This is a genomic window from Bartonella sp. bp_1, from assembly GCF_055808085.1.
Window position 1 is genome coordinate 1,782,846 of the sequence record NZ_CM147851.1, and the last position, 54,655, is coordinate 1,837,500.

The following is a 54,655-nucleotide window of genomic DNA, read 5'->3' on the forward strand; positions in this document are numbered from 1 at the left end:
ACTTGCATTCTTTGGCAACACGACCACCAAGCTCTGTCCCTGCTTCTGCGAGTGCAACCTGGTAGCCACGCAAACCAAGCGCCCGTGCAGCTTCCATGCCGGCTGGACCAGCTCCTACAATAAGAACGCTTTGAGAATCGCCTTTCGCTTGCATCCGTTCCGGATGCCAACCCTTACGCCACTCTTCCATAAAGGTAGGATTTTGTGTGCACCGAGAGATTGACATGGTCATATCGCCTGTAATGCATATGTTACAGCCAATACATTCACGGATATCCTCAATACGTCCTTCTTCGACTTTCTTCGGAAGGAACGGATCAGCAATTGAAGGACGCGCGCATCCAATAAAATCAAGCACACCTGATTTTATCATTCTTACCATAACGTCAGGAGACGTAAAACGACCAACGCCAACAACCGGCTTCTTTGTCAATTCACGAATTCCGCTGACCAGAACTTCCTGTGCTGCCTCTTCTTTAAAGCGTGACGGCCCAGAGCAGTCTTCCCATGCACCATGAGCAAGATCCCAAAGATCTGGTATATCACCATTCATTTCGATCATATCGCGCACTTCCGCATTGGAAAATCCGAGATCATTGATCATTTCATCAAGCGATATACGCAAGGTCAATCCGCAAGTGTCTCCAATCGCTTCACGACCTTCTTCAATCAATTCACGCATTAGCCTTGAACGATTTTCTAGCGAACCGCCATATTCATCGGTACGCTGATTGGTTGCAGTCGAAAGGAAATGCTGAATAATACCGAAACCATGCGCACCATAAAGACAGACAAGATCAAAGCCCGCCTGTTTGGCACGTTTATACGCATTTCGATGCCACCGCCGCAAATCTTTAATATCCTGCTTATCCATCGCACGCGCCTGTACAGGATCATTCGTAAATGTACGAATTGGCAAGGCACTTGGACCGCGCGGCACTTCTTTTGTATAAAGATTTGGACCATTAATGCCCGAATATGCCAACTGAATACCTGCAAGTGCGCCATGCTCATGCATCGCATCAGCCATTCTAGCCAAAGCCGGAATATCGGCATCATCCCAGAGGCGAAGCTCAATAAAAGGAGTAATCTCTGACGTATGGTGCATTTCCGTTTGTTCGGTAAAAATTACACCCCAGCCACCTTCGGATTTAATGCGCCGCATCGTTGCCGCAGCTGTCGGATCGCGGTATCCACCACCATTACAATGAGGCACTTGATAAAATCGATTTTTTGCTGTTACCGGCCCAATTTTCATAGGCTCAAAAAGAATATCATAACGTGGATCGCGCATTTGTTCCCTTTCCATGCCGCATTTAAAACGGTCTTCATGTTCAATTTTAATATCGACAAACCGATTACAAAAAAGAATTTGTTTTTTTCAATTTCTTACTTAGAAAAAAACGATATTTATATATTGAACCAAATAAACAACACTATACCGTCAAAAAATTGAGGATATGTACGAAATCAATTTAAATTCAAACCTAATCTGATGCAGTTTTTATTTGACTTTCTATTGCAACAATTGTGTCCATACTTTCGTAACAAGATCCTGAGCAGCAGGCGAACAGGCCCGTTGCATAATTACGGGAGCCGTCGGATAAAGTTCCGGCGCGTTTTCGGCAGTGTACAGTGCTTTTTTCACGTCAATTTTAACCGGTGACGCATGTCCATAATGGTTCGTTTCAATGGTGGCATTCTCCGGTTCAGCCATAAACGCAATAAACTTTTTGGCATTCTCGATATTGGGGGCATTTTTGGGCACAACAAAAGAATCGATCCAGCCGACCAATCCTTCTTTGGGCATCGCATATTCAACATGGGCCTTATCATTGCTACGCACACGCAAGGAGTTGCCATCCCACCAGAAATGCATAGCAACTTCACCACCACCAATACGATTTTCAATATTATCGCTTGAATACACTGCGACATATGGTTTTTGCGCAAGAAGCAGATCAAGCACCTTCTTCATCTCTGCCGGATCTTCGCTGCAATAGGGGATACCAAGGTAATTTTCTGCAGCAGGGATAACTTCATCAGGCAGTGCAAGACTGCCAATCTTGCCACGCATTGATTCATCAGGTTCAAAATAGGCCTTCCAGCTATCAATCGGCCCTTTATACTGGTCACGATTAACAGAAAAACTTGCCGTCCCATAAGCTAAGGGAAAAGAATATTCGCTTGTCGGATCCCACCATTGGTTACGCCATTTTTCATCCACTTGCTGGAAGGCAGGCATAGACTTGACGTCTATATTTGCCAAAAGTTGATTATCGATCATAATCTTTACAAAATGTTGCGATGGCGTCACAAGATCATATCCCGACGATCCGGCCTGTAATTTGGTCAGGACATCCTCATTCGAGGAAAATGCATCTACAGTGACTTTAATCCCAGTCTCTTTCTGGAATTTTTCAATCAACTCCGGCGCAATGGAATCTGCCCAAGCGAAAATATTCAATGTCTTATCCGATTGGGCAAAGGATACCGTATTCATTGCGAATATAGCTGCTCCTGCCAAAACCACTGTTTTGATCAAATTCTTTTTATTATTTATTCTCATTATCGTTCCCCTTTATTATTTGCTTTTACGCTGTAGGATAAATGAAAAACTGGCAATGATGATTGATAAAATCATAATCAATGTCGATATTGCATTCAATTCTGGTGAAACACCTTGTTTGATCAATGAATAAATATAGATCGGCAAAGTCGTACCACCGCCGGAATTAAGCAAATTACTGGTAATAAAATCATCAAGCGACGTTACAAAAGCAAGCATGGCACCCGAAAAAACACCGGGCAAAATCAATGGAAAGGTAACCCGCCGGAAAGTTGTCCATGCCCCGGCATAGAGATCTCGCGACGCTTCTTCAATACTCATATCCATACCCTGCATTCGCGCTCTAATCGGCAAAAAAGCAAAGGGAACACAGAAAGTCGTATGGGCGATAATGAGCTTAAGTTTGCCGCTGACGAGACCAAGTTCAGAAAACAAAATCAGAACGGCAACAGCAACAACAATTTCCGGTAAAAGCAATGGCAAATTAATAATGGTTTGTGAGGTTCGGCGAAACCGCATATTGCGGCCATGCGAAAGCGCCATTGCAGCCAATAATGCTATAATAGTCGAAAAAATTGTTGAACACACGGCAACTTCAAATGATGTTTTTACAGCATTCATCAAACTCGTATTTTGCAACGCAGAAAAATACCAGTCTAACGAAGCGCCGCCCCAATTGGTAACGATACGGTTTTTATTGAAGGAATAAAAAATAACAACCGCAATGGGAAAATAGAGATAGAGAAAGAAAACAAGAGTAAAAGAGTTCAGTCCAGGGTAATGCCTGACGTCCTTATTTTTCATATCAACTCCTCCTTGTTTTCTTTCCGTATGGACCGCAACCCTTGAATGATGATCACCATCATAACAACAGCCATCAAGACAATTGCAATTGCCGAGCCAAGAGGCCAGTTACGTCCAGCACCAAATTGCAGCTGAATGAGGCTGCCCATGGTCATATTCTTACCCCCACCCAAAATCATAGGCTCAAGCACCGCCCCTAAGCTGGGCACGAAAACCAATATAGATCCTGCCGCAATCCCCGGTTTGCATAACGGTAAAATAACTTTGCGAAGACAGACAAAACGACCGCCATATAAATCGTGAGATGCTTCAATCAAGCTTCGATCAAGTTTTTCTACACTCGCGAAAATAGGGAGAATCATAAGTGGGATATAAGAATAAACCATACCAACCAACATAGCCCCATCATTAAAAAGAAGGGTATCCATATCGGTAACAAGCCCCAAATAGCGTAAAGTTTTTTCAATGACGCCATCATTACCTAAAATAACAATCCATGCATAAACACGCACGATCATCGATACCCAGAATGGCAATGTCACCAACCATACTAAGATCATTTTACGCTGAGCATTCTGAAGAGCAATGCAATATGCTGCCGGAAAAGCCAGGCAGAGACAGATCAATGTTGTGGCCACCGATAAAATAACAGTCCTCGCCACAATAATCAGATATTGGGGGTTAAATTCTAATTCGTTTGTCCACCCTTTATTATAAAGCAATGAACGATATGCATCTGTTGTGAATACATAATCAAACCCGCCATATGGCCCACGCGTAGAAAAAGAGACAACAATCACAATAAAAATAGGGATGACAAGAGTCACCAGCATAACCAAATATACAGGAACCAACCCAAGATAAGGTAGTTTAATACGAGACTTTATCATGACCCCAACACCCTAACTGACTCAGGACTGAACCCTATACGTGTGAGCGCTCCTATCTGAAACAACGGATCACGGCTCACATTATTACGTTTGGAAACACGCAAGCACACATCACCGACCTGAATGACATAATGGGTATACGCACCAAGGTAGTTAACATCGATGATTTTTCCATCGACACTGATTTCATCATCATCCGAAAAATTTATCTTTTCCGGTCTTAACGATGCCGTCGCATTCATACCCTGCGTGACATTTTTCTGAATGACCTTTATCGATCGACAAAAAGGGAGTTCAATTTCCGCCTTGTCTCCCTCAACAGAGAGAACACGCACATCGAAAAAGTTGGTTGCCCCAATAAAGTCAGCAACAAATTTATTTTTCGGTAATTCATAAATCTCATCTGGCGTTCCGATTTGTTGAATACGACCTCCACCCAAAACGCAGATACGATCTGACATATCTAAGGCTTCTTCCTGATCGTGGGTAACAAAGATAAAGGTAATACCAGTTTGACGCTGCAACTGACGCAGTTCATTTCGCATGGCCTGCCTGAGTTTCAAGTCAAGCGCCGAAAGCGGCTCGTCAAGCAAAAGAACTTCAGGCTCAGGCGCCAGAGCCCGTGCCAATGCAATACGTTGACGCTGCCCACCCGAAAGCTCTGCTGGATAACGCGATGCATATTCACCCATAGCAACAAGATTGAGCATTTCATCAACGCGCGCGCTAATTTTCCCACGTTCCCATTTCAAATTCTCAAGCCCATAGGCAATGTTATCACGCAACGTCATATGTGGAAAAAGCGCATAGCTTTGAAAAACAGTATTAACACGTCTCTTATGGGGGGCATGACTGGCAATATCTTCGCCATGCAGCAATATTTTACCTTCTGTCGGCTGTTCAAATCCTGCAATCATGCGCAAAAGTGTCGTCTTACCGCAACCAGATGGCCCCAGTAACGTAAAAAACTCGTTATCTTTGATATAAAAATTAACCGGTGTTAAAGCCTGATATTTACCATAAGCTTTAGAAACATTTTGAATTTCAATTGCTTTTCCATGATTGGTTTCTCCGCTCATATGCCATTCCTCAATACGGTAGAATATTGTCACTTCATGCAGAAGTAAAAATATCCATGTTTAAATAAAACACCGGTATTTCCATTTGAAAGAAATATCGCCTATTGGAATCAATGGCAGGCTTGGATCCATATGAGCCAAGTTTCATTGTTCCACCTCATTTATAAGCATCACTTATATTTGTGACTGTCGGTAATTATATTTTTACAAAAAAACGAACGAAATTATAAAAAAACTAAACATAGCATAGTTTTTAACTTTGCTACATATTGTATGAATATTGACGCGCGATGAATATGTATGCGTGAATAAAATTTACGCAAAACCTAATATAGAAAAAACATAAGCAAAAAAAAATATAATCATAATTTACCGAATGTAAAAAATAAATAATCCTCTTGCCTAATCTGCCTAAAGGCAAAATTAATCAATAATATTAGAGGGATAAATCATGTCGACCAAAAAAACAGTCATAGATACTCTAGTCGTTGGTGGCGGACAAGCCGGTATTGCCATGAGCGAACATCTGGGAAATCACAATATTCCCCACCTTATCCTTGAGAAAAAACGTATTGCCGAAGGTTGGCGGACTGGACGGTGGGATTCGTTGGTTGCAAATGGTCCGGCATGGCATGATCGTTTTCCTGGACTAGAATTTGATGGCTATGACCCGGATGCCTTTGTCACCAAGGATGATGTGGCTGGCTATATGGAAGCATACGCCAAAAAGATTTCAGCCCCGATCCGCACCGGGGTAGAGGTTAAACGTGTTGTAAGAAAAGAAGGCGAAGCAGGCTTTACCGTAGAAACAACCGATGGCGTTATTGATGCAATGCACGTTGTTGCTGCAACTGGTCCTTTCCAGGTTCCTGTCATTCCTCCCATTGTACCATCCGACACAGCTGTTCAACAAATTCACTCAGCGCAATACTTCAATCCAGAACAGCTCCCTGATGGTGCTGTACTGATAGTAGGTGCCGGTTCTTCCGGTGTTCAAATTGCAGATGAACTGCAACGTGCTGGTAAAAAAGTTTATCTTTCTGTCGGGCCTCATGATCGCCCACCCCGCAGCTATCGCAATCGTGATTTCGTCTGGTGGCTCGGTGTATTGGGTCTGTGGGATATGGCCTCAAGCGAACCAGGCAAAGAGCATGTTACAATTGCTGTCAGCGGCGCACATGGTGGCAAGACCGTTGATTTCCGAGAACTGGCACAACAAGGGATCACTCTTGTCGGTCGTACAGATTCATTTAAAGACGGAAAAATCAATTTCAAGAATGATTTGAGCGACAATATCCGTGGTGGTGATGAAAATTATCTTTCGCTACTGGATGCAGCTGATGAATACATTAAACGCAACAATCTAAATCTACCGGAAGAAAAAGAAGCGCGGAAATTCCTACCCGATCCAGACTGCATGACGCATCCAATTCTGTCGTTAGATCTGGCTGAGGCAGGAATTACAACAATCATCTGGGCTACAGGCTATATACAGGATTATAGCTGGCTGCATGTAGATGCTTTCGATGCCAATAATCGCCCGCAGCATCAGCGTGGTGTCTCTAAAGAACCGGGCATCTATTTTGTTGGGCTGCCATGGCTTTCACGTCGCGGATCAACCTTTATCTGGGGCGTATGGCATGACGCGAAACATATTGCGGATCATATCGCGACACAGCGTAAATATTCGCTGTATTCATCAAAATCCGATCCCGCATAATCAAAGCATCTTGATCATAAACATTTAGGATATAAAAAATGCCTACTCATACTCGTATTCGTATGTTTAATACCAAAAAGACCTATCCCAACCAATCTCTTGACAATGATTTGTGTCAAGCTGTTCGTGCAGGCAACACAATATATGTTCGCGGACAGGTTGGCACCGATTTTGAAGGAAATTTAGTGGGCCTAGGCAATCCTCAGGCTCAAGCAGAACAAGCCATGAAAAATGTCAAACAATTGCTGGAAGAAGCCGGAAGCGACCTTAGCCACATTGTTAAGACAACAACTTACATTATCGATCCACGTTATCGTGAACCGGTTTATCGCGAAGTTGGCAAATGGCTAAAAGGCGTTTTTCCAATTTCAACAGGCATTGTTGTTTCTGCTTTGGCCCAGCCTGAATGGCTTATGGAAATTGATGTTATAGCTGTCGTTCCAGACGATCAGGACACTAAAAAATAACAGTGAGGACATCATGACGTTTTCTTTAACAGCTCGCTGCCCTGATACAGGGCAGCTTGGTATTGCACTATCATCCTCAAGCATCGCAGTGGGCGCGCGCTGTCCTTGGCTGCTTGCTGGTGTCGGCGCTGTGTCAAGCCAAAACATAACGTTGCCTTCGCTTGGCCAGATTGCACTGGAACAACTTGGCAAGGGAAAATCTCCTCAAGAGGCTTTAAAAGAAGCGCTCGCAACAGATAAATATAGTCAATATCGACAAGTCGCTCTCATTGATTCTACCGGCAAAACAGCTTTTTTTAATGGCGAAAAAACTTTAGGAACCTTCAATGTATCGGAAGGGAAGAACTGTATCGCCGCAGGCAATATGCTAATATCCAAAACTATAACACAAAAGATGGTTGAGGCATTTGAAGCATCGACAGGTGAGCTTTCCAAGCGATTGATCCATGGATTAAAAGCTGGGCTACAGGCAGGGGGAGAAGCAGGCCCCGTTCATTCAGCCGCTGTAAAGGTCGTCGGTAAGCATTCATGGCCGATTGTTGACCTTCGCGTTGACTGGGCTTCCCAAGATCCAATCGATGAACTTGAAAAACTATGGATCAGTTATGAGCCTGAAATGCAGGCCTATATTACCCGCGCCTTAAATCCAAGCGAAGCACCAAGCTACGGTGTACCTGGCGATGAATAATCTTCGCAAAGATATACTGGCAAAGTTACTTTCGTTTAACACGACGAGTCGTGAATCAAACCTAGAGCTGATCCATTATATAAAAGATTATTTGAAAGATTTAGGATTAGATAGCCAGATAATATTTAACGAGCAACAAAGCAAAGCAAATCTTCTTGCGCGCCTTGGGCCGTCAGGAAATGGCGGCGTCATGCTTTCAGGCCACACAGATGTTGTACCTGTTGACGGACAGGAATGGTCTTTTCCCCCTTTTAAACTCACACAAAAGGATGAACGTTATTACGGGCGAGGCGCCGCTGACATGAAGGGTTTCATAGCCTGCGTATTGGCTAGTCTTCCAGATTTTCTTCAACGACAATTACGGATGCCGCTCCACCTTGCTTTTTCATATGATGAAGAAGTTGGCTGTCTAGGCGTGCATAGTCTTATCAACTATCTCAACGCTTCCCCCGAAAAACCTGCAATGTGCATTGTCGGAGAGCCGACAGAAATGCGTCCCGTATATGGACACAAAGGAAAAGTGGCAATGCGTTGTCATGTTCATGGTCACGCCTGTCACTCCGCTTATGCCCCGATGGGCGTCAATGCAATTGAATATGCATCACGGATCGTACAAGAAATATCTACGCTGGGAAAAAAGCTTGCTACAATAGAAGATCAACGCTTCGATCCACCATTCAGCACTTTGCAAGTTGGTGTTATTCAAGGCGGATCAGCCCTTAATATCGTACCTCAGGACTGTCAATTCGACTTTGAAATCCGTTATTTGCCAACTGTATCTGTCAATGAGACACTTTCTGCCATTCAAATATATGCACAACAAGAACTTATGCCTGAAATGCATAAAACTTCTACCCAAAGTCAGATCACCTTTACACCTTTATCTCAGTATCCGGGTCTATTAACAGACACGCAATCCGAATTTGCAACATGGCTATCGCAATGGACAAACAGCAACAGCTTTTCAACGGTTTCATTTGGTACAGAAGGCGGACTTTTTGACGAAGCAGGGATCGCCACATTAATTTGCGGACCAGGCAGCATGGAACAGGGACATAAACCTGACGAATTTGTGAGCATTGAACAACTTGATAAATGTACATTTATGCTTAAGAATTTGTGCGAGTGGATGTCATCAAACAAATAAAATAAAGTATATAATAATAAGGGGAAAATAATCATGAACCTTAATAGCCGAATAGAAGAAGATCTTCTTGGGAAGAGAGAAGTTCCAGAAAAATGCTACTATGGAATACACACAATAAGAGCCATAGAAAATTTCCGTATCAGCAAACAGAAAATTGGTGATTATCCTAGCTTCGTCAAGGGTATGGTCATTGTTAAAAAAGCGGCTGCAAAAGCCAATAACAAACTCGGTCTTTTAAAGGATGAGATATATTCCGCTATTGACTTCGCTTGCGATGAAATACTCAAAAACAATAAATATCTTGACCAGTTTCCAATTGATGTTTTCCAAGGTGGCGCGGGAACGTCGGTCAATATGAATGTCAATGAGGTTTTAGCAAATATCGCATTGGAATTTTTGGGGCATCAAAAAGGCGAGTATAATATCATCAACCCCAATGATGACGTTAATATGAGCCAATCGACGAACGATGCTTATCCAACCGGATTCAGGCTTGCTTTATACACTGAAACACAACAGATATTGAAATCTTTGGATTTACTGCAAGAAGCTTTTCTCACAAAAGCAACGGAATTCAATCATATATTGAAAATGGGGAGAACCCAGCTTCAAGATGCCGTCCCCATGACATTGGGACAAGAGTTTTATGCGTATCATGCAACCATCAAGGAAGAAACCAAACTCATTCGACATGTAATAGAATTCTTGCTTGAAGTGAACTTGGGCGCTACCGCAATTGGCACCGGTATCAATACCCATCCTGACTATCAAGAAACAGTATTAAAATCACTCAATGAAATTACAGGGCTTCCTGTTTCGGCACCTGAAGATCTAATCGAAGCGACTTCTGATTGCGGCGCCTATGTATTACTGCAAAGTACGTTAAAGCGATTGGCTGTAAAGCTATCAAAAATTTGCAACGATTTACGCTTACTTTCTTCTGGACCACGGGCCGGACTTAATGAGATCAATCTTCCGCAAAAACAAGCCGGGTCATCCATCATGCCCGGAAAAGTAAATCCTGTCATTGCTGAAGTTGTCAATCAGGTTTGTTTCAAGGTTATAGGGAATGACTTGTGCATTACATTAGCCGCAGAAGCAGGACAGCTCCAGCTTAACGTAATGGAACCGGTTATTGCCCAAGCATTATTTGAATCACTGGATATTCTTAGAAATGCCATCGATAACTTCAGAATTGATTGCATTACAGGCATTACAGCGAACGAAAATATATGCCGTGATTACGTGATGAATTCCATCGGGATTGTTACGCTTTTAAATCCTTATATTGGCCATCATAATGGCGATGAAGTCAGTAAAATATGCCGGCTTACTGGAAAAAGCGTCAAAGAAGTTGTGCTTGAAAAAGGCCTCATGAGCGAAGCCGAAATTGAGCGAATCTTTACGCCTGAAGCACTGCTACACAAAAACAAATAAATAACAATAATTTAAACCGATTACTCTGATTAATCGTATAAAAATAATAAGGGAAACATTATGAGCCATTCATCGCCCCCGTTGGTTGAAAAGCACACGATAGGTTATATACCAACCTTTGAGCGACATGGAAAAGTCAGAGATCTATTCACGCTTTGGTTTGGTGTAAATATCGCACCCTTGCCTATTGTAACTGGTGCGTTAGGCGTTCAGGTTTTCCATCTCAATCTCTTGTGGGGGGTCGTTGCCATTCTTGTCGGGCAGCTGATCGGTGGTGCACTCATGGCCTTGCATTCCGCACAAGGACCACAAATGGGCATCCCTCAAATGATCCAAAGTCGCGCCCAATTTGGTTCAATCGGGGCACTATTGGTCGTCATTATTGCAGGGGTAATGTATATCGGTTTCTTCGCCTCAAATATTATTCTTGCGGGTAAATCATTACACGGTATTGTTAATGATATCCCTGTTTCAGCAGGCATCATTATAGGAGCAATTGGCTCCGGTATCATCGGAATAATAGGCTATCGCTTCATTCATGCACTCAACAGAATAGGTGCATGGGTATTAGGCACCTGCACATTGCTTGGCTTCTATTTTATTCTTACAAATCTTCATTCTACCGATTTTTTAACACGCGGTTCATTTAATATTTCAGGATGGCTTGCAACTGTTTCACTATCCGCGCTTTGGCAAATTGCTTATGCTCCTTATGTTTCGGATTACTCCCGGTATTTGCCTGCCGATATTTCCGTTGCATCAACATTTTGGGCAACATATTTAGGGTCCACACTAGGATCAAGCATAGCCTTTATCTTCGGCGCGTTGGCCGTTCTAATCACACCGGTAGGCACCGATACGATGGAGGCTGTTAGTCTTGCAAGCGGTGCTCTTGGGCCATTTATGTTGCTGATTTTTTTGCTCAGCGTTATCAGTAATAATGCATTAAACCTATATGGTTCAGTACTTGCAATTATCACATTGGTACAGACCTTCGCCTGGCGGTGGATTCCTACTTCAATAAGCCGCATAATTTTATCAATTTTTCTGCTCGCATTATGCAGTATTACTGCCATTAATGCTTCTGACGATTTTATCGGACATTTTATTAATTTAATCCTTGCTCTTCTGGTTGTCTTAATACCATGGACAGCCATCAATCTCATTGATTTCTATTTGATACACAAAGGTAAATATGACATCGATTCAATCTTCCGCGTTGATGGCGGTGTTTATGGTTATTTCAACCCTCAGGCAATAATTGCCTATTTTATCGGAATTGTTGTTCAAATACCCTTCATGAATACGCCGATGTATGTAGGGCCTATTTCCAAATATATTGATGGTGCCGATTTATCATGGCTGATTGGAATGCTTGTAACATCTCCACTCTATTATTGGCTCGCCAGTAGAAATAGTTCGTATAGACAAAGACAATTACATTCTGAACAAGAGTATAAATAAAAACATAATTTAAAAAATATTCTTGATAATCACAGAAAATAAGGGAACTCGTTATGGAAAATTCATCGTCTCCACTATTTGAGAAACATACAATAGGCTACATTCCAAAATCCGATAGACATGGAAAAGTCAGAGATCTATTCACGCTTTGGTTTGGTGGAAATATCGCACCCTTGCCTATTGTAACTGGTGCGTTAGGCGTTCAGGTTTTCCATCTCAATCTCTTGTGGGGGGTCGTTGCCATTCTTGTCGGGCAGCTGATCGGTGGTGCACTCATGGCCTTGCATTCCGCACAAGGACCACAAATGGGCATCCCTCAAATGATCCAAAGTCGCGCCCAATTTGGTTCAATCGGGGCACTATTGGTCGTCATTATTGCAGGGGTAATGTATATCGGTTTCTTTGCCTCAAATATTATTCTTGCGGGTAAATCATTACACGGCATCGTAAATGATATCCCTGTTTCAGCAGGCATCATTATAGGAGCAATTGGCTCCGGTATCATCGGAATAATAGGCTATCGCTTCATTCATGCACTCAACAGAATAGGTGCATGGGTATTAGGCACCTGCACATTGCTTGGCTTCTATTTTATTCTTACAAATCTTCATTCTACCGATTTTTTAACACGCGGTTCATTTAATATTTCAGGATGGCTTGCAACTGTTTCACTATCTGCGCTTTGGCAAATTGCCTTTGCCCCTTATGTTTCGGATTATTCCCGATATTTACCTGCCGATATTTCCGTTGCATCAACATTTTGGGCAACATATTTAGGGTCCACACTGGGATCAAGCATAGCCTTTATCTTCGGCGCATGCGCCGTTCTTGCTACCCCTATCGGTACCGATACGATGGATGCCGTCAATCTTGCAACCGGCGCCATTGGACCATTTATGTTACTGCTTTTTTTGCTCAGCGTTATCAGCCATAATGCATTAAACCTATATGGTGCTGTGCTTTCAATTATCACATTGGTACAGACCTTCGTCTGGCGGTGGATTCCTACAGCGAAAAGCCGAGCCTTTCTCTCTATCACTCTTTTTATATTCTGCAGCATTGTTGCCATTGGCGCGTCCAAAGATTTTATTAGCCATTTTATTGATTTAGTTCTTGCTCTTCTTGTTGTGTTAGTGCCATGGACAGCCATCAATCTCATTGACTTCTATTTGATACATAAAGGTAAATATGACATCGATTCAATCTTCCGCGTTGATGGCGGTGTTTATGGCTACTTCAATCCCCACGCACTCATTGCCTATTTTGTTGGAATTATTGTTCAAATACCCTTCATGAATACGCCGATGTATGTAGGGCCTATTTCCAAATATATTAATGGTGCCGATTTATCATGGTTGATTGGAATGCTTGTAACATCTCCACTCTATTATTGGCTCGCCAGTAGAAATAGTTCGTATAGACAAAGACAATTACATTCTGAACAAGAATATAAGTAAAATAATCTCTTAGCCAACAATAGATGATAACATGGAAACCAAATAAAAGACCATAAATTGGGTTTGCAATAGTTGGAGGAAACTCGTGCAAGACAGAAATGAGATTATAGAAAACATTCTTACTCGCCATCAGGATAGCGAAGGCTCATTACTACCTATCTTGCATGAGATTCAAGATTTTTACGGATATATCCCGTCAGAGGCTATTGCTACGATCGCCAAAAGTCTGAATCTTACACGAGCCGATGTCCATGGGGTTATATCCTTCTATCATGATTTTCGCACCCAACCACCGGGAAAGCATATATTGCGTATCTGCCGAGCCGAAGCCTGCCAAGCGATGGGCGGCCGTACCTTGGCGCAATCTGCACAAAAACGACTGGCTCTCAATTGGCATGAAACATCAAAAGATAATATGCTCACGCTAGAACCGGTCTACTGTCTTGGGCTTTGTGCCAATGCACCGGCTGCTATGCTTGATGGACAACTATTATCCGAACTTGATGAAGAGACACTGGCTGCCTCTATCGAGAAGGTGCAGCTATGACATATAAAATATATATTCCACGGGATATTGTGGCGTTATCTCTCGGTAGCGATGATATCACCAAATCTATCCAAATAGAAGCTGAGTGCCGTGGTCTTGATATCATTATAGTGAGAAACGGCTCGCGCGGATTGTTTTTTCTCGAACCATTGATCGAGGTGGAACGTAACGGCGTACGCTATGCATTCGGCCCTGTCCATGCGGAAGATATTGCATCACTTTTTGACGACGATTTTCTCAATAACGATAAACACCCACTCGCATTGGGAAAGACAGAAGACATTAAATGGCTTAAAGACCAAACTCGGCTAACCTTTGCTCGTTGTGGCATCGTCGATCCCTTATCACTTGATGACTACAAACAGCATCGTGGATTGAAAGGACTTGCAGCGGCCCTTACCCAAAAACCGGAAAATATCGTTGAGATAGTCACTCATTCCGGTTTGCGCGGGCGCGGCGGCGCTGGCTTTCCGACAGGCATAAAATGGAAAACCGTACTTGAGGCACAAGCCCAACAGAAATATATTGTCTGTAATGCTGACGAAGGGGATTCAGGCAGTTTTGCCGACCGCATGTTGATGGAAGGCGATCCCTTTGTCATGATCGAAGGTATGATTATAGCTGGCATCGCCGTCGGAGCAACCAAAGGTTATATTTACATACGTTCAGAATATCCTCACGCCATTGAAACCATGACCAAGGCCATTGAAATAGCCTATAAGCATAAAATTCTAGGGCGGGCCATCATGGGATCTCAATATGCTTTTGATCTGGAAGTCCGCAAAGGAGCTGGAGCCTATGTCTGTGGCGAGGAAACAGCCTTACTGGAAAGTCTGGAAGGCAACCGCGGTGTGGTGCGTGCCAAGCCACCCCTTCCCGCCCATCACGGCCTGTTCGGCAAACCAACTGTAATCAATAATGTCATTTCACTTTGTACGGTCCCCATTATTCTGGATAAAGGGGCAGACTATTATCGTAATTTTGGAATGGGCCATTCACGTGGCACCATTCCAATACAAATTGCTGGCAACGTTAAATATGGTGGACTTTACGAGACCGCCTTTGGCCTGACATTAGGCGAAATTGTCAATGAAATCGGTGGTGGTACAAAAACCGGAAAACCAGTCAAAGCTGTGCAAGTTGGTGGACCGTTAGGTGCCTATTTCCCCCCTACTCTTTTCAATACGCAATTTGATTATGAAGCCTTTGCTGCTCAAGATGGCCTGATTGGGCATGCGGGTCTGGTCGTCTTTGATGACAGCATCGATATGATGGAGCAGGCACGTTTTGCATTCGAGTTCTGCAGCGCTGAATCATGTGGCAAATGCACACCATGCCGTATTGGTGCTGTGCGTGGGGTTGAAGTCGTTGACAAATTAAAAGCCGGCATTGATCCGGATCTGCAATTGCAACTTCTCGAAGAGCTGGGGGAGACAATGAAACTTGGCTCACTTTGCGCACTGGGTGGTTTTACACCCTATCCGGTATCAAGCGCACTCAGACATTTTCGTGGGGATTTTAAAAGCCGCATCCTTTAACGGAAGCTGCAGGGTAAGGAGGAAGGGCATGTCTTTGATCAAAGAAACCGATTTTGGTACACCGCATATCAAATCGCAAAAGCTGGTGTCATTGACCATTGATGGCCATCAAGTGAGCGTACCCGAAGGAACCTCAATCATGAATGCCGCAATGCAAGCCGGCATTACAATTCCTAAACTTTGTGCAACCGATACACTGGATGCTTATGGCTCCTGTCGTCTGTGTCTGGTGGAAATCGAGGGGCGACGCGGCACACCATCATCCTGTACGACACCTGTCGCTGAAGGTTTGCAAGTTTCAACTCAGACAGAACAGCTAAAAAAACTGCGCAAAGGCGTTATGGAACTCTATATATCAGACCATCCGCTTGATTGCCTAACCTGCGCAGCCAATGGAGACTGTGAATTACAGGATATGGCAGGCGCTGTAGGATTGCGTGATGTGCGATACGGATATGACGGCGCCAATCATGTATTTTCCAAAGATCGGAATACAGGCGAAGAAAATTTTCTTTACATGCCCAAAGATCAATCCGCCCCCTATTTTACCTATGATCCCAGCAAATGTATCGTCTGTTCACGTTGCGTCCGTGCTTGTCAGGAAATACAAGGCACTTTTGCACTGACCATCGAAGGACGCGGTTTTGATTCACGCGTTTCTGCCAGTGCACACGAAAGCTTTCTCGGATCGGAATGTGTTTCATGTGGCGCATGCGTCCAGGCATGTCCGACAGGCACCCTTGTAGAAAACAGTGTTATCGAAATCGGCCAACCGGAACATTCCAAAGTGACAACCTGCGCCTATTGTGGCGTGGGATGTTCATTCAAGGCTGAAATGCGTGGGGAAGAACTCGTCCGTATGGTTCCCTATAAGGATGGCAAAGCCAATCACGGTCATTCCTGTATCAAAGGACGATTTGCTTTGGGTTATGCCATGCATAAGGATCGAATTATCAATCCAATGATCCGCGAAAAAATTACCGACCCATGGCGCGAAGTCAGCTGGGAAGAAGCCTTAAATCACATGGCGACAGAATTTCGACGCATCCAATATCAATATGGCAAGGAAGCGGTAGGAGGTATTACATCTTCGCGCTGTACCAATGAAGAAACCTATCTGGTGCAAAAACTCATCCGTGCCGGTTTTGGAAATAATAATACCGACACCTGTGCGCGTGTCTGCCACTCACCGACCGGGTATGGGCTGAACCTCACCTTCGGTACTTCAGCAGGAACACAAGATTTCGATTCAGTTGAAAAAGCAGATGTCATCATGATCATCGGTGCCAATCCAACGGATGCGCACCCTGTCTTCGGATCACGTATCAAACGGCGCCTGCGTGAAGGGGCAAAAGCCATTATCCTTGATCCACGTCGTATTGATCTGGTCAAAAGCCCGCATATCGATGCGGCCTATCATCTGCCGCTTAAACCCGGCACTAATGTTGCTGTCATTACAGCTATGGGACATGTCATTGCCAAAGAGCGGCTCTATAACGAGGCTTTTATCCGCGAGCGCTGTGACTGGGATGAATTCATGGATTGGGTAGCGTTTGTCAGTGACGAACGCTATAGTCCTGAAGCTGTTGAAAAGCTTTCCGGTGTTGCTGCTGAAACTATTTATGCTGCAGCCCGTCTCTATGCTACTGGCGGTAATGCAGCAATCTATTACGGTCTTGGCGTTACCGAACACTCCCAAGGTTCGACAACTGTTATTGCTATTGCCAACCTCGCCATGGCAACCGGAAATATCGGGCGGCCAGGCGTAGGCGTCAATCCATTGCGTGGGCAAAACAATGTGCAGGGATCTTGTGATATGGGATCTTTTCCGCATGAATTTCCCGGCTATCGCCATGTCTCCGATAATGCAACGCGTCACCTCTACGAGAAAGTATGGGGCACAGAATTATCTGCCGAACCGGGGCTCCGTATTCCCAATATGTTGGATGCAGCCATTGAGGGCACATTCAAAGGTCTCTATATCCAAGGTGAAGACATTGTCCAATCCGACCCGGATATCCGTCATATAACAAGCGGATTAAAAGCCATGGAATGTGTGGTTGTGCAAGACCTGTTCTTAAACGAGACAGCCAACTACGCCCATATTTTTCTTCCCGGTTCTTCTTTTTTAGAAAAAGATGGTACCTTTACCAATGCCGAACGCCGCATCAACCGCGTACGCAAAGTGATGCGTCCAAAAACCGGCTATGCCGATTGGGAAGTTACCCAGCAGATTGCCAAGGCTTTCAATCTAGACTGGAACTATACCCATCCTTCACAAATTATGGATGAAATTGCAGCAACGACACCAAGTTTTGCTGGTGTATCCTATGCTCTTCTTGAAGAGCAAGGCTCGGTACAATGGCCTTGTAATGATCAGGCACCTTTAGGAACACCAACCATGCATGTTGATGGATTTGTACGCGGGAAAGGCCATTTTGTACGTACCGAATATATCGCCACAGATGAAAAGACCGGGGCTCGCTTTCCTCTGCTTATGACCACTGGTCGCATCTTGTCGCAATATAATGTTGGTGCTCAAACCCGACGTACAGATAATATTGCCTATTATGACAAAGATGTCTTGGAAATACATCCCCATGATGCCGAATTACGCGGTATTGTCGATGGTGATCTGGTTAAGCTTGCCAGCCGCACAGGCGAAACCACATTGCCAGCTGTCATAACAGATCGGGTATCTCCAGGGGTTGTATATACAACATTCCATTTTCCAGACAATCAGGTCAATGTTGTGACCACCGACTATTCCGACTGGGCAACCAACTGCCCTGAATACAAAGTAACAGCGGTACAGGTTTCTCGTACAAACGGCCCGACAAAATGGCAAAAAGATTATCATGCCCACAGTGTTCAAAGCCGAGAGATCATACACACTATTGATGCAGCGGAGTAACCATGTCCTCAACTGACGACCGTTTAATCATGATGGCAAACCAAATTGCAAAATTCTTTGAAAGCCAACCGGAAGAATTACGCAAGAATGGTGTGCGTGATCATATCAATAAATTCTGGGAAAAACGTATGCGAACAAGACTTGTAGCACTCGCCAAAAGCGACAAAGCAAATTCTCTCCATACTTCTGTCAGACATATTATCAATGAGATAAATTAAAGCCGAAATTCCTTTTTACGCTTTCCCAGATCTTCTCGAAGCATAGCCTGTAGCAGCTAATCATGTTCTGCTATCCTCACCCAAATATATGGCTGTTTTCACCAACCTTGTCATATATGTGTTGCGCAACTTCATGAATACGGCGGATTCCGCGCAGCGTCTCGTGATAGGAAAGCCAATAAGAACGCATTATCTTGAGTTTCGGCAAAACAGGAACAAGATCATCATATTGTCCCGCAATATAACTATGCAATATACCAATACCCGCACCCGCACGAACAGCTTCTACCTGCCCTAAAGCACTTGATATCTGATACCTTGATTGCCAGTTCCGGCTGATTTCATCGGTATAGTTCAGTGAATCAGATGCGATCAAATCATCAACATAGCCGATCAAGCGATGATCATTGATCAGTTGCTGCGTATCGGACGGTGTGCCAAATTGCGCGATATAATCCTGCTGGGCATAAAGGCCAAGACCATAATCAACTAATTTTCGTGTAATTAAACGCCCTTGTGTCGGGCGCCCAACTGTAATTGCGATGTCCGCCTCTCGCCTAGAAAGAGAAAAGGATCTTGGCACAGGAACCAATTGTATTGTGAGTTCTGGATATCTGACCGTTAATCCTGCAAGCTCACGAGTCAAGAAGGCAACTCCGAATCCATCGGGTGCAGCAATACGTACCTGACCGCTAAGAGCGATATCCTGATTAGCAATACTTGCTTGTGCCTGCAACATTTCTGCTTCAATTTGCTCGGCACGCTGTAACAACCGCTCCCCCGCTTCTGTCAACTCTGTTCCGGTCGTGCGCCGTGTAACAAGCTTGGTGTTAAAATGCTCTTCCAAAACACCCAAACGGCGCGCAACCGTTGTATGGTTGACCCCCAAAGAACGGGCAGCAGCCAAAAGCTGGCCCGAACGGGCAACCGCAAGAAATATTCTGATATCATCCCAATTCATAATGCATATTTACGCACAACAGATGCGTAAATTCAATCATTCTTATATATATTTTTATGATGTAGATTGATGATATCATAACAGGGAGATGGATATGACAACAATCGGACATTTTATTAACGGTAAAGCCTATGCCGGCACCAGCAAACGCCAAGCAGATGTTTTCCAGCCTTTGGATGGTAGTGTTATTGCACAGGTCAATCTGGCCAATCAGGACGACATCAACAAAGCAATTGAAACAGCCAAAGCTGCACAGCCTGCATGGGCGGCACAAAATCCGCAGCGCCGTGCGCGCGTTTTACGTAAATTCCTCTCTCTCGTAGAGGCTGAAATCGATGATCTTGCTACAACACTTGCAAAAGAACACGGCAAGACACACGACGATTCCAAAGGCGATATCCAGCGTGGTCTGGAAGTTGTCGAACTCAGCCTCGGTGTGCCTCAACTAATGAAAGGCGAATTCACCGAAGGCGCAGGCCCGGGCATTGATGCCTATTCAATCCGCCAGCCTCTGGGCATTGCCGCCGGTATCACACCTTTCAACTTTCCTGCAATGATTCCGCTCTGGATGGCAGGCCCTGCCATTGCCTGCGGCAACGCTTTCATTCTCAAACCTTCAGAGCGTGACCCGAGCGTGCCCGTACGTTTGGCAGAGCTTTTCATTGAAGCCGGTGGTCCGGCCGGTATTTTTAATGTTATCAATGGTGATAAAGAAGCCGTCGATGCTTTGCTTGATGCACCTGATATCAAAGCGATCAGCTTTGTCGGCTCAACACCGATTGCCCAATATATATATGGTCGCGCCGCCGCCAATGGCAAACGCGTACAAGCTTTGGGCGGTGCCAAAAACCACATGCTCGTGATGCCGGATGCCGACATGGATCAGGTTGTCGATGCCCTCCTGGGTGCGGCCTACGGTTCTGCCGGTGAACGTTGCATGGCAATTTCTGTTGCGGTTCCCGTTGGCGAAGATGCCGCCAACCGCCTGATGGAAAAATTGGTTCCACGCGTTCAGGCACTTAAGGTCGGCCCATCACTGGATCCAAAATCGGACTTTGGACCGGTCGTCACCAAAGAAGCACAACAGCGTATCTGCAATTACATTGACATTGGTGTCAAAGAAGGTGCCAAGCTTGTCATTGACGGCCGAAACGTCAAGGTAGCTGGCCATGAAAACGGCTTTTATGTCGGTGCAACACTATTCGACAATGTCACGCCAGACATGCAGATATACAAAGAGGAAATCTTTGGGCCTGTCTTATGCGTCACACGCGCCAAAAACTATGAAGAAGCACTTGATCTTCCGACCAAGCATATGTTCGGTAACGGTGTAACAATCTTCACCCGCGATGGTGATGCAGCCCGTGACTTTGTCACCCGTGTCGAAGTCGGCATGGTCGGAGTCAATGTACCGATTCCGACACCGGTCGCTTATTATTCATTTGGCGGCTGGAAAGCATCGCTCTTTGGTGACTTCAACCAGCATGGTCCTGAAGCATTCAAGTTCTACACCCGCGTCAAGACTGTAACATCACGCTGGCCTTCCGGTATCCGCACAGGTGCCGAGTTCACCATGCCGCCGATGAAATAATATATTGCTCCCATAAACATAAAGCCCGCTACATTAGCGGGCTTTTTTATTATTGGTTATCACGATCAAGACAACGCCGACGCTGTACGCTTCAACGCCCCAATGTGTAACCCATTGGCCATCAAAGCGTAAGAAAAGGGGCAACGAGCATAAAGAAATCCTACTCGACGCAAGCGGAAACTCCTCTTGCTTTACCCCCTCTCAAACTATTTATATCCTCAATATTCTTGTCAGATGCAGCAGCAATATCTGCTATTCTTGGCAAACCATCATCTGACATACCTTCTTGGCAGCCACCTGCATGACTGCAACAAAGATCGCCTTAAAGTGATTGTGCCCAAACGCGGTTATAAAGTTCTTCAATCTGTTCTGCAGTCGGTACCACCGGATTATTACCGGGAGAACCCGAAGCCAAAGCCTGTCGAGCCATTATCGGCAACAGCGAAAGCCATTGGGCATGATCAATACCACAGTCGGCCGGTGAAGGAACCTCAAGATCACGATTAAGACTGATCAGTTCTTCAATCAGGCAAGCACAGGCCTTATCCGTATCTGTTCCATCTTCAACCAATCCCATTTTGTAAGCACATTCCGCATAGCGCTGCTTATTGCCGCCGATTGAAAAAGCGGTAATCGTCGGCAACAATAATGCATTCGATAGCCCATGCGCTACATGGAAATGGGCACCGATTGGACGGCTCATGCCATGGACAAGCGCCACAGATGAATTGGAAAAGGCAATACCGGCCTGGGTTGAACCGATCATCATGGCTTCTCGCGCAGCACGATCGGAAGGATCATTCCAAACACGACGCAGATTGGGTGCGATCGATTTCATTGCCGACAGAGCAAACAAATCGGACATGGGATTGGCTTTCTTCGAGACATAGGCCTCTATAGCATGTGTCAATGCATCGATACCTGTGTCGGCCGTCAACCGGCGCGGCATTGTCAATGTCAGCTCATAATCGATCAATGCTGCAATCGGAAGAAATCCCATGCCGACGCACAACATTTTTTCATCTGCCACATCATCCGTGATAATTGTAAAACGGGTTGCCTCCGACCCCGTTCCCGCTGTTGTGGGAATGGCAATAATCGGATATCCGGCAGCATCCTGTATATGTGGCACCATATAGTCACGTGCCGTACCGCCATGTTTAGCCAATATGGCAACCGCTTTGGCCGTATCAATTGGGCTCCCCCCACCAAAACCGACAACACAATCATAAGAGCCCTGCTGTAAAAAGGCACAAGCGCCTTCAAGCGATTGAGATGTCGGCTCGGGAACCGTATCGGAGAAAACACCGTATTTCAGCCCGTTTTTCTTAAGCGATTCACATAAAATCTCTACCTGTCCGCTTTGTTCTAGATACTTATCTGTAATGATAAGCGGATGGGAAAGACCAAGCTCGCCCAGTAAATGCGGCAATTCCCGGGACACACCTGCACCAATACGTATAATACGCGGATTAATAAGTGAATAGCTCATATCTTCCTCCTGTTTAGGAATAAATCTAACGTGCATATATGTGCAATAAAACTGTCGACTACACCCATAATATGTGCGAAAATGATATATGCTTTTTTCCCATTTCGACTGGAACGATATAAAATTTTTTTTGGCCGTCGCCCGTGACGGTACGGTTTCTGCAGCAGCAAGACAACTGGGTGTAGAGCACACAACGGTTATTCGTCGTATCGATGCATTGGAGCGTGATATCGGTGTCAGACTATTTGAACGCACTCCGCGCGGATATTTCCTAACGCTAACGGGAGAACGCCTTCTGGAAAGTGCTGATAAAATAGCCGATGAAGCCAGTCGGGTTCAAGCAACCGTTGCCGGAGAAAACACCATAGGCGGCGTAGTGCGCATAAGCTGTCTGGAAGCTTTCGGCAATTTTTTTCTTGCCCCCATCCTGCCTAAAATACAAAAACAATTTCCTAGGCTGAAGGTAAAGCTCTTAACAATCCAGCAGATTGTTGCCCTATCCAATCGTGAAGCCAATCTGATGATTACTGTCAATCCGCCGCAATCACACCACTTCGAAAGCACACATCTTGTCGATTATACACTCTATATATACGGCTCAAAAAAATATCTGAAAGACAAACCGGTCACATCAAAACAGGATATACTCAAACACCGCTTTGCCGGTTACATTGATGATCTCGTCTTTTCCCGTGATCTCAATTATCTACATGAAATATCCCCCGGTCTTAAAGCCGACATGCAAAGTGCCAGTATCCATGCGCAAATGGAGTTTACCGCATCGGGATATGGACTATGCATCTTGCCAGCCTATATTGCCCGACAAAAACCAAATCTGGTCAAGGTTCTTCCTGAAATATTCAAACTAAAACGTGCCTACTGGCTTGTCACCCATGCAAGACAAACAACATACGGCTCACGATCAATGAGCGACTTCATCAAAAGCGAAGTACAAAAGAATGCCGATATCTTTGATTGAATATAAAAGCCTTGCAAGACACAAGTGATACCTCGGACATTACATATTCGGGTAAACAGGCCCATCACCGCCTTGCGGACAAGTCCAATTAATATTCTGGTTAGGGTCTTTGATGTCACAGGTTTTGCATTGGATGCAGTTTTGCGCGTTGATCACAAATGTTTTTCGTCCCTGCTTTTCTACACATTCATAAACTGCCGCCGGACAATAACGTGTTGCAGGTCCGGCAAAGACACCTAACTCCGATGCCTCCTGCAGCTCAATAGAAGCAACATGCAAATGATTGGGCTGGTGCTCTTCATAATGTGTGTTGGATAAAAATACCGACGACAAACGATCGAAGGTTAATTTATTATCCGGTTTGGGATAAGCAATCGGTTGATGTTTGGATGCCTTCTCGAGACACGCATAATCAGCTTTTCCATGACCCAGCGTGCCAAACAGTGAAAAACCAAAAAACTGTTGCCACCACATGTCAAAGCCGCCCAGCCGTACCCCTATTTTCGTGCCGTATTTAGACCATAGCGGCTTGACATTGCGTACACGATAAAGATCTTTGCCAATCGGCCCCTGACGCCATGATGTCTCGATTTCGCCAATTTCGTCATGGGCACGTCCTTCGCCGATCGCGCGGGTCACATGCTCTGCTGTTGCGATAGCAGAAAGAACCGCATTATGAACCCCCTTGATCCGTGGTACATTAACGAAACCCGCCGAACACCCCATCAAAACACCGCCATTAAAGACAAGTTTCGGTACAGACTGCCAGCCCCCTTCGGTAATTGCCCTTGCACCATAGCTAATCCGCTTGGCACCTTCAAAAAGTGGCGCGATTTGAGGATGGGTCTTGAAACGTTGGAATTCTTCAAAAGGGGAGAGATACGGGTTTTTATAATTCAAATGAACAACGAAGCCAACGGCAACCTGATTATTCTCCATATGATAAAGAAATGAACCGCCTCCCGTCGCATCATCCAACGGCCAGCCAGATGAATGCTGGACCAACCCTGTCTGATGCTTAGCGGGATCAATTTCCCAAAGCTCTTTAAGCCCGATACCGTATTTTTGCGGCTCGCGACCTGCATCAAGCGAAAACTTCTTGATCAACTGTTTGGCTAATGATCCTCGCGCGCCCTCACCAATCAAGACATATTTGCCAAGAAGTGCCATACCGCGCATGTAATTAGGACCCGGCTGCCCGTCTTTTTCAACACCCATATCACCAGTTGCTACACCGATGACCGCACCATCATCGTTATAAAGGACTTCTGTCGCAGCAAATCCGGGATAGATATCAACACCCAAAGCTTCCGCACGTTGTGCCAGCCAACGACAGACATTGCCTAGTGAAACAATATAATTGCCATGGTTGGATAATAATTTGGGGAACATGAAATTGGGCATTCTGGATGCCGATGTTTCTCGTAAAAACCAGAACTCATCCCCTATGACGGGCGTATGAAAAGGATGGGATTCATCATTTTTCCAATCCGGTATAAGCGCATCGAATCCCGAAGGATCCACCACCGCACCTGAAAGAATATGGGCGCCAACTTCAGCACCCTTCTCAAGCACAACAACGGAAAGCTCAGGGTTAATCTGCTTGCAACGGATGGCCGCCGACAGGCCTGCGGGGCCTGCACCGACAATCACCACATCAAATTCCATGCTTTCACGTTCAGCACTCATGTCGAGAGCCTACAATATTTTGGTCAATTGCGGCACAATCTCAAAAAGATCGCCGACAATGGCAAAATCGGCAGTCTGCATGATCGGTGCCTCGCTATCCTTATTGATCGCAACGATAATACGTGAATCCTGCATCCCTGCTACATGCTGGATTGCTCCCGATATACCCGCGGCAATATAAAGATCAGGAGCGACCATCTTACCCGTCTGTCCAACTTGCCAGTCATTAGGTGCATAACCTGCATCAACTGCAGCACGACTGGCACCTAAAGCAGCATTGAGCTTATCAGCAAGCGGCGAAAGAACTGCGATAAATTGCTCGGCCGAGCCAAGAGCCCGTCCGCCTGAAACAACAACATTGGCGGCTGTCAATTCAGGCCGTTCGCTTTTGGCCATGTCGTGGCTGACAAATCTGGAACAATCAGGATCAGCAGCAGCTGTCACACTTTCAACTGTTCCATTACCGCCTTGTTCGGCTGCCTTGAAGGCGGTTGTACGCACCGTGATCACCTTCTTCGGTTCATTTGTCTCGACTGTCTCGATTGCGTTGCCGGTATAAATAGGATGCTTGAAAACCGTAGGGCTGACGACTTCGATAACATCGGAAATCTGCATTACATCCAGAAGTGCCGCAACACGCGGCATAACATTCTTACCTGTCGTTGTCGCTGCGGCAATAATCGTATCATATTGATCTGCGACCGAAAGGATCGTTGCCGCAACCGGTTCTGCCAATTGATGGGCCAGCGCATCGCTTTGTGCAAGCAATACCTTGCGCACATCTTTTAAAGAAGCCGCTGCCTGGGCAACAGATTCAGCTGCCTTACCGCAAATCAAAATATCAATATCACCACTAATCGCAGCGGCAGCTGTCAAAGCTTTGGCAGTCTGCCCCGAAAGCGTCTTGTTGTCATGTTCGGCTAAAAGAAGAATACTCATATTATTTTCCGTTTCATATCGCATCGGCATCTTTAAGGTGGCGGACAAGTTCATCCACGCTATCGAGCTTAATCCCGGCCTGACGCGGTTCCGGCGCTTCAACCTTCAGGACCTTCAAACGCGGCACCGCATTAATGCCCAGATCATCCAATGTCTTTTCTTCAATCGGCTTTTTCTTTGCCTTCATAATATTGGGCAATGAGGCATAACGGGGTTCATTCAATCGCAAATCAACAGTGATGACAGCCGGCAGCTTGACCTCAATTGTCTGCAGCCCACCATCAACCTCACGTGTTACAATCGCACGCTTGTCATCGACTTCTACCTTTGAAGCAAAGGTTGCTTGTGCCCAGCCCAGCAACGCACTCAACATCTGCCCCGTCTGGTTGCTGTCATCATCAATCGCCTGCTTACCAAGAAATACCAAATCAGGCTTTTCAATATCAACCAGACTTTTCAAGGCCTTGGCGACATTAAGAGGCTCGATCCGTTCTTCTGTCTTGACCAAAATAGCACGATCAGCCCCCACGGCCATCGCGGTACGCAAAACATCGCTTGCCGCCTGCGCCCCGATAGAAACAGCGATTACCTCGCTGGCGATACCTGCTTCGCGCAAACGGACGGCCTCTTCCAGAGCAATCTCATCAAACGGATTCATCGACATTTTGACATTGTCAAGCTCAACACCACTGTTATCCGCTTTGACACGCACTTTGATATTATAATCGATCACTCTTTTTACACCGACAATGATCTTCATCCGTTCTTCCTCAAAATAATTATCCATGAGTTGTGTCTTTTAATCCATGAGTCCCAATTGTAAACGAAAATAACCCGACAAGGCCTACGCTTCCTTTTGAAAATTAGGCTTTTTTCTAGAATATCCGACTATTTACGAACCCTTTAGTGCAGTTTTGTTCTATTCATTCCAAAACCTGCATCCTCATGTCATCATGTCTCGATCCGCCATGGCAGTGTCTCCCCACCGCGGAAAATAACAACTTCACTATCACCGACTTCAACCGTCGGCTGTAAAGCTTGCGTTTTTTTAATCAGCGTTATGGTATCCTCATTAACAGGCAATCCATGAAAATTGGCACCATTGAAAGAAGCAAAAGCCTCAAAACGGTCAAGCGCCCCTTCTTCATCAAAAACCTGCACATAGGTTTGCAATGCAGTTGCACCAGCAAAAACACCGGCACTGCAACAGCTTGCTTCTTTGGCAGTTCTCATATGGGGGGCGGTATCGGTGCCGATGAAAAAACAACTTTCACCCGATGTTGCTGCCTGTCGTAAAGCAAGACGGTGAACTTCGCGCTTGGCAACCGGCAGACAATAAAGATGGGGTTGAAGCCCACCTTGAAAAATCGATGTGCGGTTAATTACCAGATGATGCGGTGTAATCGTGGCAGCCACACGTGGTGCAAAAGAACGCACAACAGCCAGCGCCTCTTTTGTCGTTGCATGTTCGACAACGACTTTCAAACCTTCAAAGCGCTTGAGAAAAGGCACCAAGGTCTTTTCCATAAATATCGCTTCACGATCAAAAATATCAACAGTAGGATCAGTCACCTCACCATGAATGAGAACCGGCATACCGATCTTTTCCATACGCTCAAAAACAGCAGTAATATTATCAAGATCAGTGACGCCATTATGCGAATTGGTTGTTGCACCCGCAGGATAGAGCTTTGCCGCAATCCAGACTTTATCTCGAAACCCACGCTCGATTTCATCGGCATCACTCTGATCAGTGAGATAACAGGTCATGAATGGCTGGAAGTCATTGCCTTTCGGGCGGGCTGCCAGAATACGCTGGCGATAGCTTTCTGCCTCTGTGATACGGGTGACAGGTGGCACCAGATTAGGCATGATAATACCGCGTTTGAACTGGCTGGCCGTAAAAGGTAAAACAGCCTCAAGCATGGCACCATCACGCAAATGGATATGCCAGTCATCTGGCCTACGAATAGTCAATTTCTGTTCTACGCCATTTTGCGGTATATTGCCATTGTTGAACAGGGCATTTACGCTCATTATTTCACTCGCTTTTCTAATAACCACGTATCATATCAACTGTTTGCGGCAGTTTGCCGCTTTGCCGCCAAGCAGCAACATTCTGTTTAACAATCATCACTGCACTTTCAGGAAGCGTCACAGCTGCCACATGCGGTAAAAGGGTAATATTGGGATGATGCCAATAAGGGCATGTATCCGGCAAAGGTTCTTTATTAAAAACATCCAGAACAGCATGGGATATATGGCCGGCCTCAAGCGCATCAAGCATAGCGCCCGATTCAATAATAGGCCCCCGGGCAAAATTGATCAATGCAGCGCCCTGTTTCATTTGTGAAAAGCGTTTTTTATTCAACAGACCGCGCGTATCATCAGTAAGCGGCAATAAACAGACAACAATATCGCTCTGTCCTAAAAGTATTTCCAAACCTTCCTCGCCACTCAGACAGGCAACACCCTCTACCTGTTTAGGGCTACGGCTCCATCCGACCAGCTGGAAACCGGGTGTTTTCAACATTTTTGCTGCAGCTTGCCCCAAAGTCCCCAGTCCAAGAATACCGACCCTCAAGGATGTTGCCGGACGATATGGAAGCGGCTTCCATAATTTCTGCATCTGCAACGCCCGATAGGCCGGAATATCACGAGAAAGATAAAGACACCATGTCAACACGGCCTCTGCCATTGTATGGGACATATTGGGATCAATCAGCCGGACAATCGGCGGAGCATCTTGCCCCAATTCTGTTACCAGCCCCTCGACCCCCGCCCATAGGCTATGGATCCATTTGAGATTTTCAAGACAACGCACTTTTTCCGGTTCCGGATTGGCAACAATGGCAATCTCAGTCGCCTGCCTGTCTGTCTCGCTCAAATCATCGAAGGCAACAATACGCTCATCCGGCATAGCAGATGCAAGACGGGCAATCCATGCATCCCGTTCAGCAGAACCATAACGGCTGATAAAAGCAATGGCAGGCGGCATCCGGCTTCCTTTCTATATCTCTTTTATGTTTTTACCAGCCGCTTTTACAAAAGGCCATGTATGATCATGAAAAGCGCACGTTATTTTTATCACAAAAATATCTGCATTGCCGATCTTGCCTATTGTCGATATCCGGCAAGGCTTCTATCCTGTACCTCTCTTTCATATTCGAGAATATATCCATGGATCGCATAGTCTACCTCAATGGCCGATGGCTCAAAGAACAAGATGCCAAACTATCCATTTTTGACCGCTCGATCCTATTCGCCGATGGCATATACGAGGTCACCTGTTTTCTTGACCGCAAACTGCTTGATTTTAACGGCCACATGGCACGATTGAAAAACTCGCTCAAAAAACTGGACATTAAATATAACGTTGATGCCGATGCACTTTTAAACCTGCACCATGAAATCATATCGCGCAATGGCCTCATGCATGGTGTCATTTATTTGCAGATAACCCGCGGCGTCACTGAACGCGATTTCCATTACGACAATACTGTTGAACCGACATTCTTCATGTTTACCCAGACAGGTGCCGAAAAGGGTCTGGAAACTGTTCCGCAGCTGCGCATGATTTCTGCTCCCGAAGGTCGTTGGGTGCATCGTGACATCAAAACCATCCAGCTGCTCTATTCTTCTCTTGCTAAGACACGTGCCCATAATCAGGGTGTTCATGATGCTGTCTATATCGAAGACGGATATATTACCGAGGCAACATCATCCAATTTACATATTGTCGATCAGAATAATACCATTATCACCCGCCCGCTAGACGGAACGATTTTGCCCGGCATCACCCGCGCTGCTATTTTAAAGCTTGCCCAGGTCAATGGCATCAAAATTGAAGAGCGCCCCTTCACACTGGAGGAAACCTTTGCCGCACGCGAAGTCTTTATCAGTTCCGCTTCAACTTTTGCAGCACCTGTTATTGAACTGGATGGCCGACCAATCAGCAATGGCACCCCCGGCCCGACCACGCTCCAATTACGCAAGCTCTATATTGATCAGGCCGAACGGTACTGAAGATCGCTGGAGAGCGTATACAAACGGCTATCCTTTTACCATCAACATTACATCACCTTAAAATATTACAGCTCCCCAGCTGTTAGCCATCATGGGCAGGGCCGGATCGGCCCTGCTTCCTTTTTTATTTCTCCCTGAGTATTCTCGCTGCGGTAACCATATTCTCAATAGCAGGTTTAACCTCCTGCCATTGGCGGGTTTTCAAACCGCAATCAGGATTGATCCATATCTGTTGCGGTTTCAACCGCAACAGTGCCCTTTCAATAAGGCTGACCATTTCATCAACAGTTGGAATACGCGGTGAATGGATATCATAAATCCCCGGCCCCACTTCATTGGGGTAATTAAAACGGCGAAATGTATCAAGCAATTCCATTTTCGAACGTGATGTTTCAATCGAAATGACATCGGCATCCATATCGGCAATAGACGCGATGATATCGTCAAACTCCGAATAACACATATGTGTATGGATCTGCGTTGTATCTTGTACCGTGCTTTGACAAAGGCGGAAACATTCAACCGCCCAATCCAGATAATACGCCTTGTCTTTATCTCTCAGCGGCAATCCTTCACGCAATGCCGCCTCATCAATCTGGATAATTTGTGCACCGGCTTTTTCTAAATCTTTCACCTCTTCACGAATCGCCAATGCAATTTGACGGCATGTATCCGCGCGCGGCTGATCATCACGTACAAATGACCAATTCAAAATAGTCACAGGCCCGGTCAACATGCCTTTCACCGGTTTTTGCGTAAATGATTGGGCAATCTGCCACCATTGAACAGTCATGGCTTGCGGACGGCTGACATCCCCATAAATAATGGGCGGACGCACATAACGGGATCCATAGCTCTGCACCCAGCCATGCTGAGTAAACGCGAAGCCTGACAGCTGCTCACCAAAATACTGTACCATATCATTGCGCTCAAATTCACCATGTACCAATACATCCAGCCCTGCCTCTTCCTGCCATGCAATGGCATCGCGCGTCCGTTCACGTAAAAAGTCATTATAAACCCGTTTATTGATCTCGCCTTTGGAAAATTGCGAGCGTACTTTTCGCACATCGCTTGACTGCGGAAACGATCCGATTGTCGTTGTAGGAAACAATGGCAAACCGAGAATATCACATTGCTTTTTATATCGTTGCCCATAGGGTGAAGAACGATTGACGGAATGCTTCTTTTGATAATGTTTTTGCAAATCCGGTTGATGGATGCGTAATGATGAATACCGATTGGAAACAGCTTCCGCATTATCTTCAAGTTGTTGACGCACATCATTGGGTTGCCCTCCCAATGCTTTGGCCAGAACAGACAGCTCTTCCAATTTTTGTGTTCCAAAAGCAAGCCATGATTTTAACTCGTCATCCAGTTTAGTCTCAAGAGCCAAATCAATCGGCACATGCAACAACGAACAGGAGGGGGCCAATTCTACACGCTCTACACCCAACCGCTTGACAATCGGCGACAGTCTCTCAATCCACTTTCGCAAATCGGTACGCCATATATTGCGTCCATCGATGACACCCAAGGAAAGAATCTGGGTATCACGCAATCCCCCAACGATATTATCCAGCTGATCATCACCACGTACAAGATCAATATGTAAGCCACCAACCGGCAATGACAAAGCTGTCTGGATATTATCGCCCAGATCGCCAAAATAACTTGCCAGCATAATTTGGGGGCATTTTTCTTGAGTAAGAAGCCGATAAGCATAATCAAATGCACCGCGTTGATTGGCATCCAAATCTGTCACCAGAACCGGTTCGTCAATCTGCACCCATTCACAACCAACCGATTTGAGTTGCTGCAACAATTGCAGATAAATCGGCAGGAGATGTGGTAACAGGCTAAGCGGATCAATATCCGCCTCGCGACATTTTGACAGCATTAAGAATGTAATCGGCCCAAGAATGACTGGACGGGTTATAATCCCTTCGCTTCTGGCTTCCAAAAACTCTTCTACCGGTTTTATGGACTTTAGGGAAAATGGCTGGCGCGGTCGTAGCTCCGGCACCAGATAATGATAGTTGGTATCAAACCATTTGGTCATTTCCAATGCCTTGCGGCCTTTTGTATATTCACCTTGATGACAACTGCAATCACCACTTTCTTCATGTCCACGGGCCAAAGAAAAATAATGCTCAAGAAAACTTTTCGGCGTTGCAAGCTCTGCCTTTTCATTCATAACGCCAACCATGATGGCCGTATCCAACACATGGTCATAGAGCGAAAAATCATTGGACGGGATGATCGTAATTCCCTGCCGCTTTTGTAAAAGCCAATGTCTTTTCCGAAGCACGGAGGCTATTTTTAAAAGTTCGGATTCACTTATTTCATGGCGCCAAAATGATTCAAGTGCCTGTTTCAATTCTCGTTTTGCACCAATCCGCGGAAAGCCGAGCGATGCGGTTTTTATTGTTTTTCCAGTCATAATAAACCCCTATAAAAGGGGGCAAAGGGTAAGCGGACACCATTTGGAATATATACAATATTCCATCCGGCAACCTCCGGGACACCCCGCCCGTAGATAATGGAACACGCCTGCCTCCTCATAAAGACAGAACATGCTTTTCATGCCGCGGCAGGTCTCCTGGCTTGCAGGTCAACGCCTTCATCCGTCTTCCCGAATTTTCATTCAGTGACATCAATGGATATCGGCTCACCACATACAGTTGCGGGGGCAGCTCCGGCTTTTAGCATTCTGCGATAAGATCAGCATCAACCAATCCATTAGAAATGCCATACCGGATTCCCTCTTAGCTATGTCGGTTAAAACAAAGAACCACGACAAAAAATGATTTGGCATAGCCTTTTCACAAAGTCAATAATCATATAAAGATTTGCTTATATGTTTATGTATTGATATAAAATCAGATCGCAATATTGATCTTGTTCTGCTCCCAAAAAACTTCATATTGACGATTTGTAAACTTTTTATATCTATATATTGTGTCATATCCTTCAAAAACCGTCTATGAGACACAAGAGCAGGAGCATCGACATGACCATTACCATTTATTCCAAACCATCATGTGTTCAATGCAACGCCACTTATCGTGCACTGGCCAATATGGGTATTGATTATGAAGTGGTTGATATTACAGAGGATAAAAAGGCTTTTTCCTATGTCCAGCAATTAGGCTATCGGCAGGTACCGGTTGTCGTTGCCGGAGAAAATCACTGGTCAGGTTTCCGTCCCGATATGCTGAACGGACTACCGCACTAGACTCTAAACTTCAAAGGAAGCTACTTGCTATCCTCAATCAGGACAAAGAGGGGATTACCTTTTTAATCGTCTTTAACGTTGCATCATGCCCCATTTGTGTAATGTAAAAAAAATATGCCGCTTTGCTATTTGCATCATACTGAAGATACTGCCTGAGCTTGAATATCCAGCTTCACGCAAGCTTATCCGTATAAAAGATAGGCTGTAAAAGTGTAAAACGGGGAAAGCGGCATGAGCGTCTATGGCATGATGCGAACCGGTGTATCGGGCATGAACGGACAGGCAAACCGCCTTTCCAGTATTGCCGATAACGTCGCCAATTCTGCCACCACGGGTTACAAACGTTCCGACGTCCAGTTTTCAACCCTTGTTATTCCAAACAATTATCGCAGCTATCAATCAGGCGGCATCAATAGCCATGCCCGCCATATGATTTCCCAACAAGGAACCGCTCGTCCTACCCATGAATTGGGCGATGCCATGATCAACGGCTCAGGGTTCTTTCAGGTCGAAGATTCAGGTGGCCGAAAATTTCTGACACGTGCCGGTTCATTCCGTCCAGATAAAGACGGTTATCTGCAAAATGCCCAAGGCTATTATCTTCTGGATGAAAAAGGCCAAAAATTAAAAATAGATTCCAATGAAAAGCTTGAGAGTGAAGTCACGACAAAAATCGATATGTCGATGAATCTCAAGGCGACAGACACGGCACATCCACTTAACCCCCGCCCCAGCAGCAAGGTGAATGTTTCCGGTAACATCAATAAAGATACACCGATCATGCCAACTCTCGGCATCAATCCTTCAATACAACTCGACAAGACAGCATCAACGATTACACTACCATTCGATCCTGATAATGCGGCAACATACAATGAGAAATCATCTGTTACGGTCAAGGACGGACAGGGACGCGATGTCATACTTGATGTCTATTTGAGCAAAACCGCTCCAGACAGCTGGACCATGAATATCCAGAAGCTTATGCCTGACGGAAGCCATCAGCAGGTTTTACAAAATGAACCCCTGAATTTTGATACAGCCGGCAACCTTATCGGTGCACCGGCCAACTTGTCGCTCAATATACCAAATGAAGATGGCAATACCTTTACACTCGACTTCAACCTTGGCGCGAATGTAACGCAAAGCGGTTCATCAAGCTCCGTCAAATTGACATCAGATCGCCGCTTTGATCCAGATAATCGTGCAACCTATCATGAAAAAACGACCCAGACCGTATATGATAAAAACGGGAATGCCATCAATATAGATACCTACTTCACCAAAAAAGATGACAACACTTGGGAAGTCAATGTCTACGGTCAGGATATTTCAACCAATCCCCCCGGCTACATTCGTCTTTCCGGTAGCCAGATAGTCCATTTTAATGAATCCGGTGGTATGATCGATTCCAATTCCGGTATGGTGCTGACAATCCCCGATGCAACAGGCAATGATTTTACAGTGCAAATGTCATGGGGTGGTCTCCTCACTCAAAAAGAGCTAGCAAGCGACCTCTCCAGCAATATCGACGGACTCAATCCTAACGACCCAAACTCATATAACCGGAAACAGACGGTCACGGTCTATGACCCCTATGGTCAAGCCATACAATTGGAAACCTTCTTCACCAAAACAGGCCCGAATGAATGGCAGATGAGCGTTTATAGAATGCATGACTCTACCAAACCGGCAACCTATCAGCTGTTGACAAAAGAGTACCCAATCACATTTGATGCCAATGGCAAGCCTACAAATCCGCTCGGCTTGGCTAACCCTTCTATCGCTATTCCCGATTCAACCGGCAGCGGTGTTTTCAATGTTGATCTCAACCTTCAGAATATGATGACCCAGACCGGCGCCGATTATATTGCATCGCTGCGATCCAACGGTCATCCGGAAGGATATTACCAGAACTTTACAATCGGCACGGGCGGTGAAGTTATGGTCAACTATACCAATGGTGTTATTATGGAAAAAGGCCGGTTCAAACTGGGTTCAGTCATCTCTCCTGATGAACTGACCGTACTTTCCGGCACTGTTTTCGAAGTCAACGAAAAGAGTGGCGAGCTGGTCACCGGTTATCCGGGCGAAGACGGCTTCGGCTCAATCATGTCCGGTGTGTTGGAAGAATCCAATGTCGAGATGGGCGATGAATTGGCCCTGATGATTCAGGCCCAACGCGACTACACCGCCAATTCAAAAGTTTTCCAAACCGGCGATGAAGTCTTTCAGGTTATTACCAATCTCAGACGCTAGTAAAAAAGCAGGGAACCTTTCCTGCTGTATCATTATCAGTCAATAAATTCGCAACCCGCTTTTTCCAAAGCAATATCAACCCATGACCGATCAACAGTCCCTGCTTCGGTCTCTTGCATCTGGCGTTCTTCAGCGGCATGTTTTTTCTGTGTCGCCTGTAAAACAGTTTCAGCATAGTCACGCGCCACACAGACAACACCATCACTATCACCAAGTATAAGATCACCAGGCGCAATAGTCATACCTTCAAGCGCGATATCAAAACCGATTTCACCGGGCCCATTTTTATAAGGCCCGCGATGCGTCACACCCAAAGCATAAACCGGCAAATTTTTTTGACGAAAAGCATCAACATCACGAATGGCACCATAAAGAACGAACCCAGCCACTTTTCTACGAATTGCATGTGTTAGCATCAATTCTCCCATCAAGGAATTGGTACAATCACCACCGGCGTCAACAACAATAACATCACCTTCCTCTGCCATATCAATCGCCTTATGAAGCATAAGATTATCTCCGGGGCGTGATTTTACCGTCAATGCGGGACCGGCCAAGATGCAATTTTTATGATAAGGCTGAAATTTTGGACCAGCGGCTACCATGCGTGACATCGAGTCACTGACATTGGCAACTGGAAGTTTGGCAAATGCCGTAACCAGATCTCGATCAATCCGTGTCCAGTTCTTTTTAATACGAAAACCGATACCCATTTAAAATTCCTTTCTATTTAACTGGCAAGGGCTGCCGGATGTGCAATACTGGCCGGATCAGGCGGATTGCCATCCAATACAGATATAATATGACGGGCTGCAATCTCAGCCATTCTGACAGTCGAATGATGCGTGACACCACCAATATGTGGTGTGACAATAACATTAGGTGCAGACCATAACGGATTATCGGTTGCTGGCGGCTCTTCAGCGAAACTGTCAAGACCGGCACCAGCAATAACACCATCGCGTAGAGCTTCATACAGCGCTTTCTCATCAATCACACCACCGCGTGCCGTATTGACAATGAAAGACGTTTTTTTCATCAAGGCAATCCGTTCATGATTAATCATGGCGCGGGTCTCATGCGTAAGCGGACAATGCATACTGACAATATCGACCTGCCTCAATATATCTTCAAAATTTTGCTCGAATTTATAACCACGCGCTATAATATCATCACGCGCATAAGGATCACTAACACTGACATCCATCCCCAGAGCTGTCGCAAGGCGTGCTGTTTCCTTACCGATCGCACCAAAACCAATCAATCCTATATGGGATCCGGCTATATCACGACCGATGAATCCGGGTTTCAACCATTCCCCCTGTTTGGTTGCCTGATCAAGTCGTGGAAATTCCTTAATCAAAGCAAGACTTAAAGAAATCGCAAGTTCAGCAACCGCCAATGCATTGGATCCCATAGATCGTAAAACCGGTATATTACGTATATGAGCCGCATTGATATCAACATTATCAACGCCGACACCATGTTTTACAATCAGTTTAAGCTTGGGTGAAGCCGCAATGACCTGCTCATTGATCTTGCCTTGACGCACCATTAACGCATCAATCTGTAGTTCTGCCGCAATACGCGCTACCTCTTCAGACGGATTGTAGGGCGGCGAGAAATATACATCGATATCATGATCATTCAAAAGTTTGATCGCACTCGATGCAATCTGTGTATGAGTAACAAGAATACGTCTTTTACGTTTTCCATTGGCTGCATTGATATCAGACATATACTTTTCCTGAACACTATTTATGATGAATAGACCGATGGCGGGCCAAAACATTGCGCGCACGTGCAATAATCGGCGCATCAATAAATTTTCCATCCAATGTAAAAGCACCTACGCCTTTTTCATCGTGTGCCGCGCCGGCTTCAATAACACGTTGCGCCCATAAGACTTCTTCCTCATTGGGTGAAAATGCTTTGTTGAGCATGGGAATAATAGCGGGATGAATACAACTTGCGCCATCAAAGCCAAAATTGCGTGCCTCGATTGTTGCCACCTCCATAGCAGAATGATCACCATAGTCGGAAACACTGCGCAGCAAACCGAAAGATAAAACACCAGCCGCTTTCGCCGCCAGATGGATCAATAATTTCGGTAAGCGGATGACCTCGGGAACCGGCAAAGCACCCATTGCAGTTGCAATATCCTCAGCCCCTGCACTCAACGCCAATACGCGCGGTCCCTTGGCAATATCACGCGCATCGAAAACAGCCGAAGGATCTTCAATTAATGGCACAAAAACAAGAGGTGAGCGCCCCAGTTCTTTTTCAACCGGTGCCAATATCTGTACAAGTTGTTCAAGCTCCTCGCGCGTACTGACCTTGGGCAAATAAAGTCCATAGGCACCAGCACGACAAGCGGCAATCGCATCGGCCTTTGAAAGGCCGTTATCATTGTTAATACGGACAAAAACCTTGGCTCCACTTTGTCCAGCTATCGTGACGGATCTATCAAGCGCATTCCGTGCTATTTCCTTTTCCTGAAAAGCGACTGCATCCTCAAGATCTAGAATAATGGCATCCGCACCACGAGTATGGGATTTTTCAATAAATTTTGCATTGGATGCCGGTACATAAAGAAGAGAACGGATCATCTTATTCAGCACCCTCCTTTGACAGCCGACTTATATCAAAACCGATTTCTGTCAAAATCTCATGCGTATTCTCACCCAATTGCGGGGCTGGTCGCCGAAACTTGCCGGGCGTCTTAGAAAGACGTGGCAAAATATTATGCATTGCAACGGAACCGTTGTCCTTATCCTCGACATCGACCAGAATTTCACGTCGCTTGAAATGTTCGTCTTCAACAATATCAGCAATATCATAGACCGGACCAACCGTTGCACCTGCCTCACGCATCGTCTGTAATGCCTCATCACGAGTGCGCGACAAAAACCATGGCTTCAAAGCAGCATCAACTTCATCACGATGTTTTACACGCTCGGTATTGGTGGCATAACGTGGATCTGTTTTCATTTCCGGGTGCCCGATAATATCGAATATACGCATGGCCACTTGCGGCGTAGAACCGGAAAGCGCAACATATTTACCATCCGATGTCTGATAGATATTGCGTGGTGAAACCGTATTGGAAGCGCTGCCTGAACGTTGTTTTACCTTACCCGTCGCATGATAAATTGAAGCCTCCGGCCCTAAAGTTGCAAAAATCGGCTCCAGCAATGAAAGATCAATCACCTGACCACCGCTTTTATTTTTCTCCCGCGCATAAAGCGCCATAGAGACCGCCTGTGCGCCAAAAGCACCTGCAATCATATCGGCCAGTGCTAAAGGTGGTAATACTGGCTCACGATCCGGAAAGCCTGTGCGGGCGGCAAAACCACTCATCGCTTCAACCAAAGTACCGAAACCCGGTAACTGGGCATAAGGCCCCGTCTGCCCGAATCCTGAAATACGTACAACAATCAACTGCGGATTGAGCGCAAGCAATACATCCGGTGCCAACCCCATTTTTTCAAGTGTACCAGGCCGAAAATTCTCAATAAAGACATCGGCTGTTTTAATTAGTGCTTTCAACGCCTCCATATCACCCTCATGGCGCAGGTTAAGTTTAACCGAACGCTTGTTACGGCTATAAGTTTTCCAATGAAATGACTGCCCACCATCACGCCACTCACGCAAAGGATCGCCTTGCGGCGACTCGATCTTAATTACATCGGCACCAAAATCAGCCAGTTGCAATGATAACATATTGCCGGCAACCAGACGCGAAAGATCTATAACGCGAATATCCGATAAAGGACCTTGGGCAGCAGGATCAAAATGGATAACTTGAGACATTTTTTACTCTTTCTATTCTGATATATCCGAGGGGAATACTGTTGCGGCTTCCGGTGGAATACGCACATACACTTCGCTCCCCATCGAAAGCTCACGCGACGTTTGCAAACGGACTTCCTGACCAGCGCCCCTCATTTCATACTGATAGGTCGCGCCCAGATAAGTGATATGCTGCACCTTGGCCTTAAAACTATTATCCGTTTTTTCATCAACCAGTTCCAACCGTTCCGGCCGCACAGCAATAACCAGCGAACCATCTGCTGCGACCTCACCTGAAGGTACATGAATTTCTGTCTGATCGGCGAGTACAACCGTTGACTGCTTAGCATTTTGTGCTGTCATTCTGGCATGAATAAAATTTGACGAACCAATAAAGTCAGCGACAAAAGCATCGGCCGGTGCATTATAGATTTCTTTTGGTGTACCAAGCTGGCGCAAATGCCCCATACTCATCACCGCGATCCGATCAGAAACAGCCAACGCCTCGGACTGGTCATGCGTTACATAAATCGTTGTTACATTGAGCCGTTCCTGCAGTTCGCGTAGCCATACACGAGCACGCTCACGTAATTTAGCATCAAGATTGGAAAGCGGCTCATCAAGCAGCAACAAACTAGGGCGATAAACCAGTGCACGTGCCAAAGCAACACGCTGTTGTTGGCCACCCGACAACTCAAACGGATAACGCTCGGCATAGGGCATCATTTCTACCAATGATAATGCCTCGCTGATACGCTCATCACGCTCCGCTTTACCCATCTTGCGCAGGATAAGCGGAAAAGCAAGATTCTCGGCAACAGTCTTGTGTGGCCAAAGTGCATAACTTTGAAAAACAAGACCGATATCACGCTTTTCTGGTGCTATATTGATTTTTTTGGCACCATCAAACAATACGCGATCACCAATACGAATGATGCCGCTTGTTGCTTCATTCAAACCGGCGATCGAAAAAAGGGTCGTCGATTTTCCACATCCCGAAGGACCTAGAAAAGTCAGAAATTCTCCTGAAGGCGCATTGATCGTAATATTATTAACGGCGGTAACATCACCATAACGAATGGTGAGTTGGTCTAGAACGAGATCAGCCATAAATTTTAGCTCCCAGAATATAACGGGCAAGAAGAACAAAAGTGGCAGTCAATATGACCTGAATAGCAGCCAAGGCCGACACCGGGCCATTATCGCCCTGCGCCACAAGCTGCAACATCGTTGTGCCGATAATTTCCGCACCGGGTTGATAAAGAAAAACAGCGGTTACATATTCCTTGAAAAAATGAATGAATAACAACGCAAAACACGAAAACAACGCTGGCTTTAGAAGCGGCAAAATGATGCGTGTTACTGTTGTCCACCAATCACCACCGGCCACACGTGAGCCACGATCCAATTCATCGCCAATTTGTGAAAGCGCAGGCGCAATCGCACCAAATCCGATAGGGATATAACGCATGATAAAAGTAAGGATCAAAATCCAAATTGTTCCGCGGATAAAATCAAGCCCCGGCATCCAGATCATCGCATAGAAAAAACCCAAACCGGCAATGATACCAGGCAAGGCACGCGGGAAGAGGGCAATATATTCAAGCGTACGATTAAACCGGAAGTCGGAACGGCGTGCAACCAATGTCAACACGGCAACAAAGAATGTACCGATTGCTGCACCAACCAGCGAAATAACAACCGAATTGATGATAGAACGTACATAATTGGCACTTGAAAAAATAAGATCATAATTGGCTGTTGTCAGCAACTTCCAGAATGGAATGAGCGGAGTCAGGAAACTGACACCGGAACGCATAAAAATGCCGGCAAAAACAGCAATAATCGTCGCCAAAGTATAGATAAGGATAACAATAAAAGCGACCCATTTCCATCCACCAAGATCTAGAATAGAAGGACGAGAAGCCTTACCACGCACCGTCACGAAACGACCGCTTCCTTTCATCAAGAAACCTTGCAGCCAAACCAGAAAGGCAACAATTGCCAACAGGATAAAAGCGGCGGCACCGACAAGTCCATAATCAGGACGCACAGCAGCATTAATGCCGCGGTCATAAAGAAAAGTAGTAATAGTATTGATCTTGCTAGGGCTGCCGAACAGTAACGGAATAGCCAACATCTCTATACCGATAACAAAATTTAAAACAGCCGAATAGATCATAGCCGGACGCATCATCGGCACCGTAACCGACCAAAGCGAACGGAAAGGTCCCGCACCAGCAGAGCGTGCCGCTGCTTCGAGTTGAGGATCGGCTTTTGTGACAGCGCCCAAACACATAAGATAGGCCAATGGTGCCTGACTTAACCCTGCAACAATACCCATCCCCGAAACAGAATAAAGGTTCCATGGCACAAAACCAAAAAGACTTTTCATTGCCAGCGTAATATACCCTGATGGCCCATACATGGTGAGCCAGCCAAAGGCAATCACAAGATTGGAAACAAAAAGCGGCCAGAGTAGAACCTCTCCAAAAAAGCGTCGGCCAGGCAAATTGGTACGCCCAATAATCACAGCCATAATGGCACCGAATATCTGCGCAACAATTGTCGTCAATACAGCAAAAACAATTGTATTGAATGTAATGCTGATCATTTCGGGATCAGAAAAAAGCCGCACAAAATTGCCAAGTGTCAATGTGCGGCCACCCTCATAAAGCGGCCTATCAATGAAAGCCTGATAGAAAATTGGGGCAATTGGTGCAACCACCATGATAAATGTCAAAAGACTGACACCCCAAAAAATCAAAGGCGAACGGTTAAACCCTTTTTTGACGGGCCTATCAGTACCAGTATTGGACGTCAAACTCATAAATTTCTCGTTTTCTTGGAAAAAGACAAAACTGTTGGCGCAGATCGTACGCCAACTGATAACAGATATTATTGCGGCAGCTGACCATGCATTGCGCCGTCCCATTTCTTGACGAAGCCATCGGCATCACTCAATAATTTGGCGTCAAAACCGGCCTGGATAATCTTATCCTTACCCACGAGGCCTTCAATACCCTGCAATGTATAACGTACTTCCTTCTCATCAACATCTTCACGATAGGGCACCAAACCGCCCTTACCAATCAATGTCTGACCTTCACGGCTTAAAGCAAAATCAAGAAACAGCTTAGCAGAATTTGGATTAGCAGCCTGTTTTGGAATACCCATGCCGCGCTGCATCATGATGGTCCCGTCATCGGGAAAGGCAAAGCCTAATAATTCACCGCCGGGCTGCTCAAGACGAGGAAAAATTGTGATCCCCGAAACAGCAATACCAACCACATATTCACCGGTTGATATTTTTTCATTCATCGGACCACCGGATGTTTCACCACGAAGAGAGGGACCAAGACTTGCCAGTTCCTTCCAACCGGCATCTCCTTTTACATTCATAAAATTCCACCATGCCGTCAAGCCAAATGAGTTGCGGGCGGCATCATAAGTTGTCACCTTGCCATTGAAGGTTGCTGGATCTTGTTTGACCATCGCAACAAGCGATGAAAATCCGGTCGGGCGCTGATCTTCACTCAGTAGATATTTATTATAAGTGATAACCAGAGGATCGGTTGAAAGCACATAAACACCGGCATAAGGATGGCCGAAGGCCGGAATTTTATCAATTTCCGGACTCTTATAATCCATCATGCGACCATCATTACCATAAGCCGCCCAGCGATCATTGGCACCTGAAATCAGAATGTCAGCTGTACGCGAACCACTTCCAGCCTCGGCCTCCCAACGGGAGTGGACTGTCCCCGATCCTAAATCAAGTGTTTCAATCTTGATCCAAGGATAGGCGTTTTTGAAACCTTCAACAATCGGCTGCCAATTATTATCAGCCATATTGGAATAGATCATCAGCCCTTTTTCAGCTTTTGAGCCTTCAATAATCGTCGCATAATCTGCTGGATAGCCTTCAGGTACAACAACATCTTGTGCATGCGCCTGTATATCCATCCCTAAAATAAAAGCTCCCAAACCTAAAACTCCCAGAAAACGCCTCCGTGAAACCATTTTTTCCTCCATTCACGTTAAACTGCATCGGCTATTGCCGTCGAAATATCCTTTGCTGCTGCCACAACAATCTTTTCAAGATTATGGGCACTACTGACAAAACGCTCACGCGGCCCTGAAATATTAACTGCCGCAATAATATCCGATCGCGTATTACGGATAGGCGCGGCGATACCAGCGGCTCCTTCCACGACACCATTCGGATTAAAATAAAAGCCCTGCTCTTTAGCGATACAAAGCTTGGCGCGAAAATCCTGCGCCTCCTGTTTGCTCAATCTATTTGCATCACAATAGGAATCAATTTCAGCATCTGTGCGTTCGCACATCAAAACAATACCAGACGCAACCTTATGGGTATGACGCAATACCGAAATATTGCGATCATAAACGATTTCACGCTGTGGCAATAATTTATTGAGGTAACAAACCTTATAACGCTGTAAAACAGCGATAAAAAGACTTTCACCTGATTGCACGACACTACGTAGCAAAATACTTTCTGCAAGTGTTAGAAGCGTTGATGGTGCAACAGCACCTGCAGATATACTACCTGGCATATGATGAGAAACAAAACCATTATTATCAGTACGTATGATATAACCACGCTCTTCAAGCAGCTTTAACAATAACGACGTACTGCTCTTGGGCATATCAAGCATCTTAGCAATAGAGCTGACATAAAGCGCTTCACTGCTGGCAGAAAAAAGCTCCAGCAAATCCAGTATACGCTCTGCCCCACGGCCACTCATCAAATCAACCTCATCAATGATGAAATTGTTCACTATAGTGAACATGCATTAGTTTGTCAGCGCATGCACCATTTGTCAAGACACAAAAAAGTCCATAAAGCATGATTTAAATCAATGCCAATTGTTCAAAATAGTGAACAAAAAAACAATTAGTGAGGAAAAATTATTTTGGATAGACGCGTTTTTCTTATCTTGTCAGTACACGCATAAAATCAATAACTCATATCCATACTAAAAAGCCGGATAGATCATCCTCTATCCGGCTTTTTAGTATCTATGACAACCAAATCATTACGCCTTTATTCAGGCATATTTCTTGATTGCATCAGCGGTAATTGAGACCAATTTATCTATTTCTTCTTTCTCTATAATAAGCGGTGGCGACATTGCAATAACATCGCCTGTCTGACGGATCAAAGCACCATTTTTAAAGGCATCGGTAAAGACTTCATAGCCTCGTTGACCCGGCGCATCTTTTCTTGAAGCTAATTCAATACCAGCAACCAACCCAATCGTACGTAAATCAATCACATTGGGTAGTCCCTTAAGACTGAATATTGCATCTTCCCAATATTTTGCCAGCTCTTGACCTCGGGTCAGCAATCCTTCTTTTTCATAAACTTCCATTGTTGCCAGACCGGCAGCACAAGCCACCGGATGGCCGGAATAGGTATAGCCATGAAAAAGTTCAATCTGATTTTCAGGTCCACTCATCAAACCATTATAAATGCTTTCATGAACAAATACGGCGCCCATTGGAATAACACCATTGGTAATTCCCTTGGCACACGTCACCATATCGGGAATAACGCCAAAATAATCCGCACCAAAAGGTGTTCCCAAACGGCCAAAACCGGTGATCACTTCATCGAAAATCAGCAAGATGCCATATTTCTTTGTAATTTCACGCAAGCGCTGCAAATAACCTTTCGGGGGCAGAATAACACCGGCAGAACCCGACATCGGTTCAACAATCACGGCCGCAATCGTCTCTGCGCCATTAAGCTGGACAATCCGTTCAAGATCATCGGCAAGCTCGCCCCCATGCTCCGGTAGGCCGCGTGTAAAGGCATTTTTTTCAATATTCAATGTATGGCGCAAATGCGAAGCCGGAATCTGAGGGAAAACACGGCGATTATTCACCAGACCGCCCACCGATATTCCCCCAAAGCCAACACCATGATAGCCTTTTTCACGACCGACCACATGTGTGCGCGTTCCCTGACCAATCGCGCGCTGATAGGCAATAGCGATTTTCAACGCGGTATCACCCGATTCAGAACCGGAATTGGTAAAAAACACATGATTAAGACCACTGGCCTTGCCACCAGGTGCCATGCTGACAAGCTTGTTGGCAAATTCATGCACCATCGGATGGGTCATCTGGAAACCGGGAGCATAATCCAGCGACATCAACTGGCGCTCGACTGCCGAGGCAATCTCATCGCGGCCATGACCGGCATTCACACACCATAGGCCAGCCGTACCATCAATAATCTTATTGCCATCAATATCGGTATAATACATTCCCTTTGCCGCAGCGAGAACCCGCGGCGCCGCCTTAAATTGACGATTGGCCGTAAACGGCATCCAATAACTTTCTAAAGAAGGCATATTTGATTTTACAGTCATCTCAAAGCTCCCATGTCTGTTTATTTCATAAGGCGCATTTTTTTAATATTAAACAAGTCCTTTTTTGATTGAAATTAAGTTATTGATTTTACTTATATCAAAATTATATATTTACGATATATCAACCACACCAACCAATAAGGCAGCATGATGGACTCCATTGATATAGGCGGGCGATTACGTTATGTGCGCATGCGGCAAGGTCTTTCACAGCGCAAACTAGCAGCACAAAGCGGTGTTACCCATTCAACAATATCCTTGATCGAAAGCGGTCAAAGCAATCCCTCTGTTGGTGCACTCAAACGCATTCTTGATGGTATTCCGATTGATCTGGGTGAATTCTTTTCACTTGAACCGACGAGACCGACAACCGTATTCTATCAGGAGAGTGAGCTGACAGAAATCGGCAAAGGAAAGATTTCCTATCGCCAGATCGGCGAGCGTTTTCCCTCACGTCATTTGCAAATCCTGAAAGAGCGCTATCTGCCCGGCGCCGATACAGGCAAAGTCCCCTTTACCCATCAAGGTGAAGAAGGCGGTATTGTCATTTCCGGTCGTCTTGAAGTCACCGTCGATGATGAACGACGCATACTCGGACCGGGAGATGCCTATTATTTTGAGAGCCATAGGCCACATCGCTTCCGCTGCGTCGGCGATAAACCATGCGAGGTTGTCAGCGCCTGTACACCGCCCAGTTTCTAAAACATACCGATACAGAAAAAACGCTGTTTTAAAGATTGCTCAACATCGTGTTAAGCGTTGCGCGGGCGTGGTCATGCATGTCCATATTGACCAGTTCGTCAAATGTCGGTTCGGGATCAGGCACAACAACTTTGCCATTTTTCACTGCAAGCCGCTCCATGATCTGGCTTTTACAGTTATTGATCTTTTCATCCATTTTATCAAACATGGTTTCAAAAAACTCGATGGCATGGAGCTTGATTGTATCGGAAAATAACTGATCTGCATCTATGATCAGGGCAGTCATTACATCACGATCAAGAAAAGATTGAGCGCCAACAATATCCAAAAACTCTGTAAAATTCGGTTCTCCATTATGATCGCGATAATAGAAATCATGCAAACTCTTTCGAACCTCATTCAAGCTCTGACAAACCGAATCCACATGCTCCAATGGCTTTGATTGTACACCCTCATTGACAGCCATAGAATATTCATCCTCTGTCTGAGACTGCAATTCCAATGCAGACAACCCACCCAATGCCGTTATACTGACCATAGATAAAAAACCTCGCTTCGCTTATCATCAAGATAAAAGCTGAACCTTGCGCGAAACTAAGGCTGTATATTTTTTTGGAAAATTCTACTAGGCAAACCAAGACAGCGATGTCATTTCTCACAATGGTCAACAATACATTTGCCCGCAACATAGGTGCGCTGCAGTTGTAAATTATGATCCAGCACATTAATATCGGCACGCAAACCCGGCAAGAGACGCCCTCGATCTTCAAGGCCAAGATAGTCTGCCTGATATTGGGACAAGCGATAGGACGCCTGTTGCAATGAATCACCCAACATCACAAAATTGCGCAATGCCTGATCAAGGGTCAGCGCACTACCTGCCAAGGTACCATCATCAAGACGCACCGCCCCATCCCGTTTGAAAACATCATTTTCACCCAGCTTATATTGACCATCCGGCATACCGCAAGCGGCCGTTCCGTCGGTAACGGCATAAAGCCGTGGAATAGCCCGCATAGCAGCCAAAACAGCCCCTTTTTCACTATGAATGAAATCAGGGATAATCTCACAATAAAACGCTTTGGCCATGGCCGCACCCACCGCACCCGGATCTCGATGACGCAATGGCGACATCGCATTATAAAGATGGGTGAAAGATTGGGCGCCTGCCTTTAATGCACATATGCATTGGCCGTAATTTGCCAACGTATGCCCAATCTGGACACGAATACCTTTGTCATTAAGCCATGGAATAATTTCAAGGTTTTCTTCAAATTCAGGAGCAATCGTGATGACCTTCAAAGGTGCGATCGCATGAAATTCTTCAATCATAGCCTTTGACGCCAGTAAGGTATGGTTGGGTTGCGCCCCCAATTTATCTTTATTGATAAAAGGGCCCTCCAGATGTACTCCAAGAATATCGGCACCATCTGTCGGCTCTTGCATGACATTTCTAATGGCATATAGAGCGGCCAAAATATCATCCTTGGTCGCTGTCATCGTTGTTGCAAGAACAGACGTCGTTCCAAAACAAGCGTGACTGCGAGCCAGAACCTTTACCGCATCCCCCGCCTCCATTGTATCGCGTCCACCGCCACCATGGACGTGCAGATCAATAAATCCAGGAATAATATAAGATGCATCACCAGTATCGATATCGGCCTTTGCTTCAAGCGCCGCAATCAGACCGTTTTCTACGTGTAAGACACCACAAACCCAGCCATCAACGGTTAATATATTGCCCGCAAGTTTCAATCTGTTCTCCCTATGCATGATATCAGTTTATAGCATAGCGGTTAATACGCCATTACATACCACAGCGTAAAAGCCTATTTAATGCTTATCATTTTATTCTAATTTTCAAATTTTATCTTGATCAGGAACCATACCCAAACGCCCCATCAAACTGTCACATTATTAAGATTGACACGTACCATGCATTGCCCCATTCAATACCATCAACTCATAAATCACTGGACATTAAAAAATAGGTGACCTAATTTAAAAAAGTTAGTCTCTACAATTATGAGACGGTTCAAAAATTCCTAAATGCTATTTGGTATGAAAAATATAAAAATTTTATTTTTTTCTCTGATACTTATTTGTACCTTTGCTTGGCTTTTTACAGGTGACTATATTAAAATTACTCAGGGTTATTTTGCCTTTAGAAAAGAATTTATCCAAGTTACGGGATTAATATCATTTTGCGCTATGAGCGTTGATATCGTTTTAGCTTTACGACTAACTTGGATTGAAAACATATTACATGGCCTTGACAAAGCATATCGTCTACATAAATGGCTGGGCATCACTGCGCTTGTTGCCGCTATAATACATTGGCTTTTAGCAAAAGGAACAAAATGGGCAATTAGTTGGGGCTGGCTAGTTCGGCCTCCCAAAAACATACTAACACCTAATTTGTTCGAAAAAAATGATTTAGAATTATTCCTTTTGGGATGGAAAAAAAATGCAGAATTTTTAGGTGAATGGGTATTTTATATTACAATAATTCTTGGCATTATCACACTGGTTAAGTTATTTCCCTATCATTTTTTTCGAAATTATCATACATTTTTTATTGGCGTTTATCTAATCATTGTATTTCATACTATTATTTTAACAAAATTTTCTTACTGGTTACAGCCTTTTGGATTTTTAATATTTATATTTATCCTTTCAGGCAGTATTTCAGCGCTAGTCGTAATTTTCCATAGACTAGGCTTCCGAAAACGATATTATGGTTCAGTAATTAAATCTGAACAAGATCAATTTACGAATACTCATGTCCTAACAATTAGACTAAATGATGCATGGCCTGGTCATGAAACCGGTCAGTTCGCTTTTATAACTTTAGATAAAAAAGAAGGGGCACATCCTTTTACAATAGCCTCTCCATGGAACAGTGATGATCCTACTTTGATCTTTCATATTAAAACTCTTGGTGATTATACAAAGGCTATACAAAACTCTACTTTTAAAAACCAAAAGGTTCAAATAGAAGGTCCTTACGGTCGTTTCTACTTTAATAACACCCCACACCAGATATGGATTGCTGCGGGTGTCGGCATTACACCTTTTCTTGCAAGACTGAAAGAGCTTAAACAACATTCCCCAAAAAGAACAAATATCAATTTCATCTATGCCATTTCATCAATTTCACCAAAAAATAGTGCCGCTTTACAAAATCTTGCTCAATCAGCTGGCATTAATCTGACTATTTGGAGCACACTGCGCGACGGTCGGCTTAATAGCAAGGTTTTAATGGATATATTTCCTGATTGGAAACAAGCTGAAATATGGTTTTGTGGACCGGCTATTTTTGGTAAAAATCTTGAAAAGGACTTTTTGAAACAAGGAGCTATACCAAAAAAAATTCATCGAGAGCTATTTGATATGCGTTAGTCTCAGAAGAATATACTATAAATCCTGCCCAAATTGAGGTGCGCTCAATTTTTATCTCAGACAAAACTAGAATTCTCGGTTTTCAAATCTTTCTGTCCGCAGTTGCTCAGGGATGTTCGCCGTCAGCGCCTTTGAGATGAAAGTTGTATATTGGCTCAAGGAAGGATTTCAGTCTCATTATGCCATAGGAAAAAGCATAATGGGTATGAAGAAATCAAGTTCAGAACATTACAAACCGCCGCTTGATTTATCACAAAAATGCAGCATAATTTGCCAATCTAAAACAGGTAGGTTCCTCTCTTATTTTAAAACACAAGTTGTCTCAAAGCATTTAAAGACGGACAACAGTAGCTTTTTCATGACATCACCCTCTCCTTTTAGTAAATTAAGCAAAAATCCAACTTACCAATGCTTAGACTACCACCCATACGAGTTTTGCCACTTTCCCAAAACTCTCTGGCGCGTTTGCTAGCGTTTGGACTGAGTTGATTTTTGTCAATTTCAAATTCACTACACTTGCATCCTCTTTCGGTACAAGTGCGTATGAAACACGTTCAGTGAAAAATGGATCGTCGAGTTCATCACCCATATAGATTTCAAAATCGCCTGAATTCAATTTATCCAAGAGAGCAGCACCACTTGGCACTTCACCTTCGTTAATGCCAATTTTGGTGAGTTCAACTATCACCTTTTTTAATTGATCTTGAGATAAAGCATCTGGATTCTTATCTAAAAAATATGACAATCTCCATGATATATCACCCCATGCACTACTAGATTTAAACCCCATATGGGCTATAGATATATCCAGTTGATCGCCTAATATTTCTTGAATGCTATCAAAATATTGTTGATTTTCTGGTGATACATCAATCTTAACATTCATATCCTTAGTAAAAGCCTGAACCTCTTCATAGGTTTGAGGATTACGTGCTTCTAAGGCGTTTGCAACCAATTTAGATCGAAAATCCGCTTGAGACTTATCCCGAATATCAACAGCTTGCTTGGCAAGTTCTTAAATGTTCTTTTTAGCGTCAGAAGAAACTGACTTATTTGAGTTGTCGTTATTTGACCTTATCAATTGAAGTGCTATTTCCCCACTTCGACCATTTAATGCGGTAGATGATATAGTCATATCGCATCCCCTTATGAATACTGTGGCCTATCAAGCTCTCATAGCTATTCCAGCCATCCCTCACATTCTTCATAAATGTATCATAACGGTACATTAAAATAGCTAATTGTCAATTTTAACAATTTCATCATCAGGAAGAACACCGATCTTTATTGTAACACCATTTATTGTGGATGCTCCAATCACTACTGAAACAGTTATTTCTTCACCATTACGAATAACCTTAAGTTTTGGGTTCTTATCCTTGTCTATTATATATTCTAAAGGTACTATTATGGCCTTATGTGGGAGCGTCGACGTTACCCCATTATGAGTAGCAGTTTTATTTAGAGTCTGCGGTTGGTAATCCATTCGTATTCTGTGCCAGAAGTCCAGCATAAGCTTTTGGTGTTAATCCGCCCAACACCTTTTTAGGTCTCTCCTCATTATATTGCTGCCGCCATGCTTTGATAATAGTTTTGGCTTTCAGCAGATTGATAAACCAGTATTCATTGAGACATTCATCACGAAAGCGCCCGTTGGATGATTCAATATAAACATTCTGGTTGGGTTTGACCGGCTCAATTAGGAATAGCTTCACGCCATGTCTATGCGCCCTATTCACCATGATAGCACTACAAAATTCCTTGCCATTATCCGTCCGGATCGCTTGTGGCAAGCCACGTGTAAAAAAACCAATCGATCCATATGCGTCAGAGCATTGCTGCTAATGGCACGCTCAGGCACAATGGCAACGCATTCATGGGTGACATCATCAACGATGGTCAGGTCCTTGATCACACGACTATCTGCCGTGCGATCAAATACAAAATCCATTGACCACATCTGATTGGCATGAGATGGACGCCCCAATGGTATACGTTATGAAATCAATTTTTTGTCTAACCTGCAATCCTGCTTCTCTATAAAGCCGTTCCACACGCTTGTGATTGACCATCATGCCTGCCTGTCTCAGTCTCAGTCTCAGTCTCAGATTCAGATTCAGATTCAGATTCAGAATCGGTGCGCCTGTGAGATGATTTGACTGTTGGCGGTCTGCCCTGCCCTAATTTCTTTTTATAAGGAGATTTAAGAATGCAAAAAGCCCCTAACCATTTGATAGTTAGGGGCTTTTTTTAATGTTTGGTTACGTTGGCAGGATTTGAACCTGCGGCCTTCAGGTTATGGTGAGGTTACGAACGACGAGCTCCCATCGCCAGCGAAGATGAAGTCTTCGCGCCAGCGATAATGTTACATGATCATATATAGGGATTTGGTTGCGGGGGCAGGATTTGAACCTGCGGCCTTCAGGTTATGAGCCTGACGAGCTACCGGGCTGCTCCACCCCGCGTCAAATATTTTGGGCTGTAAGGAATGAGCCTGTTTTTAAATTAATAATTTGGCATTGACTGCCATTGTCGTGAGAGAATTTAATATTTGATGAGTTTTGCAGACCTGGCAGCGACTTACTCTCCCGTGCCTTAAGACAAAGTACCATCAGCGCTGGAGCGTTTCACGGCCGAGTTCGGAATGGGATCGGGTGCAGCCGCTCCGCCATAACCACCAGGTCGGCGAAGCTCATCAAAGTTTCAAGAAGCTGGATTTATTTGAGATAATATTTTTTGAATAAATATGGGTAATGGGAACGATCAAGTCGATCGAACGATTAGTATCAGTAAGCTTCATGTGTTGCCACACTTCCACACCTGACCTATCAACGTGGTCGTCTTCCACGGTTCTCAGGGAATACTCGTTTCCAGGTGGGTTTCCCGCTTAGATGCCTTCAGCGGTTATCCCGTCCGTATATAGCTACCCTGCTATGCGGCTGGCGCCACAACAGGTCCACCAGAGATACGTCCATCCCGGTCCTCTCGTACTAGGGACAGATCCTGTCAATATTCCTACACCCACGGCAGATAGGGACCGAACTGTCTCACGACGTTCTGAACCCAACTCACGTACCGCTTTAAATGGCGAACAGCCATACCCTTGGGACCTGCTCCAGCCCCAGGATGCGATGAGTCGACATCGAGGTGCCAAACAACCCCGTCGATATGGACTCTTGGGGGTCATCAGCCTGTTATCCCCGGCGTACCTTTTATCCGTTGAGCGATGGCCCTTCCACGCGGGACCACCGGATCACTATGACCGTCTTTCGACTCTGCTCGACTTGTCAGTCTCACAGTCAGGCAGGCTTATGCCATTGCACTCGACGAACGATTTCCGACCGTTCTGAGCCCACCATCGCGCGCCTCCGTTACTCTTTAGGAGGCGACCGCCCCAGTCAAACTACCCACCATACACTGTCCTGGATCCGGATAACGGACCGCAGTTAGACATCCATGTCGATAAGGGTGGTATTTCAAGGATGACTCCACAATGGCTGGCGCCACTGCTTCAAAGTCTACCACCTATCCTACACATGCCGACACGAATGCCAGTGTAAAGCTATAGTAAAGGTGCACGGGGTCTTTCCGTCTAACCGCAGGAACCCCGCATCTTCACGGGGAATTCAATTTCACTGAGTCTACGTTGGAGACAGCGGGGAAGTCGTTACGCCATTCGTGCAGGTCGGAACTTACCCGACAAGGAATTTCGCTACCTTAGGACCGTTATAGTTACGGCCGCCGTTTACTGGGGCTTCAATTCAATGCTTGCACATCTCCTCTTAACCTTCCAGCACCGGGCAGGCGTCAGACCCTATACGTCGTCTTGCGACTTCGCAGAGCCCTGTGTTTTTGGTAAACAGTCGCTACCCCCTGGTCTGTGCCACCCCCATCCGGTTGCCCGAATAAGGGTCACGCTTCTTCCGAAGTTACGCGTGCAATTTGCCGAGTTCCTTCAACGTAGTTCTCTCAAGCGCCTTGGTATTCTCTACCGGTCCACCTGTGTCGGTTTCGGGTACGGTCTATATGTGGGAGCTATTTCCTGGAACCGCTTCACTGCAACATCAATCCAATAAGACATTACAATTTACGCGATCCGTCACTTCCCACAGGTCCACGAATATTAACGTGGTTCCCATCGACTACGCCTTTCGGCCTCGCCTTAGGGGCCGACTAACCCTGCTCAGATTAACTTTAAGCAGGAACCCTTGGACTTTCGGCGAGGGAGTCTCTCACTCCCTT

The 54,655-nt window shown here is 45.1% G+C and carries 43 protein-coding genes, 1 tRNA gene, 2 rRNA genes, 1 pseudogene and 1 riboswitch (2 of these 48 only partly in view); of the genes and pseudogenes, 18 read left to right on the forward strand and 29 right to left on the reverse strand.

Features of this window, described 5'->3' with window-relative positions:
• The 5 genes from ACYZ97_RS08865 to ACYZ97_RS08885 form a co-directional block, all read right to left on the reverse strand.
• Window positions 1-1,294, reverse strand: partial view of an oxidoreductase gene (locus ACYZ97_RS08865; RefSeq protein ID WP_473298217.1) — the 5' portion only. 773 nt of this gene lie to the left of the window's left edge; only the first 1,294 of its 2,067 coding nucleotides appear in the window; its start codon is at window positions 1,292-1,294; its stop codon lies off the left edge, out of view.
• A gap of 222 nt (window positions 1,295-1,516) precedes the next feature.
• Window positions 1,517-2,569, reverse strand: a complete 1,053-nt coding sequence (locus ACYZ97_RS08870; protein ID WP_473298218.1) for an extracellular solute-binding protein — start codon at window positions 2,567-2,569, stop codon at window positions 1,517-1,519.
• A 15-nt stretch (window positions 2,570-2,584) separates the two neighbouring features.
• Window positions 2,585-3,373, reverse strand: coding sequence for an ABC transporter permease (locus ACYZ97_RS08875; protein WP_473298219.1), 789 nt, complete (start codon window positions 3,371-3,373; stop codon window positions 2,585-2,587).
• Window positions 3,370-4,263, reverse strand: coding sequence for an ABC transporter permease (locus ACYZ97_RS08880; RefSeq protein WP_473298220.1), 894 nt, complete (start codon window positions 4,261-4,263; stop codon window positions 3,370-3,372). The genes ACYZ97_RS08875 and ACYZ97_RS08880 overlap by 4 nt, the downstream gene beginning before the upstream one ends.
• Window positions 4,260-5,342 (reverse strand): ABC transporter ATP-binding protein, encoded by a 1,083-nt coding sequence (locus tag ACYZ97_RS08885; protein ID WP_473298221.1) that lies wholly within the window; start codon window positions 5,340-5,342, stop codon window positions 4,260-4,262. Before ACYZ97_RS08885 ends, ACYZ97_RS08880 begins: the two co-directional genes overlap by 4 nt.
• Before the next feature lie 451 nt (window positions 5,343-5,793).
• Between ACYZ97_RS08885 and ACYZ97_RS08890 the strand changes: the two genes are divergently transcribed.
• From ACYZ97_RS08890 to ACYZ97_RS08940, 11 genes are all read left to right on the forward strand, one after another.
• Complete coding sequence (locus ACYZ97_RS08890; protein WP_473298222.1) at window positions 5,794-7,062, forward strand: flavin-containing monooxygenase; 1,269 nt, start codon at window positions 5,794-5,796, stop codon at window positions 7,060-7,062.
• Between the two features lie 38 nt (window positions 7,063-7,100).
• Window positions 7,101-7,529, forward strand: a complete 429-nt coding sequence (locus tag ACYZ97_RS08895; RefSeq protein ID WP_473298223.1) for a RidA family protein — start codon at window positions 7,101-7,103, stop codon at window positions 7,527-7,529.
• A 13-nt stretch (window positions 7,530-7,542) separates the two neighbouring features.
• Window positions 7,543-8,217, forward strand: coding sequence for a DUF1028 domain-containing protein (locus ACYZ97_RS08900; RefSeq protein ID WP_473298224.1), 675 nt, complete (start codon window positions 7,543-7,545; stop codon window positions 8,215-8,217).
• A complete protein-coding gene (argE, locus tag ACYZ97_RS08905) occupies window positions 8,210-9,364 on the forward strand; it encodes an acetylornithine deacetylase (RefSeq protein WP_473298226.1) in 1,155 nt (384 codons plus the stop codon). The genes ACYZ97_RS08900 and argE overlap by 8 nt, the downstream gene beginning before the upstream one ends.
• 33 nt (window positions 9,365-9,397) lie before the next feature.
• Window positions 9,398-10,801 carry an aspartate ammonia-lyase gene (gene aspA, locus ACYZ97_RS08910; protein ID WP_473298228.1) on the forward strand — a complete coding sequence of 468 codons (1,404 nt, stop codon included), beginning with the start codon at window positions 9,398-9,400 and terminating at the stop codon, window positions 10,799-10,801.
• Between the two features lie 60 nt (window positions 10,802-10,861).
• Window positions 10,862-12,265 carry a purine-cytosine permease family protein gene (locus tag ACYZ97_RS08915; protein WP_473298229.1) on the forward strand — a complete coding sequence of 468 codons (1,404 nt, stop codon included), beginning with the start codon at window positions 10,862-10,864 and terminating at the stop codon, window positions 12,263-12,265.
• A gap of 53 nt (window positions 12,266-12,318) precedes the next feature.
• Window positions 12,319-13,722, forward strand: a complete 1,404-nt coding sequence (locus ACYZ97_RS08920) for a purine-cytosine permease family protein (RefSeq protein WP_473298230.1) — start codon at window positions 12,319-12,321, stop codon at window positions 13,720-13,722.
• Window positions 13,723-13,807: 85 nt separating this feature from the next.
• Window positions 13,808-14,269, forward strand: coding sequence for a formate dehydrogenase subunit gamma (locus tag ACYZ97_RS08925; protein WP_473298231.1), 462 nt, complete (start codon window positions 13,808-13,810; stop codon window positions 14,267-14,269).
• Window positions 14,266-15,807, forward strand: a complete 1,542-nt coding sequence (locus ACYZ97_RS08930; RefSeq protein WP_473298232.1) for a formate dehydrogenase beta subunit — start codon at window positions 14,266-14,268, stop codon at window positions 15,805-15,807. The genes ACYZ97_RS08925 and ACYZ97_RS08930 overlap by 4 nt, the downstream gene beginning before the upstream one ends.
• A gap of 28 nt (window positions 15,808-15,835) precedes the next feature.
• A complete protein-coding gene (fdhF, locus tag ACYZ97_RS08935) occupies window positions 15,836-18,721 on the forward strand; it encodes a formate dehydrogenase subunit alpha (RefSeq protein WP_473298233.1) in 2,886 nt (961 codons plus the stop codon).
• Between the two features lie 2 nt (window positions 18,722-18,723).
• Window positions 18,724-18,939 carry a formate dehydrogenase subunit delta gene (locus ACYZ97_RS08940; RefSeq protein ID WP_473298234.1) on the forward strand — a complete coding sequence of 72 codons (216 nt, stop codon included), beginning with the start codon at window positions 18,724-18,726 and terminating at the stop codon, window positions 18,937-18,939.
• 76 nt (window positions 18,940-19,015) lie between these two features.
• Here ACYZ97_RS08940 and ACYZ97_RS08945 read toward each other — a convergent pair whose 3' ends face one another.
• Window positions 19,016-19,900, reverse strand: coding sequence for a LysR family transcriptional regulator (locus ACYZ97_RS08945; protein ID WP_473298235.1), 885 nt, complete (start codon window positions 19,898-19,900; stop codon window positions 19,016-19,018).
• A gap of 94 nt (window positions 19,901-19,994) precedes the next feature.
• Between ACYZ97_RS08945 and ACYZ97_RS08950 the strand changes: the two genes are divergently transcribed.
• The gene (locus tag ACYZ97_RS08950; protein ID WP_473298236.1) at window positions 19,995-21,491 is read left to right on the forward strand and encodes a CoA-acylating methylmalonate-semialdehyde dehydrogenase; all 1,497 of its coding nucleotides are present in this window, start codon (window positions 19,995-19,997) and stop codon (window positions 21,489-21,491) included.
• Window positions 21,492-21,813: 322 nt separating this feature from the next.
• Here the strand turns inward: ACYZ97_RS08950 and ACYZ97_RS08955 are convergent, their stop codons facing one another.
• On the reverse strand, window positions 21,814-22,983 hold the full coding sequence (locus ACYZ97_RS08955; RefSeq protein ID WP_473298237.1) for an iron-containing alcohol dehydrogenase: 1,170 nt from the start codon (window positions 22,981-22,983) through the stop codon (window positions 21,814-21,816).
• An 88-nt stretch (window positions 22,984-23,071) separates the two neighbouring features.
• On the opposite strand from ACYZ97_RS08955, the gene ACYZ97_RS08960 reads away from it, so the two are divergent.
• Window positions 23,072-23,962, forward strand: coding sequence for a LysR family transcriptional regulator (locus ACYZ97_RS08960; RefSeq protein ID WP_473298239.1), 891 nt, complete (start codon window positions 23,072-23,074; stop codon window positions 23,960-23,962).
• Between the two features lie 39 nt (window positions 23,963-24,001).
• On the opposite strand, the gene ACYZ97_RS08965 is transcribed toward ACYZ97_RS08960, so the two are convergent.
• The 5 genes from ACYZ97_RS08965 to ACYZ97_RS08985 form a co-directional block, all read right to left on the reverse strand.
• A complete protein-coding gene (locus ACYZ97_RS08965; RefSeq protein ID WP_473298240.1) occupies window positions 24,002-25,651 on the reverse strand; it encodes an electron transfer flavoprotein-ubiquinone oxidoreductase in 1,650 nt (549 codons plus the stop codon).
• Between the two features lie 9 nt (window positions 25,652-25,660).
• Window positions 25,661-26,590, reverse strand: a complete 930-nt coding sequence (locus ACYZ97_RS08970; protein WP_473298242.1) for an electron transfer flavoprotein subunit alpha/FixB family protein — start codon at window positions 26,588-26,590, stop codon at window positions 25,661-25,663.
• 13 nt (window positions 26,591-26,603) lie between these two features.
• Complete coding sequence (locus tag ACYZ97_RS08975; protein WP_473300671.1) at window positions 26,604-27,350, reverse strand: electron transfer flavoprotein subunit beta/FixA family protein; 747 nt, start codon at window positions 27,348-27,350, stop codon at window positions 26,604-26,606.
• Window positions 27,351-27,541: 191 nt separating this feature from the next.
• Window positions 27,542-28,627 carry a dihydroorotase gene (pyrC, locus tag ACYZ97_RS08980; protein ID WP_473298243.1) on the reverse strand — a complete coding sequence of 362 codons (1,086 nt, stop codon included), beginning with the start codon at window positions 28,625-28,627 and terminating at the stop codon, window positions 27,542-27,544.
• A 16-nt stretch (window positions 28,628-28,643) separates the two neighbouring features.
• Window positions 28,644-29,588: a 2-hydroxyacid dehydrogenase gene (locus ACYZ97_RS08985; RefSeq protein ID WP_473298244.1), complete on the reverse strand. Its 945-nt coding sequence runs from the start codon at window positions 29,586-29,588 to the stop codon at window positions 28,644-28,646.
• Window positions 29,589-29,770: 182 nt separating this feature from the next.
• Here ACYZ97_RS08985 and ACYZ97_RS08990 point away from each other — a divergent pair, with 182 nt between their 5' ends.
• Window positions 29,771-30,616 carry an aminotransferase class IV gene (locus ACYZ97_RS08990; RefSeq protein ID WP_473298245.1) on the forward strand — a complete coding sequence of 282 codons (846 nt, stop codon included), beginning with the start codon at window positions 29,771-29,773 and terminating at the stop codon, window positions 30,614-30,616.
• Window positions 30,617-30,740: 124 nt separating this feature from the next.
• Here the strand turns inward: ACYZ97_RS08990 and metE are convergent, their stop codons facing one another.
• On the reverse strand, window positions 30,741-33,059 hold the full coding sequence (gene metE, locus ACYZ97_RS08995; RefSeq protein ID WP_473298246.1) for a 5-methyltetrahydropteroyltriglutamate--homocysteine S-methyltransferase: 2,319 nt from the start codon (window positions 33,057-33,059) through the stop codon (window positions 30,741-30,743).
• Window positions 33,060-33,191: 132 nt separating this feature from the next.
• Window positions 33,192-33,430: riboswitch (cobalamin riboswitch) on the reverse strand.
• A 199-nt stretch (window positions 33,431-33,629) separates the two neighbouring features.
• On the opposite strand from metE, the gene nrdH reads away from it, so the two are divergent.
• Both nrdH and ACYZ97_RS09005 read left to right on the forward strand, forming a co-directional pair.
• Window positions 33,630-33,854, forward strand: coding sequence for a glutaredoxin-like protein NrdH (gene nrdH, locus ACYZ97_RS09000; RefSeq protein ID WP_473298247.1), 225 nt, complete (start codon window positions 33,630-33,632; stop codon window positions 33,852-33,854).
• 231 nt (window positions 33,855-34,085) lie between these two features.
• Complete coding sequence (locus tag ACYZ97_RS09005) at window positions 34,086-36,113, forward strand: flagellar hook-basal body complex protein (protein ID WP_473298248.1); 2,028 nt, start codon at window positions 34,086-34,088, stop codon at window positions 36,111-36,113.
• Between the two features lie 35 nt (window positions 36,114-36,148).
• Here the strand turns inward: ACYZ97_RS09005 and ACYZ97_RS09010 are convergent, their stop codons facing one another.
• The 9 genes from ACYZ97_RS09010 to aptA form a co-directional block, all read right to left on the reverse strand.
• Window positions 36,149-36,826 (reverse strand): RraA family protein, encoded by a 678-nt coding sequence (locus ACYZ97_RS09010; RefSeq protein ID WP_473298249.1) that lies wholly within the window; start codon window positions 36,824-36,826, stop codon window positions 36,149-36,151.
• Between the two features lie 17 nt (window positions 36,827-36,843).
• Window positions 36,844-37,851 (reverse strand): hydroxyacid dehydrogenase, encoded by a 1,008-nt coding sequence (locus ACYZ97_RS09015; RefSeq protein ID WP_473298250.1) that lies wholly within the window; start codon window positions 37,849-37,851, stop codon window positions 36,844-36,846.
• Window positions 37,852-37,867: 16 nt separating this feature from the next.
• Window positions 37,868-38,722: an HpcH/HpaI aldolase/citrate lyase family protein gene (locus tag ACYZ97_RS09020; protein ID WP_473298251.1), complete on the reverse strand. Its 855-nt coding sequence runs from the start codon at window positions 38,720-38,722 to the stop codon at window positions 37,868-37,870.
• Between the two features lies 1 nt (window position 38,723).
• Entirely contained in the window at window positions 38,724-39,926 is a 1,203-nt protein-coding gene (locus ACYZ97_RS09025) for a CaiB/BaiF CoA transferase family protein (RefSeq protein WP_473298252.1), read from the reverse strand.
• A 12-nt stretch (window positions 39,927-39,938) separates the two neighbouring features.
• Window positions 39,939-41,015: an ABC transporter ATP-binding protein gene (locus ACYZ97_RS09030; protein WP_473298253.1), complete on the reverse strand. Its 1,077-nt coding sequence runs from the start codon at window positions 41,013-41,015 to the stop codon at window positions 39,939-39,941.
• Window positions 41,008-42,735: an ABC transporter permease gene (locus ACYZ97_RS09035; RefSeq protein WP_473298254.1), complete on the reverse strand. Its 1,728-nt coding sequence runs from the start codon at window positions 42,733-42,735 to the stop codon at window positions 41,008-41,010. Before ACYZ97_RS09035 ends, ACYZ97_RS09030 begins: the two co-directional genes overlap by 8 nt.
• A gap of 68 nt (window positions 42,736-42,803) precedes the next feature.
• Entirely contained in the window at window positions 42,804-43,928 is a 1,125-nt protein-coding gene (locus ACYZ97_RS09040) for an ABC transporter substrate-binding protein (protein WP_473298255.1), read from the reverse strand.
• 17 nt (window positions 43,929-43,945) lie between these two features.
• Complete coding sequence (locus tag ACYZ97_RS09045) at window positions 43,946-44,710, reverse strand: IclR family transcriptional regulator domain-containing protein (protein ID WP_473298256.1); 765 nt, start codon at window positions 44,708-44,710, stop codon at window positions 43,946-43,948.
• A gap of 270 nt (window positions 44,711-44,980) precedes the next feature.
• Entirely contained in the window at window positions 44,981-46,309 is a 1,329-nt protein-coding gene (gene aptA / locus ACYZ97_RS09050) for an omega-aminotransferase AptA (RefSeq protein WP_473298257.1), read from the reverse strand.
• A gap of 150 nt (window positions 46,310-46,459) precedes the next feature.
• On the opposite strand from aptA, the gene ACYZ97_RS09055 reads away from it, so the two are divergent.
• Window positions 46,460-47,011 carry a cupin domain-containing protein gene (locus ACYZ97_RS09055; RefSeq protein ID WP_473300672.1) on the forward strand — a complete coding sequence of 184 codons (552 nt, stop codon included), beginning with the start codon at window positions 46,460-46,462 and terminating at the stop codon, window positions 47,009-47,011.
• 28 nt (window positions 47,012-47,039) lie between these two features.
• Here the strand turns inward: ACYZ97_RS09055 and ACYZ97_RS09060 are convergent, their stop codons facing one another.
• Together ACYZ97_RS09060 and nagA are read right to left on the reverse strand one after the other, a co-directional pair.
• Complete coding sequence (locus ACYZ97_RS09060) at window positions 47,040-47,549, reverse strand: hypothetical protein (RefSeq protein ID WP_473298258.1); 510 nt, start codon at window positions 47,547-47,549, stop codon at window positions 47,040-47,042.
• A gap of 110 nt (window positions 47,550-47,659) precedes the next feature.
• Entirely contained in the window at window positions 47,660-48,766 is a 1,107-nt protein-coding gene (nagA, locus tag ACYZ97_RS09065; protein WP_473298259.1) for an N-acetylglucosamine-6-phosphate deacetylase, read from the reverse strand.
• Window positions 48,767-49,072: 306 nt separating this feature from the next.
• Here nagA and ACYZ97_RS09070 point away from each other — a divergent pair, with 306 nt between their 5' ends.
• Complete coding sequence (locus ACYZ97_RS09070; RefSeq protein ID WP_473298261.1) at window positions 49,073-50,413, forward strand: ferredoxin reductase family protein; 1,341 nt, start codon at window positions 49,073-49,075, stop codon at window positions 50,411-50,413.
• A 412-nt stretch (window positions 50,414-50,825) separates the two neighbouring features.
• Here the strand turns inward: ACYZ97_RS09070 and ACYZ97_RS09075 are convergent, their stop codons facing one another.
• From ACYZ97_RS09075 to ACYZ97_RS09095, 5 genes and pseudogenes are all read right to left on the reverse strand, one after another.
• Window positions 50,826-51,368, reverse strand: a complete 543-nt coding sequence (locus tag ACYZ97_RS09075) for a hypothetical protein (RefSeq protein WP_473298263.1) — start codon at window positions 51,366-51,368, stop codon at window positions 50,826-50,828.
• Window positions 51,369-51,870: 502 nt separating this feature from the next.
• Window positions 51,871-52,509, reverse strand: a pseudogene (locus ACYZ97_RS09080) (integrase core domain-containing protein); the annotation flags it as partial.
• Between the two features lie 292 nt (window positions 52,510-52,801).
• Window positions 52,802-52,878: transfer RNA gene (locus tag ACYZ97_RS09085), tRNA-Met, on the reverse strand.
• A gap of 102 nt (window positions 52,879-52,980) precedes the next feature.
• A 5S ribosomal RNA gene (gene rrf, locus ACYZ97_RS09090) occupies window positions 52,981-53,095 on the reverse strand.
• Window positions 53,096-53,172: 77 nt separating this feature from the next.
• A 23S ribosomal RNA gene (locus ACYZ97_RS09095) occupies window positions 53,173-54,655 on the reverse strand; it runs 1,326 nt beyond the window's last position.

Bases quoted from the DNA above. Each gene is read 5' to 3' on its own strand.
- ACYZ97_RS08970 (WP_473298242.1), bottom strand. From the start codon at position 26,590: ATGAGTATTCTTCTTTTAGCCGAACATGACAACAAGACGCTTTCGGGG.
- ACYZ97_RS09070 (WP_473298261.1), top strand. From the start codon at position 49,073: ATGAAAAATATAAAAATTTTATTTTTTTCTCTGATACTTATTTGTACC.
- ACYZ97_RS09030 (WP_473298253.1), bottom strand. From the start codon at position 41,015: ATGGCTGATCTCGTTCTAGACCAACTCACCATTCGTTATGGTGATGTT.
- ACYZ97_RS09005 (WP_473298248.1), top strand. From the start codon at position 34,086: ATGAGCGTCTATGGCATGATGCGAACCGGTGTATCGGGCATGAACGGA.
- ACYZ97_RS08940 (WP_473298234.1), top strand. From the start codon at position 18,724: ATGTCCTCAACTGACGACCGTTTAATCATGATGGCAAACCAAATTGCA.
- ACYZ97_RS08900 (WP_473298224.1), top strand. From the start codon at position 7,543: ATGACGTTTTCTTTAACAGCTCGCTGCCCTGATACAGGGCAGCTTGGT.
- ACYZ97_RS08880 (WP_473298220.1), bottom strand. From the start codon at position 4,263: ATGATAAAGTCTCGTATTAAACTACCTTATCTTGGGTTGGTTCCTGTA.
- ACYZ97_RS08950 (WP_473298236.1), top strand. From the start codon at position 19,995: ATGACAACAATCGGACATTTTATTAACGGTAAAGCCTATGCCGGCACC.
- pyrC (WP_473298243.1), bottom strand. From the start codon at position 28,627: ATGAGCGTAAATGCCCTGTTCAACAATGGCAATATACCGCAAAATGGC.
- ACYZ97_RS09020 (WP_473298251.1), bottom strand. From the start codon at position 38,722: ATGATCCGTTCTCTTCTTTATGTACCGGCATCCAATGCAAAATTTATT.
- ACYZ97_RS09035 (WP_473298254.1), bottom strand. From the start codon at position 42,735: ATGAGTTTGACGTCCAATACTGGTACTGATAGGCCCGTCAAAAAAGGG.
- aspA (WP_473298228.1), top strand. From the start codon at position 9,398: ATGAACCTTAATAGCCGAATAGAAGAAGATCTTCTTGGGAAGAGAGAA.
- ACYZ97_RS09015 (WP_473298250.1), bottom strand. From the start codon at position 37,851: ATGTCTGATATCAATGCAGCCAATGGAAAACGTAAAAGACGTATTCTT.
- ACYZ97_RS08955 (WP_473298237.1), bottom strand. From the start codon at position 22,983: ATGAGCTATTCACTTATTAATCCGCGTATTATACGTATTGGTGCAGGT.
- ACYZ97_RS08920 (WP_473298230.1), top strand. From the start codon at position 12,319: ATGGAAAATTCATCGTCTCCACTATTTGAGAAACATACAATAGGCTAC.
- ACYZ97_RS08930 (WP_473298232.1), top strand. From the start codon at position 14,266: ATGACATATAAAATATATATTCCACGGGATATTGTGGCGTTATCTCTC.
- ACYZ97_RS08895 (WP_473298223.1), top strand. From the start codon at position 7,101: ATGCCTACTCATACTCGTATTCGTATGTTTAATACCAAAAAGACCTAT.
- ACYZ97_RS08915 (WP_473298229.1), top strand. From the start codon at position 10,862: ATGAGCCATTCATCGCCCCCGTTGGTTGAAAAGCACACGATAGGTTAT.
- ACYZ97_RS08985 (WP_473298244.1), bottom strand. From the start codon at position 29,588: ATGCCGCCTGCCATTGCTTTTATCAGCCGTTATGGTTCTGCTGAACGG.
- ACYZ97_RS08990 (WP_473298245.1), top strand. From the start codon at position 29,771: ATGGATCGCATAGTCTACCTCAATGGCCGATGGCTCAAAGAACAAGAT.
- ACYZ97_RS08870 (WP_473298218.1), bottom strand. From the start codon at position 2,569: ATGAGAATAAATAATAAAAAGAATTTGATCAAAACAGTGGTTTTGGCA.
- aptA (WP_473298257.1), bottom strand. From the start codon at position 46,309: ATGACTGTAAAATCAAATATGCCTTCTTTAGAAAGTTATTGGATGCCG.
- ACYZ97_RS09040 (WP_473298255.1), bottom strand. From the start codon at position 43,928: ATGGTTTCACGGAGGCGTTTTCTGGGAGTTTTAGGTTTGGGAGCTTTT.
- argE (WP_473298226.1), top strand. From the start codon at position 8,210: ATGAATAATCTTCGCAAAGATATACTGGCAAAGTTACTTTCGTTTAAC.
- ACYZ97_RS09060 (WP_473298258.1), bottom strand. From the start codon at position 47,549: ATGGTCAGTATAACGGCATTGGGTGGGTTGTCTGCATTGGAATTGCAG.
- ACYZ97_RS08885 (WP_473298221.1), bottom strand. From the start codon at position 5,342: ATGAGCGGAGAAACCAATCATGGAAAAGCAATTGAAATTCAAAATGTT.
- ACYZ97_RS08875 (WP_473298219.1), bottom strand. From the start codon at position 3,373: ATGAAAAATAAGGACGTCAGGCATTACCCTGGACTGAACTCTTTTACT.
- ACYZ97_RS09010 (WP_473298249.1), bottom strand. From the start codon at position 36,826: ATGGGTATCGGTTTTCGTATTAAAAAGAACTGGACACGGATTGATCGA.
- metE (WP_473298246.1), bottom strand. From the start codon at position 33,059: ATGACTGGAAAAACAATAAAAACCGCATCGCTCGGCTTTCCGCGGATT.
- ACYZ97_RS08890 (WP_473298222.1), top strand. From the start codon at position 5,794: ATGTCGACCAAAAAAACAGTCATAGATACTCTAGTCGTTGGTGGCGGA.
- fdhF (WP_473298233.1), top strand. From the start codon at position 15,836: ATGTCTTTGATCAAAGAAACCGATTTTGGTACACCGCATATCAAATCG.
- ACYZ97_RS08975 (WP_473300671.1), bottom strand. From the start codon at position 27,350: ATGAAGATCATTGTCGGTGTAAAAAGAGTGATCGATTATAATATCAAA.
- ACYZ97_RS08945 (WP_473298235.1), bottom strand. From the start codon at position 19,900: ATGAATTGGGATGATATCAGAATATTTCTTGCGGTTGCCCGTTCGGGC.
- ACYZ97_RS09055 (WP_473300672.1), top strand. From the start codon at position 46,460: ATGGACTCCATTGATATAGGCGGGCGATTACGTTATGTGCGCATGCGG.
- ACYZ97_RS08965 (WP_473298240.1), bottom strand. From the start codon at position 25,651: ATGAGTGCTGAACGTGAAAGCATGGAATTTGATGTGGTGATTGTCGGT.
- ACYZ97_RS08960 (WP_473298239.1), top strand. From the start codon at position 23,072: ATGCTTTTTTCCCATTTCGACTGGAACGATATAAAATTTTTTTTGGCC.
- nrdH (WP_473298247.1), top strand. From the start codon at position 33,630: ATGACCATTACCATTTATTCCAAACCATCATGTGTTCAATGCAACGCC.
- ACYZ97_RS09025 (WP_473298252.1), bottom strand. From the start codon at position 39,926: ATGTCTCAAGTTATCCATTTTGATCCTGCTGCCCAAGGTCCTTTATCG.